Raw genomic sequence first — 57471 nt, 5'->3', positions numbered from 1 at the left:
AGTGGATACTCCACACCTAAGTCATGGCCTCAAGACGCTGGAAAGCTGAGGGCGGTGGCTCCTCTTCGAGGCGCTGGCGGATCAGGGCGGCACACTCTTCGGAACTGAGCACCGAGGTGTCAACCTCCAGGTCATAGATACCAGGCATATGGACAGCCTGCTGCCACAATCTCACCGGCTTTGGCACAGATCCGTCCTCTTCGTAGCCGGAATTCCAGGTAGCGATCCGCCGCTGCATGACAACCTCTAATGGGCATCGCACACCCACAAACAAAATCGGCAGTCCACTCAGGATCCGGGCACAGCTGGGAAGAATCCCCCGCGGGATCGAATAAGCATCGTGGTGACCGACATCAACTACAACATTCAGCCCCAGGCGGCTGTGCGCAGCAATAGCCTCATACATGGCTTGATAAAGGGTCACAATGAGTGGCTCAAGGTCGGGGCGTTCCCCACCTGGCCGAAGCCCAATCCCTGGCCGGTAGCGTTCAGGGGTCATCTGCATGAACCGGTCGACTCCCATGTTCATCCACACACCCTCGAACGTATTCTGAATCACAGTGGCAATACTGGACTTCCCTGACCGCGGAGTCCCGTTTAAAATAATAATCTGTCCGGGCTTATCTACCTGTAACATTTGCTTCCCCCTTGATTGTAATGAATAGAAGTTCCTGCTCTAAACCTCAAGACGCTGGAAAGCTGAGGGCGGTGGCTCCTCTTCGAGGCGCTGGCGGATCAGGGCGGCACACTCTTCAGAACTGAGCACCGAGGTGTCAACCTCCAGGTCATAGATACCAGGCATATGGACAGCCTGCTGCCACAATCTCACTGGCTTTGGCACAGATCCGTCCTCTTCGTAGCCGGAATTCCAGGTAGCGATCCGCCGCTGCATGACGACCTCTAATGGGCATCGTACACCCACAAACAAAACAGGCAGTCCACTCAGGATCCGGGCACAGCTCGGAAGAATCCCCCGCGGAATCGAATAAGCATCGTGGTGCCAGACATCCACCACGACATTCAGTCCCAGACGGCTGTGTGCAGCAATGGCTTCATACATGGCTTGATACAGGGTCACAATGAGAGGCTCAAGTTCAGGGCATTCTCCTCCGGGCCGAAGCGAGATCCCAGGCTGGTAGCGTTCAGGGGTCATTTTCTTGAACTGACTGCCCCCCACGTTCATCCATACACCCTCAAACATATTCTGGATCGCGGTGGCAATGCTGGACTTCCCAGCACGCGGATTGCCGTTCAGAATGACTATTTGTCCGAGTTTATCTTCTTGTGACATGCGTTTCCCTCCATACAATGATTTCGTTCATACTGTGAATGTTTTTTCCATCTTTGGAAGCTACAATAGAGATTGTAGCAACTATACGGATAATGGAATAGTCTGTAAATTTATTATAATAAGGCGTAAAATTGAATTAGAAAATAATCTTATCTTGTTGTGCTATCCTGCCCGTTAGCGTAACGAAGAGGTATCACGCGGCAGCCCTTCTGGTGTTCAACTATCGTTACCCGTTAGCTCAAAGGCTATCTGAACGGGGGAGGGTTATTATTCAACTTTCGTCTTCTAATGAAAATTTCATTTACTGCAATTCCAGCTAGTATGGCGACTGGTATCATGTCGTACAAATTAAAATGCTCGTCTACGGTATACCTAAGGAGAAAATAAGTCAATGCGCCAAATCCGATAACTCTGAGCACAACCCATCGGTTCATCAACAATCCCCCCCCCTATCAACACTAACATTCACGCATCAATAATACCACATCTTGGAACTATACTGCCCGTTAGCTTAATAAAATGAGCAGGCCACCTCAGCGCCTGCTCATCCATGTGAATTATTCAACTATCGTTACCCGTTAGCGTAACAATCATGCCGCAAGCAATCTTTATTGTGATGAGATTTATGATAGATGTTCATAGAGTTCATTTAAAGTCGTTATCGTTCGCTCAACAGGCCTTTCAAGACGTTCATTCCGCCTGTTTAACCAGATACCTCTCATATTGAGCTTTTCACAAGGAGCGATATCTGACGAAAAATCATCACCTATGTATGTTATCTCGTGCAGGTGTTTACCAGCAATTTCAGATGCTATTTTAAAAATCCTTGTATTTGGCTTAGAGAATCCAACGTCCCCTGAGGCAATCAAAACTTCGAAGTGATCCGAAATTCCCATTCGTTCAAGCTTCTGTCTTTGTTGATTTAGATCACCATTCGTAATAATACCTAGACGATAACCTTTTAATTTCTGAAGACAAGGGATAACATCTTCATAGGGCTTCCAATTGTTTTCGAAACTCTTTAAATAATATTGAAAATGCCCCACAGCTTCACTATCCTGAAGCTCGCCCATAAGTTCTTTTATCCTTTCGATTTGTTGTTGCTCAAAGGACAACTCGCCTTGTAAAAACCGTGAATAATGTTTTTTTCCGATATTGCACCATTCTTGATAAAAATCATTTTGATTAACAGTAAAATTGAATAAAGAGCTGTATTGGTTGTGAAACTCATGCACGGCTAAGAACTCTGCACCCTTAAAATCTAGAAGGGTCCCATCTAAATCAAAGAAAATCATTCTTGTTCCTCCACTAGAGATTGAAGTATTTACTATTAATACTTCTTTAAAGTTATTGCGCTAATACAATGAGCAGGCCACCTCAGCGCCTGCTCATCATGTATGTTATTCCACTATCGTAACTGTTAGCTTAGCGGTTGCTGATTAAAAATAGCACAATTTAATTTAGAAATTCCTCCCATAAATAACCGTCATTCATTTGGAAGAGTACTCCTAGGATACCGAGTGTCCTAAAGGTTACTTTTTTCCCGCTTTCAAATTCGTAGTTTAATTCATACGAAACGAATATCCCTATATCCCTAATATGCGAAGATTTGAATCTTATTTTCTCTCTATCTTTAAAGCATACATCTTCATATTCAACATAGTCACAATTAATCCCGTATTCTTGTACAAGCCAATTCTCAAATTTTTCATCAGAAGGCTTAGTGATTAGCATCAATATTAAAAGTATAATCAGTAATATTGGAATTGAATTTAAAGCCCTTTTTACATATGCTCCTCTGTTCATAACACCCCCCCCCCCCCTTAAATTGCTGCACTCTTGTGCGAATTAGCTCAACAAGGCTACCATTTCATGTCGGTAACTTCGCCCTGGTGATTGTTCAACTATCGTCACCCGTTAGTTGAATCGCTTTCCAATGAAACAGTGATGTCCTCACTTAGAATAAGTTATGTTAATATTAGTATTGATTGGTCATCATTCAATCTTGTAACTTCACAATTTTGAAGGGTTTCAAAATCCCTTATTCTTTCTTCTATAGTTCTACCAGCATCATCCTTAAACAAATCTTCTCTATCGTAATGAGGAAAAATGAGTTTGTCAGTTATGTCTAATGCAGTAAAATCGTTCATATTCAATGTGTTCATTTCAGGGGTGAAGAATTGTACGATTTTAATGTTCGGTCCAAGTAGTAGCGCATCAGCACTTACTCCTACAATAACTATGTTCTGCGCTGCTAATTTTTTTAAAATGTCATGGGCTCCACTTTTAATCGTATGAAATAATAAATTGAATGGATTCCCACCGCTTATATATATTACATCTTTCTGAGTAAGTAATTCTGGATTATCGAACTCTAAATCAATAAAATCAACATTCCGAATTCCCATCGCACTAAAGTCTGCTTTGGCTTTTTGTGCGAACCTGTTATTCTCTTTTTTAGGTGAAGCAGTTGTAATGATACTAGCTTTTAAGTGACTAACTTCTCCATCCACTAAATTCAAAAAGGTGCTTTTAATTGACTCCGTATGAAATCCACATGAAGTTTGTAATAATTTAGTCACAGCAACTCCCCCTTCTATCGGTCGAATTCTCGTTATATTCACTTTCCATACAATACCACATTTTGGGACTATCCTGCCCGTAAGATTAACAAAGAAAGGAACAGCTGCCGCAGCAATCTGCTCCTTAATTGTTGAACTATCGTTACCCGTTAGCATTCCTGTAGATTCATTAATTTGGACTTTGAATAAAAAAGAGCGCCTCTGCATGATAATTAACGTCTGGCAGGTATTTACGATTACCTTCACCGAATCTGACATTTCCGTATTTTTACATACCAAGTCAAAAATGACTCAACCATATGTTTTGAGTCGCATACCGCAGCCTTTGGCAGACAGGCCAATTCATAAGCAAAAAAAAACCACCCCGAAGGGTGGTCCGTACTCATGATGAGCACTGTAGGATTTGGATAGGAGTGGAGAGTCCTGTCCTGAACCTGTAGAGTTACATTCATTAAAAAGCTACCTCATATGGAGAGCACTGAAAAAGCCACGTTCTCGAAAAACACAGCTGAATTAGGGGTTATTATGTCTCTCTGAGCTCGAAAAGAGCCTTAGAATCGATTCTAGAGGCTTATATTGTACACCTAAGTAGAGTCATTTTTTAGAATATGGCGTTACCCCTAAAATGACCAGATTGTGACTATCACTGAACTTTTGTAGACAACGTGAACCCATGCTATTTCCCCGCATTTCAGGATCAATTGCGAAATGTTCGATTCGATATAGGAATATTGCTGGGTCTTCCAATAGAAGAAAATTCCATAGTTAGTGAACCTCCTGATCTTGCTGCCCATATTCTACTACGATATTAGAGCTCTCTCAAGTTGTCGCTTACCCTAACTTAAATTATCATTCATTTTATTAAAACTTCCTCAAAACGATAATATTATTTATTTAAATATTATATTTTTAACAATTTTTATTGTTACTCAGCAGTTTTTTTTACAAACCACTGCAATTCTGTAACATGTAAATTTACAATGTACCTCTATAATGAAATCTATAACTTACTTCAACATAAGGAGATTACAAAAACATGAACAGCAAGCTTAAGTCTTTAATTTGCACCTCAGCTGCCTTTTTAGTGCTCACACAGGGTTTGGCAACGGTGTCTGCAGCAGAGATTACTCCTTCCGCTAATACAACTGGAAAGTGGATGTCAGGGGAATTACACGTGCATACCATACAATCGGCTGATGCATCGGAGCAATATGTGGAAATGAAAAATGTACTCGACGCAGCATTTCGAGAAAATCTTAATGATTTTCCTTCTGCAGCAGGTATTTCACTGAAGTACGGGAATCCTTTTGATTTCGTAATGCTATCGGATCATCTTCGCGATTCACCGCGAGACCCAGAGGGCAAGGCTAAATTAACTGCTCGTTGGGATGCGATTAAAGATCAGCAGGACAAGATTACACAGCTCAAAGATGCTGGAAAATATAAAGATAAATTGATTTACTCTGGTTTTGAGTGGGACATGATGGGTTTGGATCATGGTTCTGTAGGTATTATTGATTCTAAAAGTAATGAAGTGCCGATTGAGGGTATTCACGAATTCGAGTGGTTGTACAGCTACGATACAGCTCCAGCTAGATTTAATTTAGATGAGGCTGCAAAGTGGGGACCAAGACCTGCTAAGAATGATTTGAAGCCTGATAAAAGTAAAACTGTCGAAGCCATTGAGTGGCTGAAAAAGAATTACCCAGAGAGCTATGTGATGTTTAATCATCCTTCTAGACATAATGGCGACTCGACGGGTGTTGTCACGATCGAGGACCTTCGCAAGATGAATGATGTTGCTCCTGAAATCGTGTTTAGTATGGAAGGGATGCCGGGTAACCAGATGGCAGCCGGTAAGAATAGAGCGGAATTAGATGACATCTACGGTGGAGCTGACGTTATGGTCGCAAAAGTCGGCGGCATGTGGGATGCTATGCTTGGTGAAGGTCGCCACTTCTGGAATTTTACGAATTCTGACTTCCATTTTAAGGTGAGCAGCAATCGAAAGTATTCAAGTGGTTACTGGCCTAGTGAATACTCAAGAAACTATACTTGGGTCGAGGGTAATACCTTTAAGGATGTTGTAAATGGTATGCGTTCCGGTAAATCCTACTCTGTTTATGGCGATCTCATCAATGATCTTGACTTTAAAGTAGCTGGAAATGGCAATCAAGCTGAGATGGGTGAGAATCTTCAAGTAACAGAAGGGGATCTTACGACAATATCGATTCGCTTCAAGAGTCCAGACCATAATAACTATGAACAAATTACTGCGCATGAATCGACTGTTACTAATAATGTAAATGTCGATCATGTTGATCTAATCTCTGGAGAAGTGACTGGCAAGATAGACAAAAGTGAATATGCTAGTAATACAACAAATGAAACGACGAAAGTGATTAAACGTTTTACGAAAGAAGATTGGGGACAACCAGATGCTGAGGGCTATTATACGGTCTCCTATAAAGTGCCCGCAGATAAAAACCGCTATTATCGTTTGCGCGGTACGAACCTGGGTACAGATGTTGAAGGCTTCACAACTAACGGCGAGCCTTTAAAAGATAAATCGTATGACTATTCAAATACTCCAACTGAGCAGGAGAACGAAGAACGTTTCAATAATATTAACGACCGTAGCTATGCAGGCTTGTGGTTTTACTCCAACCCGATCTTTGTTAATGTAGCGGCATTCAGTGACGAGCAGGCAATTACCGATACGATTGCTAATGTAACGTCAACACTTGGTAATACAAGTGCGATTACCAGTAATGTTGCCCTTCCTTCTGAAGGCGTGCACGGAACAGGGATTGTATGGAAGAGCAGTAATGTGAATGTCATTCGCATCGATAACAATAATGCGGTAGTTACACGTCCATCCGCTGGCATGGATGATATGACTGTCACGTTGACTGCAACGATAACTCGCGGTGAGAAAAGTGAAGATAAACAGTATACCTTTATTGTGAAGGCATACCCTATTATCAGCGTGCCGGATAATGGATCTAATAAGCCGTATGCTTCCGTTTCAGGCAGCGGAGGAACTGTTGCGGCATCTTCAAACGGAACGGTTACAATAACTCCAGATAAAGGCTATCAAGTGAAAGATGTAACAATCAATGGGGTATCTAAAGGAGCACTCACTGTATTGACTGGTCTGAAATCTTCTGATCAGGTTGTTGTGACCTTTGAGATCATTCCAACGGAACCAACTGAGCCTACTAAACCAGCTGTTAGGTTTAATGATGTTACAAACCACTGGGCGTCTTCATCCATTAACTATGTTGTAGAACGTGAATTGTTCACGGGTACAGCGGCAAATACGTTTAGCCCAGACGGAACCATGACTCGTGGTATGCTGGTTACGGTTATGCACCGCTTAGCTGGTAAGCCTAATGCAGGGTCAACTCACTTCAAAGATGTGATTAAGAATGCTTATTACAGTGATGCAATAGCTTGGGCAAGTCAAAATCACATCGTAAATGGGGTTGATAGTACTCATTTTGCTCCAGATCAGGCAATCACTCGTGAACAGCTTGCACAGTTGTTCTTCAATTATGCAAAAGCTAACAAATTAAATGTTAACGCTAGTCAGTCCTTATCCGCATTCACAGATGCAAACCAAATCTCAACTTGGGCAACTGATGCGATGAAGTGGTCCGTAAACAACCATTTACTTTACGGTAAAGGGAAAGGGCTACTTGATCCGAAGGGTATCGTGTCGCGTGCTGAAGTTGCAGCGATTATCAATCGTTTTATGACTAACTTCAACATGTAATTACCTTTTTTGAAACCAAAGTGCACCCCTTAGAATATTCATGTGGCAAAAGCCCAGCGGGCTTAACTGATGAATGCTAAGAGGTGCATTTTTTGCGACATGATTTTCAAGCCTGGATTATAACTGATAGGGGTAGAGCCAACATTTTGAAGATTTTATACGCTAAGCATTAGCGGACGCTCCAAGCAGCTTTGCGAGCCTCATGAACCTGCTTTAAATGCGCTCTGAGTTCCATGTTAGAGAGACCTACAACTAAGTCTTTACATGGGCTGCCGCCGTTACAGGTTAAACAGATAGGTTCTTCTGCATATGGGCAATTACCATTTACACATGCCCTACAGAAGCCATAGGGATTATCGATCACATTTTGCTTTTGATCACGCCAGAGCGTTTCCAGGATATCGTATGGAATTTCTTCATCCTTATGAATCTCATGGATTTCCCCATTCATATCAAAGCTAAATACACCTTGTTTGAAAACCGTTTCAAATGCGCTGGGCAAAGGATTATCTTCGTATCCCAGTAACACGCCTCCCCCATTCGATAGGACTTTTTTTCCACAGGTTACCATCTATGATAACGTTAGATTACAGCATCGGCTGGTGACCGAAAAATTCGGAATTCAAAAGATTGCTCCCATAGTTGGGTGGTCCATGGGAGGCATTCAGGCATTTCAATGGGGTGCAAGTTATCCAGAGATGGTGGAACGGATTGCACCTTTCGCCGGAATTGCCAAGCATTGGCCCCCTACATTTGTGGTCCTGGACGGTATGAAAGCTTCGCCACTGTCTGCATTAAACTAAACCAGTTGACTTCTGATGCTTCCGAATGACAACTTTCTTTATGGTTTTTGACCATTTTATTTAGATGGAGACAATTACAATTAATAAGTTAAACAAAATCAATTTCTAGTAAAATCGAGGTACCTTTTTTCAAAAAAAAACCACCCCGAAGGGTGGTCCGTACTCATGATGAGCACTATAGGATTTGGATAGGAGTGGAGAGAAACCATACTGTACCTTTATTATATGTATACGCTTCCATTTTGTCAACAAGCGTTTTCATTTTGTTTTAGATTAATTGTAAACGCTTTTTTAAACCAAAAATGACGAACACCCGATTAAAGGTGTACGTCATATCCTTTAGCAGTAAGTACAATTACCGCTTGATCCAAGTACTCTTGGCTCCGGAATGAAAGTCTTAGAACGCCCGGCACGTCCTCCCTGCTTTCAATAATATGAATGTTGCTCAAGTTGATAAGACTGTTCCCAAGTTCGCTCGTGATTTTACCAATAATACCAGGATGATCTGGAATATCGACGTAACAGTCAAAAGCAGAATGAATCATGCCTTTACGGCGCTCAGGCATTTTGCTTCGGAATTGACCCGCTGTTTCAAAAGCTTCTGCAATTGCATTACCGTCAGAGCTCTCCAACATGGACACAAATTTATCCGTTTCTTTGCTCCAATCGCGCAGCAGCTCAAGCAAAACCTTCCGATTATTAATTAATATATCACGCCAAATAATCGAATCACTTGATGCTATCCGTGTAATATCGCGGAAGCCCCCTGCTGCTAACGATTCATATAGCTCATTATTTTCGTTATATCCACGAATTTGATTGACAAGCGAAACGGCAATGATATGCGGCAAATGGCTGATCGCACCTGCAATCTCATCATGCTTTTTCGCGTCAACTTTTACGATATTCGCTTTCGTATGGCTAAGAAGATCAACTAAGCGCTCGACTGCTTCCTCAGGTGTATGATCATCAGGTGTTAGCACATAGAAGGCATTCTCGTATAAATGCGAAGACGCTGCTTCAACTCCAGTTCGCTCAGAGCCCGCCATCGGATGCCCGCCAATAAATGTAGCTTGTCCAAAATCTAGCGATTTCGCACATGCCATAACAGAAGCCTTTGTACTCCCAGCGTCCGTAATAATACAGCCTGGCTTTAATTTAAAAGCACTCAGCTTCTCGATATATTCCTCTATATTGCCGACCGGTACACAAACGAATATAAAGTCAGCTCGCTCGGCCGCTTCTTGCATTGACGTAGTCGCATAATCAACCACACCCCGCTGCACATATTTCTCTACCTGCGAGGGACGATTCGAATGCCCGATTACCGTAATATCTGGTTTTCCTTTAAAACAAAGGGCGATCGAACCACCGATCAGCCCTACTCCAAAAATCGCTACAGTCGTCATAACTTTATCCTTGCACCGCCGCTTCCTGCAAAACCTGTTCTAATGCCGTAATGAATTTTTCATTTTGCTCGCTCGTACCCACTGTAATCCGAATATGATTTGGGTAGTACGTCCAGCGCGGTCTTGAAATAATCCCTCTGCGCAGTAAACCGTCGAACACCTCTGGTGATGGACGGTTCACATCGACCATTACAAAATTACCGTAAGCAGGGTAGTAGGTTAAGCCTAAGCGATCAAATTGTTCGGATAAATAAGTTAAGCCTTGTTTATTTTGATCACGGCAGTAAGCTATAAAAGCTTTGTCCGCTAATGCAGCTTTCGCTGCTGCTTGCGCTGCTCGTGACGTATTGAATGGCTCACGCACCTGATTGGTAAAACGAATCACGTCTGGATGGCCAACGCCATAACCAATCCGCAATGCTGCTAAACCGTAAATTTTTGAGAAGGTCCGAAGAACGACTAAATTGCTGTGCTCGCGCAGCAATTGTATCCCATCTGGAAACTGTGGATCATCGATATATTCCCCGTAAGCTTCATCAAGTACGACCAGTACGTTCGTTGGCACTTGCTTCAGAAACTCAGACAGTTCCGGCAGCGTCACAATGGTACCTGTTGGGTTGTTCGGATTGCAAATCCAAATGATTTTTGTACGTGCAGTAATTTTAGCCAGCATTGCAGGCAAATCATGTTTGCCATCTTTAAGAGGAACCTCTACGATCGTTGCATTCTCAATTTCTGCATTATGCTTGTATTGCGGGAAAGTTTCATCCGCCATAATCGTTTCGTCACCAGGAACGATAAACGCTCTATTGATCATAAGAATAATTTCACTCGAGCCTGTGCCAAAAATAATTTGGTTAGTATCTACGCCAAGCTCTTCCGCAAGTGCAGCCGTTAGTTCAACGCTCGCACCATCTGGATAAATATTAAAATTGCCCAATTCTTCAATGACCGCCGCTTTCACTTGCTCAGAACAGCCAAACGGATTTTCATTAGATGCAAGTTTGATGACTTCTTTTAACCCTAGCTCCCTCTTTACATCTTCAACCGGCTTTCCAGGTTGATAGACGGGAAGGTGGACGATATTACTTTTGGGCTGCATGAGCCGTTCACCTCTTTTATAATTGACTAGTCTCATTACTCGACATCCATTGTCTCATATCTGTGTTAGGTTTTAAAGTTTTTTTAATACAAGATTAGTCTATTGCTCAAGATTATTGCGAATTTGTGATTTATGATTGACGAACTCATTACTCAGCAGGTTCAATTCATTTAAAACAAGGGTTCTGATTCGAATAACGGACACCAGAGACCTTATTTGCTGATTATCTTGCTTTTACTCGACCCAACGGACATAACATCCCTTATTTCAAAATATTCAATGCGTTTGAACGCTATTATGTCGTAATAACGGCTTCTATGTCCGTTCCCCCCCCCAACTATCCCAAAAAAACAAAAAAGCTCTCCTAGAACAAGTCTAGGGAGCTTTCCGCCATTTCTAATTTGCTATGTCATTAATAAGCCACGTCAGCAATGCATAAGTGCCTTTTGTCAAAAAATCCGCTTACCCTTTAAGCTGAGCAACAAAATCGCCGATTTGCTTAAGTCCCGCTTCACGATTATTAACATCGTTCAGCAATGGAATAGCTTCTTCTATTGTACGAACAATCGCGCTGCCCACGATTACGCCGTCACACTGCTTTTCAAAGCGAGCAACCTGCTCGCGGCTTGAAATACCAAAGCCTACAGCGATTGGCAAATCGGTAGCCTCGCGAACCATCGAAAGAAATTCATCAATGCCCGTATGAAAATCAGCTCTCACGCCTGTTACGCCAAGTGATGACACGCAGTATACAAACCCTTTTGCTTTGCGTGAAATGCGCGTAACGCGATCCTTCGATGTTGGTGCAACAAGTGGAATAAGATGAACATTAGCCGCTTCCGCAAGCTGTCTAACTTCTTCATCCTCTTCGATCGGCAAGTCAGGAATAATAAGACCGCTGATGCCTTTGCTCTGAACAAGCTCGAAAAACGCTTCAAGTCCAAACTGAAACACCGGGTTGTAATAAGTGAACAATATAAACGGAATTTTGACGCCGGCCTCACGCGATTGCTCAGCTATTTCAATACAATCCTTTATTGTGATGCTATTGTGACGCAATGCTCTCTCGGATGCACGCTGAATAACGGGACCATCCGCAAGAGGATCGGAATACGGTACGCCAAGCTCGATCATATCAGCGCCCGCTTTCTCCAAGGTTTGGATGATAGCAACCGAAGTAGCAAGATCAGGATCACCCATCGTAACAAAAGGAATTAACGCCGTTTTGCCTTCAGACTTTAGCCTTGCAAATGCTGTATCAATGAGATTCATGCTTATTTACCCCCAAATAACCCATAATCGCTTCTACGTCCTTGTCTCCGCGTCCGGATAAGCTGACAACGACTACTTTGTCTTTATCAAGCGTTGGCGCAAGCTTAATCGTCTGAGCGATTGCATGAGCCGATTCTAGAGCTGGAATGATACCTTCCGTGCGGGATAGCAATTGCAAGGCATCAAGTGCCTCAGCATCCGTTACTGGTACATATTCAGCGCGTCCGGAGTCTTTCAAATATGCATGCTCTGGTCCAATACCAGGATAATCAAGCCCCGCTGAAATCGAATGTGCAGGTTGAACCTGTCCATACTCATCCTGCAGCACATAGCTCATCGAGCCCTGGAATACACCATGACGTCCTTTGGTCATTGTAGCTGCATGCTCTATCGTATCCACGCCGCGACCTGCAGCCTCAACGCCTAGCAGCTTCACGCTGTCATCATTAATGAACGGGTAGAAAATACCCATCGCGTTGCTGCCTCCGCCAACAGCTGCTACAACATAATCCGGCAATCTGCCTTCTTCAGTCAATATTTGTTTACGAGCCTCATCGCCAATAATGCGTTGGAAATCGCGAACCATCATCGGATAAGGATGCGGGCCAGTAACAGAACCCAAAATGTAATACGTATCCTCAACATGGCTGACCCAGTAACGAAGGGTTTCATTGCAAGCATCCTTAAGTGTCCTCGTACCTGATAGTACAGGCACAACCTCTGAGCCAAGCAGCTGCATGCGGAAAACATTAAGCTGCTGACGCTTCATATCTTCCTCGCCCATAAATACTTTACATTCAAGCCCAAGCAAAGCAGCAATCGTTGCCGAAGCTACGCCATGCTGTCCAGCGCCCGTTTCTGCAATTATTTTTGATTTTCCCATTCGCTTGGCAAGTACGCCTTGTCCGATTGTATTATTAATTTTATGTGCCCCTGTATGGTTCAGGTCTTCACGTTTTAAGTAAATTTTTGCGCCACCAAGATGTTCGCTTAGACGCTCTGCATAATACAGTGAAGTCGGTCGACCCGAGTATTTATGCAATAAATAACGAACCTCGTCTTGAAACGCTTGATCCTTGGAATAATGCTGGTAAGCCTCCTCTAGCTCTAACAATGCAGTCATTAATGTTTCTGGTACATATCTGCCGCCAAATTTACCGAAGCGTCCATTCTCATCTGGTACTTGTGTCATGCTTCCATCACCCTTCTAACAAATAATCGGATTTTTTCGATATCTTTTCGTCCATCCGTCTCAACACCGCTTGATACATCAATCCCGCTTGGAGCATATGTCCTCAGCAGCTCTTGCACATTTCCTTCATGCAGACCACCTGCTACATAAAGTGTAATGCCAAGCTTTTCAGCTGCTTGATTATATTCTTCTATCGCTTCCCAATCAAAGGTTTGACCAGTGCCGCCGCCAGGTGCGTCTATCAGCACGGCATCAACAGCTGCTTGGTAAGGAGTTAACCGCTCTAGAGCTGTAATTGGCACATTACCTTCTGCATCCTTTTTCATGGAAAATACTTTCCATACTTGAACGTTCAACTGCTCACGCACCATTTGGCAAAAAGCTGCCGATTCATTGCCATGCAATTGAACCACATCTAATGGGGCTTCTGACAAAAGGTTTTGCAAATTCGCAAAAGTTTCATTTACGAATACGCCTACCGTCCTCGGACGCTCACCGCCAGCTGCCTTTAACTGCCAAACTGCTGATATAAGCTGCGATGCGGTCGTCTTATCTACCAGCCGCTTGCTTGGAGCAAATACGAAGCCGATTTCGTGAATGGGCAAGCCGTCCATCTGTTGAATGGTTTGCACATCCATCAGACCACAAATTTTGATACGCGGCTGCTGCTTCATCGAACAGTTACCGCACCCATTAAATCATTAACCGATTGTCCTACTAGCTCATGACGCATAAAATACTCACCGATCAGTACGCCATGTGCGCCTATTGACTGCAAGTAATCCATATCGCTGTTGCCCGCAATTCCACTCTCACTAATAACGGTGACATTTTTCGGCATAAGTCCAATTAATGCTTCTGTCGTTTTCAAATCCGTTACGAATGATTTCAAATCACGGTTATTAATGCCGATGAGCGTTGCTTTGTCCAGCTCAAGAACGCCTTCTAGCTCTTCTTGGTTGTGCACTTCTACGAGAACATCCATCCCAATTGACTTCGCAAGATCATGAAACTCGCCAAGCTGTGACGGCGTCATAATAGCTGCGATCAGCAAGATCGCATCAGCACCGATCAATCTAGCCTCATAAATTTGACGATAGTCAATCGTAAAATCTTTTCTTAATAGAGGAACCTTTACCGTCTTTTTAACCGCTTGTAGAAATGCATTAGATCCTTGAAAGTAATCACGATCCGTCAATACCGATATACAATCCGTACCAGCAGCTTCATATTCTGCCGCAAGCGTTGTCGGCTCAAAATCAGCACGAATCAGCCCTTTAGAAGGCGATGCCTTCTTAACCTCAGCAATAAGTCCCATACTTCTGTTGCGACCAGCTGCCGATAATGCATGTTCAAAGCCACGGCAAAGTTCAAGCTCGGAGATTTGTTTCTCAACCTTTGCAAGGTCAAAGCGAGCGGCGAGCTCCTCAACCTCAGTTCGTTTTGTTGCTACTATTTTATCTAGAAACATTTGCCAACTCTCCTGTCGTATGAATAAGACTAACGAGCTTCTGCTGGGCCTCACCAGAATCGATTACCTGGGCTGCAATCGCTGCACCCTCGCGTAGCGAATTTGCCTTCCCGCCTACATAAATACATGCTCCTGCATTCGCAAGCACGATATCACGATAAGCGCCGCGCTGCTCTCCTGAGAAAATAGTCCGAATAAGTGCTGCGTTAACATCCGGCTCGCCACCCATTACATCCGCGATTGACCAGCGTGATAGTCCTAGCTCCTCTGGCGTGACATCATAGGTTCTGACAGTTCCGTTTAATAGCTCAGAAATTTGTGTAGGTGCAGATATGCTAATTTCATCAAGTCCATCATGACTGCTTACCACCATCGCACGTTTCAGTCCAAGCTCGCCAAGTACCTCAGCAACAGTGGATGTGCGAGTCCGGTCGTATAAGCCAAGGAGCTGTCTGTCAGCTCCTGCGGGATTAGTAAGCGGACCAAGCATGTTGAAAATAGTTCGAATGCCAAGCTCACGCCGAGGAACAGAAGCATGACGAAGCGATGGATGATACAACTGCGCGAACATAAAGCAAATGCCGATATCCTCTAAGCACTTTGCGGCTTGTTCAGGAGTAATCGTAATCTGTACGCCGAGTGCCTCCAGCACATCAGCGCTGCCAGTTTTCCCAGACATCGCGCGATTGCCATGCTTGGCGACTCGAATGCCTGCCGCCGCAGCGATAATGGAGGATGCGGTCGAGATGTTAAATTTATGAATACCCGACCCGCCGGTACCACATGTATCGAGCAAACCCTCTTGCTCGGTATGGAGTTGACTCGAATGCGCGCGCATCGCTTCAGCGAAGCCGGTTATTTCATCCTTCGTCTCGCCTTTCATCCTCATCGCGGTTACTACGCCAGCTATTTGCACCGGTGTTGCTTCACCGCTCATGATGATGTTCATCACCTTTTTCGCTTGCTCTCTTGTTAGACTTGAGCCGCCAATAAGCTGGTTCAACGCCTGCTGCATCGATATCGTTTCGGTTGCCTGCATTATTGACCAAGCCCCTCTCCGACCTTGACGTAATAATCTGTATTAATGGAATTGAAACTATCCGGCGCGCTCTTCGGCTGTGCAAAAATCGCTTCAGCAGCACGAATGGCTTTAAGGCTGCCTTTCGCCTTATTTACTGTCTCCAAATATTCGCTCTCAGGCACAGAATCCCAAACGATTCCCGCTCCTGCTTGGACATACGCTTTGCCGTGCTTGAAAATAATTGTACGAATCGTAATACATGTATCCATCGTACCGCCAAAGCCCAAATATCCGATGGCGCCTGCATATGCACCGCGCGCTTCATTTTCTAGCTCCGCAATAATTTCCATCGCTCTCAGCTTAGGTGCGCCAGAGACGGTGCCTGCCGGCAAGCAAGAGACGAAAGCATCAAAAAAGTCTTTGTCCTTATGCAGCTTGCCAGACACATTCGATACGATATGCATGACGTGGGAATAACGCTCGATTTCCATAAACGAATCACATTTTACCGATCCAAATTCGGATACGCGTCCAATATCATTACGACCGAGATCAACCAGCATCAAATGCTCGGCACGCTCCTTCTCATCCGCAAGCAGTTCAACCTCATAAGCCTTATCCTCTTCCGGTGTCTTGCCGCGCGGCCTTGTACCCGCAATTGGTCTTGTCTCAACTCGATCTCCGGTTACTTTCACTAGCGCTTCCGGCGACGCGCCGACAATAACTTCCTCACCCATTTTCAAATAATACATATAAGGAGATGGATTCATCATCCGAAGCACACGGTATACATGAAGCGGATCAACATCCGTATCAATGCTAAAGCGCTGTGATAGCACGACTTGAAAAATATCTCCAGCGCGAATGTATTGCTTAGCCTGCTCAATGTTTGAGATGAATTGCTCCTTGGTCACATTGGATTGAACGTCGCCTAATTCATAATCGACTTCAATCGAGCGTCCAGTCGTAACTGGAATGGTCACAGGCTGCTGAAGGCGTTCAATGGTTGCTTCGATTTTGGCAACAGCCGCTGCATAGCTCTTTGCGATTTCCGAATCCGTTGAACCTTCAGCAATATGAACATTCCCGACAATTTGCAGCTGCTGCTTGAAGTGGTCAAACACAATCACTTGATCACAAAACATAAACTGCATGTCATTCATATTCAAGTCATCGATGCGGTGGGCAGGAAGCTTCTCATAGTATTGCAGCAAATCATAACCGAAAAATCCGATTGCTCCACCTGTGAAGGGAGGAAGCTCTGGAAGCGATGGGCTGCGGAAGGAACGCAAGTGAGCTTTTAGAAGCTCAATAGGCTTATCATTAAGCACATGCTTCACTCCGTTATGCTCAAGCACCATCTCGCCATTTTTACCGTAAAGCATCATGAATGGATCGGTTCCAATAAACGAATAACGCGCCCATTTCGCGCCACCCTCGACGCTCTCCAGCAGAAAAGCATGATTCTCTTTCGCAAAATGCTGGAATAGTCGAATTGGTGTTTCTGTGTCCGCCATCATATAGCGAACGATTGGAATTAAATTGTACTGACTGGCAAGACGGGTGACGTGCTGCAGCTCATTTGACATTCCGAACAACCTCCCTTAGTAGTAAATACATCTATTGATAAAAACAAAAAAAGCTCCTGCCAGAGCAGGAGCGTTGGTTTAGATGATGACGGAAGTGTGTAAGCGGAAAAGACGCATGTGTAGATACGTTGAAACAGCACTTTTACAATCCTGAGTGCAAATGCACAAAAGATCGTTCAGCTTCTTCTCAAACTCGCGTATCTCTCATTGCCTAACTCTGCTTCTCTCAACTAGTCTCGACTCATCTATGCTCAGCTCATAAAACGGCTCTGCTACTCTCACTTACGTTACTAAATATACAACAACGTACGGCTGTGCGTCAACAAAGGGATTTGATCGTTATGAGAATAATTAAAGCTTTATGCTTTTGATAAATCAGGACGAAGCGCTTGCGCGCCGTTTAAATAAACATGACGAATCTCTGCTTGGGTTTTGTCCGTGTTAATAAGTACCATCAATCTAATGCAGCGCTCTAGACTGCCTTTGACCGGAACTTCAAGCGCGCACATCAGCGGAACAAGCTCCCAGCCCTTCATTTGGCGAATAGCTCTAGCAGGGAATGTCTCATCGAGATCGCTCGTAACCGTCACGAACACGCTGCAAATATCGTCTGGCACGATCTCATTATCTGCCACGATTCCGTTCAGCATTTCAATCGTTGCATTCAAAATGGGCTGTTCTTCATTAGCCTCGACAGTAATAGCACCACGAATTCCTCTAACACTCATTATTGTTGCACCTCCTGCTTTAATTGCTCTACGATTTCACGTACCCATTGTATGCGAACATCGGATTTAATCTCTACTTGACCAATTGCAGTAGGCACAACAAAAACCATCGTACCCTCAGCAAATTTCTTGTCATGCATCATCGCTTCCATAATCTTGTCTACGTCTAGATGCTCGGGCAACCGCACAGGCAGTCCTGCTTTAGCAAGAACGCGCTTCGTCACGGTATAGACCTCTTCAGGAGCGCCATATCGCATACCAAGCTTAGCCGATCCCACCATGCCAATTGAAATGGCTTCCCCATGCAATAGCTCGCCATATCCAGCCACCGCTTCTAGAGCATGACCAATCGTATGTCCCAAATTCAAGATTGCTCTTAAATCATTTTCACGCTCATCCTTCGATACGACTGCCGCCTTCACGCTGCAGCCCTTATACAAGGCATAACCAAGCGCTTCCGCATCCAGCGAGAGCAGCTTGCCTGCATTTTCTTCACACCAATCGACAAATGTTTCATCCCAAATAAGTCCGTGCTTGATCACTTCCGACAAGCCGGCGCTCACTTCTCTAGGAGGAAGTGTTTGCAGCGTGTGCAAATCATACAACACCAGCTCAGGCTGATGGAAAGCACCGATAATATTTTTAGCAAGAGGATGATTGACGGCAACCTTTCCGCCTACACTGCTGTCATGCGCCAAAATCGTAGTTGGAACCTGTACGAATTTAATACCCCGCATATAGGAAGCGGCTACAAAACCTGCAAGATCTCCAACCACACCGCCACCTAACGCAACGATAGCTGACTTGCGGTCGAGACCCTCTTCCAAAGCTTTTGCGACAAGCTTTTCGAGCATTCCTAGAGATTTTGAGCTTTCTCCAGCTGGAACAACTACACTTGATGTTTTAAAACCTGCGCCTGCAAGCTCTGACTCAAGCGTTTGCAAATGAATGCCAGCAATATTGGAATCAGTAATGATGAGCAGCGGCGATTTCTGGCTAATACCATGCTTTATGAAATAGGAGGATGCCTCCTTCAAGAGGCCCTCCCCAATGTATATAGGATAAGAGCGGTCACCAAGATCAACTGTAAGCTCACGCATTTTTAATACCGTCCTAGCTGTTCGAGATAATTGTTTAAGTTAGCGCGAATTTCCTCAATGGAATCACCGCCAAATTTTTCAAGGAATGCTTTAGCAACTTCCCAAGCAACAACATGCTCCATTACAACGCTTGCCGCTGGCACAGCGCAGCTGTCTGAACGCTCAACTTGAGCCGTAAACGGTTCTTTTGTGTCGATATCAACACTACGAAGCGGCTTGTAAAGCGTAGGAATTGGTTTCATTACACCGCGAACGACGATTTGCTCCCCGTTCGTCATGCCTCCCTCGAAGCCACCGAGTCTATTCGTTGCACGATGATACCCGCGTTCCGCATCATACATAATCTCATCATGTACTTGTGAGCCTCGAAGCTTTGCTGCTTCAAAGCCGATACCGATCTCACAGCCTTTGAACGCATTGATCGATACGACTGCTTGCGCTATACGTCCATCGAGCTTGCGATCCCACTGTACGTGACTGCCTAGACCGATCGGCACGCCTTCGATAATACATTCCACGATACCGCCAATCGAATCGCCTTCTGCCTTAATTTGATCGATGTAGTCGGTCATCTTCTGTTCGGTTTCCTTGTCGACGACTCGAACGGAAGATTCCTCAGTCAAACGGATCAATTCATCGACAGGAAGCTGATTAGCAGGTGCTTCGATATCGCCAATACGAATAACTTGTCCAGCAACTTTAATGCCGAATTCCGCAAGAAATTGACGAGCTACAGCTCCTACAGCTACACGCGCAGCTGTTTCACGAGCACTGGAGCGCTCAAGCACATTACGCAAATCCTTCAAATCATATTTAAGTCCGCCATTCAAATCCGCATGACCAGGACGCGGACGATGAACGCGGCGCTTCTCTTCATCGCTGCCTTCGATCGGCTCAATATTCATGACGGATGTCCAGTGTTTCCAATCATTGTTCGCAACGATCAGCGCTACAGGAGCACCAGTCGTTTTGCCGTGGCGTACGCCCCCAACAATGTTAGCGGTATCTTTCTCAATTTGCATCCGGCGGCCACGACCATGACCCTTCTGACGACGGTGCAGTTGAAAGTTCAATTCCTCGAAATCAATTTTTAAATTGCTTGGCAATCCTTCAATAATTGCGGTTAATTGGGGACCATGTGTTTCCCCTGCAGTCAAATATCTTAAACTCAACTAAAGCTCCTCCTCAAGTGTAAACGACTATCGCAGTCCATTGACGGCACAAGCTCGTTTCGCGGTGAAATTTAAGTCTTTTTATAAGTGAAAAACTTATAAAGTCATTAATTTTCAAAACAAGCCTCTAAGTGCCTGCTATGCTTTACAGCACTAAACATCTTTGCTCATTATAGTACACAGTTACCGGTTTGACAAGAATTTAGGCGCCTTGAAAGCAGCTATATACCTATAAAAAAAGGGCTAGCGGAATCGTCATCAAGAACGACAATTCAACCAGCCCGGGTAGTGTGCAGTTAATTTGCTGTTAACCGATCTTTTCTAAGCAGCGCCGTTCCTTCGGTCGTCAGCGATGGGTCATCAACGAGTCTTGTCATCTGTCCACTGTCTACTCCGATAATTTGCGCGCATTCCTGAATAGAAATAAAACCACGTCTATAGGCAGCTATAACCTTACGTTTATCCATCGGTTGCTTCATCCTCCAAGTTTATTACATACTCACTAGTATAGGAGAAGATGGAAAACGGTATACATTCAGCTTATACTCGGCGATAAAAGAATGTATCAGCGGTCTCAAATCCATATTGCGCTGGAGAGAAAATTTGTTCCGTACTGCCTACAAACAGCAGTCCGCCCGGTTTAAGTGCATTTGAAAATTTATGATACAATAAGTGCTTTGCTTCTTCTGTGAAATAAATCATTACGTTTCGGCACACAATTAAATCAAATGATCCATCAAACGTATCATGAAGCAGATTCTGCTGCTTGAATTGAATGAACTGCTTTAGGGAGTCAGAGATCAAATAAGCTCCCTCTGCCTGTTTAAAATATTTTTGACTGCAAACTTGCGGTACATCGCGCAGCGATCGCTCTAAATAGCTGCCTTCCTTCGCCTTTTGCAGAACATTTGAATCGAGATCCGTTGCAAGGAGCGTGGATCGCTGCAAGGCGCCCAGCTCCGATAAAATCATAGCCAATGTGTATGGCTCTTCACCTGTCGAGCATGCCGCACTCCAAACCTTCAGACGATTAGTCGAAGCAAGCATTTCCGGAAAGAAGCGTTTTTGCAAAACTTCCCAACGGGAAGGATTCCTCCAAAATTCAGAAACGTTAATCGTCATTCGATCCAAAAATTCATTAAGCATGCTGCGATTTTGCTCAATAGCCTTCCAATATTCTTCGAATGTTTGATAGCCGTGCTTCATTCGTAATGTAGTCAGCCTGCGTTTCATTTGAGCTTCTTTGTATTGCGACAAATCAATGTCGGTCTTTTGCTTTATTCGAGCAATAAACTGTGCAAAATCACGATCTTCAAGCATAGGCTCCTCCATCGCTTGTGGACGAAATATTAAATCCACCGTTGAATTGTATGCTCGTATTGAACCAACTCAGCTGGGGTAAAGTAAATGTCGATCTCTTTTTCCGCATTAGCTGCTGAATCGGAGCCGTGAATAAGATTGAAATTCGTATGTACAGCAAAGTCCGAACGAATAGTGCCTGGATGAGCATCTATCGCATCCGTCTTGCCAATTAGGGCACGTGTCAATGCAATAACATTGTCACCCTGCCATACCATCGCAAATACAGGACCTGACGTAATGAAGTCCAGTAAGGGCTCATAAAAGACCTTTCCTTTATGTTCTTCATAGTGGCGCTCAGCGATCTCATGGCTTAAAACCATAAATTTGGCTGCTGACAATTGCAGTCCTTTTTTTTCAAATCTCGAAACGATTTCGCCAATTAGACCACGCTGAACGCCATCAGGTTTAATCATCAGAAAAGTTCTTTCCATCCTCAATCATTCCTTTCTATTTTGCACGATTAATAATTACGTTTACCAAACAAAATCGCTATATCACTCAAGTTCTTCTTCGCTGTCACATTCGGTAATCCCTCTAATGCTTGCAGAGCTTTTTTGATATATCGGTTTGCAAGCTGATCCGCTTGCTCTCCGCCGTCACTCTTGCGGATCATATCGATGGCACGTCCTGCATCTCTTTTCCCGCCTTGCTCCCTGATCAATGCAATTTCCCTTAACAACGGATCGCGAGTATTCGGGTCCTGCAAAGCCAAAAGAACAGGCAGCGTAATATTTCCTTGGCGCATATCAGAGCCTGATGGTTTGCCGATCTGTTTCTCCGTTCCGTAAAGATCAAGCAAATCGTCACGAATCTGAAACGCCATGCCCACATTATAACCATATCGATATAAGCAATTAGCGGTTTTACGGTCCGTATTGGCTGCAACAGCACCAAGTTGACAACTAATTGCTATTAATAAAGCTGTCTTGCGTCTTATCCGAAGCAAATAATGACGAACTGATTGCTCCGTATTAAAGAAATCTCGAATTTGTTCCATCTCACCGATACACATCTGCACGAGCGCGTGTGACAAAATTTGATGAATCTGCGGATTAGGAAGCTGGGCTGCGATTGATAATGCTTTACCATGAATAAAATCGCCCGTATACATCGCAATGCGATTGTCCCACTTGGACTTTACGGTGAGCTGTCCACGACGAGTTTCTGCGTCGTCAATTACGTCATCATGTACAAGTGAAGCCATATGTATAAGCTCAAGAGGGACTGCGACACGCTTCATCACATCCAGCTGATAATCGCCAAACTTGCCTGCCAGCAGTACAAAAACGGGTCTAATCCGTTTACCGCCAGCTCTAAGCAAGTGCAAAGAAGCTTCGCCAAGCAGCACATGATCATCCGACACGCTGCGTTCAAGCTCCTGCTCGATTTGATTTAGGTCGCCTTTCATCTTTGCATACAAATCTAGTAGTTTCATTCTTTCACCTATTGGGCAGATTGGTCTTCAAAAAAAGTAAGCTCCACGTCATTCGATAACAACCCTAGCTGCTTAGAATAATCGAAATATAATTTAAGTCCTTCTTGCAGCTTGCTCCCAAAATCATATTGAAGCGAATGAAAGTACATCTCCCAGTAAGTCGATACTCCTCCAAGCTGCGTACAGGCTTGATCAATTAGTGGACCAAGATGGTTCATATTATACTGTTTGCTCGTATTTAACGCATTATATACCGCATGAACGGCTTCAGGAGCTGCAATAGCTGCTTCTTTACGTGCAGCAACTACAGCGTAGGTCATGCCAAGCCCCGTCCACTCATTCCACAATTGTCCTAAATCGATAACATGCAGGCCGTGGTTCTTCCATGAAGCCTGAATCGCAGGGTCTCCAATAATTAGTGCAGCATCGGCTGTCTCCAGCATACTCTCAAGATTTGGTGCTGCAGTGACATACTCTGGACTGCATTCAAAGTGCAATGTCATCAATATTTTTAACAAATTAACCGAAGTCGCCGATGTCGTAGTAACTGAAATTCGTTCAGGACGTTTACGGCTAATCGGCTCTTTCATAAATAGTAGGATTGAGTTGACATTTCCAACAGAACCAACGGACAATTGTGGCAGCAGGACATAATCATCCGCATTCAGTCCGTAGGCAAATGATGAAATGGCTGATACATCTAATTCACCAGCTTGTAGCAGCTTGTTTAATTCAGAAGGTACACGTTTTATGACCTCAAAACTGTCCCCATTCATTCGCTCCTCGAGCTGATGGAAAAGCGGCCATGCATTCGCGTAATCAATTCTTCCGATGGTGATCGGGCGATTCATGCCCATTCTGTTCATCTCCCCATCTTCTGTACAAATCATGTTCGATTGTCATATTATCAAGTACTTTACCAACTAAAAAGTCAATCATTTCATCCATCGTTTGCGGTTTGTAATAAAAAGCCGGCATAGCCGGAATAATTCTTACGCCTAGTCGAGCAAGCGTCAGCATGTTTTCAAGATGAATCGCATGAAGCGGCGTTTCTCTTGGTATGATGAGCAGCTTTCTGTTCTCCTTCAGCATGACATCTGCGGCTCTAGTCATCAAATTATCGGAAATGCCGTGCGATATCGACGCAAGCGTCCCCATCGAGCACGGCACAATAACCATTCCTTGAACCCGGTAAGAGCCGCTTGCAATGCTTGCTCCAATATCCGCATTTGGATGAAAGACAAGTCTCGATTCCGCAATAGCATCGCCAAATCGTTGTTCAAGAGCTGCTGTGCGACGAGTCGTCTCCCAGCCTAGCTCTTCCCTCAGCACTCTCCAACCTGCTTCTGTAATAACAAGATGAACTTCGTAGTTCATCTGAAGGAGTACTTCTATGAGCCTTATCCCATATATAGAGCCGCTTGCCCCCGTAATGCCAACTACCCATCGATTCGCCCAATTCGATTGGCTATTCTGTATACGATCTTCTACCATTGGTGAATGACCAGTAAATCAACAATTACGAAAAGAAAAAGCACGACGCTTAATGTACCGTTCATTCCAAAAAACGCAGTTTGGACGCGCGACAAATCATTAGGACGAACGAGCCAGTGCTGATAAAATAAAAGTGTTATGGAAATCAAAGTACCAAGTAGATACATCCAGCTAAGATCAGTTAGCCAAAACAGAGCAATAAAACCGATTGCCGTAACGATATGTAAGGAACGAGCAATCCATAGAGCTCCTTTTATGCCAAAGCGCGCCGGAATCGAATGTAACCCAGCATTGCGGTCATATTCAAAATCTTGTGTAGCATAAATGATATCAAAGCCTGCAATCCATAAAGCAACTGTAATATATAATATCCAAGCAGCCAGATCAAAGTGACCCGTAATGGCAACCCAGCCTCCAAGCGGCGATAGTCCAATTGTAAAACCGAGAATAAGATGGCATAACCATGTAAACCGTTTTGTGTAAGAATAAAGAACTAACAGTGCAACCGCGATTGGCATAAGTTTCAACGCGATTGGAGCTAAGTTCGCACTTGCTACAAACAACAATACAAAGGATACAATAATAAACAACAAAACCTCTGCTGATTTAAGCAAGCCAGCAGGAAGTGCTCTTTTTTCGGTTCGTGGATTACGTAAATCGATAGCTTTATCTATTAGGCGATTCAAGCTCATTGCCGCGCTTCGAGCGCCGAACATTGCAAGCGTAACCCAGCCGATCTCACTCCAAGACGGAAGCCGCTGCTCCATCATTACCGCCCCTAGAATAGCTCCCATAAAAGCGAAAGGCAAAGCAAAAACAGTATGCTCAAACTTAATCATTTCCAAAATAATACGTAATTTGCGAATCATTGCTACTTCTTCTCCTTTGTCCCCATATGCAGCGCAGCTACTCCGCCAGTCAGAGGATATGCCTTCACCTGATGAAGACCCGCTTCTTCAAACAGCTCAGCAAGCTGCTGTCGACCGGGAAACATTTTCAGTGATTCGGGCAGCCATTTGTATTCACTAAAGCTTTTGGCTACCACTTTACCAATAACCGGCAATATACGTCCGAAATAAAAGTTATACATTGCTTTAAATGGCTGCCAAGTAGGTTTTGACACTTCTAAACATACGACCTGACCACCTGGTTTAACGACACGATGCATTTCCTTTAGTACCTGTAAATAATCAGGTACATTGCGCAGACCGAAACCAATCGTAACGTAGTCAAAGGAATTATCCTCGAAAGGCAAGCTCATTGCATTTCCTTGAACTAATGTAATTTGTTTGTTCAGGCCCAATTTGTTTACTTTGACAGCTCCAACATCAAGCATGTTTTGGCTAAAATCAAGTCCTACGATTTGTCCTGTCCCGCTTGCATCTGCAAGTGCAACCGTCCAATCACAAGTGCCGCAGCAAAGGTCAAGTGCTGTTTGTCCTTTAGCTACGCTCATTTTTTTCATCGTAAACTTACGCCATGACTTATGTCTTCTAAAGCTTATAAGATCGTTCATCAAATCGTATTTTGGAGCAATCCTCTCAAATACGCCATGCACATGGCTCTTGGAGTTCGTATCCACCCTTGCAAGTCACCTCGTTTAATTGAGCGCTGGCGTGAAATCGGTCTTTTCGTTCAATAGATTATCGACGATACTTGTCAATTCTCCGAGCAACTTGTCCGATTCCAGCTTGCCAGCTAAAGCCTTCACCGTATCGGCTGTTTGCTTCAGCTTCGCTATTAGCTGGCTGCGCACCTTATATTTTTCCACCAAACTGTTAATCAATGCATGCTCATAAATACGTAGAGAAAGCTGCTGGCGATCATCTTCAGTACCTGCCTGCATGATATGCCAGTACGACCAACTCTTATCGAATTTAGCCGGATTCTCACTGCGCATTAATTCATCCACCAAAACCTCGCACCGACTAATGCCGTCTAGAATCCCTGGCCAAACGCGAGATAGCTCGCCCTCCAGCACCTCTGTGAAAATCTGGAACAACGTGCTTTTAAGCTGCACCGAAAGACCTAAATATTCTTCCGAGGTCATCTTAAGCTGCCTCATTCGTACGTAAAGATTCACTTTCAGTCTGTTGACCTCACTAACCGCGCTGCTGATTTTGGAAATCATCTCAATTTCGCCGGCTTGCGAAAGCAATTGATAGAAAGTTGCGCTAAAGTAGTCCCCTGCCAGCACCTTAAGCTGCCTCGAGCGCATCTCTGGCTCAGAGCGCTGCTCTTGGTGTGTATCGATTAAATCATGCGTATCCATTCCTAGCTGAACGAGAGATACGACGAGCGTATAGAGCTCACTGTTGGTCTTTAGCGACGCTTGCTGGCTCAGGAAGGCGTGTAGCAAGCGAAGCCTCGCATTCGCTAAGTCAGGAAGAGACGTATGCTCCTCAATCATGTCATATTTCACATATTTTTGAGCTATTTCAGGTATACGGTATGTTCTCATTGGGGAAGCCTCCGAACAGAGAAGCGCAAATCGCCGCTCAATAATCTAAACTATTATAGCACAACTTATTCTAAAGAACATATGATTGAGCTTGCTTGTTCATCAAATTGCAATATACATCCCTTTTAAAGCTGCGAAATGGAGGAAGGTTTTACAGTAAATCCCGATACTGGACCAAAACGTTCTTCCCATGCTGAAGTAAAGCTAACTCGAAGTCTCTTTCTCCAAAGCTCATCATGCACAGGATCAGCATCCGAGAGGCGATCCATCTCAGAAATAAGCCAATCGTCTGTTTTTCGCACATCAACAGCAGCAAGCATAGCATTACCATCCGAATGAACCTCGATAATCCGAATCAGTATACGCTTTACGTTTTCTAACTGCATAAAGGAGACACGCACAAGTTTCTCAATATCCGAGAACCAGATCGCAGGTCTACCTTCGCTTGTGCTTACCCTTATATCGACTGACAAAATCCCATTGCTCCATTCCGCCTTATTCAACCGCTCATGCAGCTGCGTTGCAATTAGCACATCTACTAGGTTGTTGTTAGAGAGCCTAACCACCGGCGTCGTGCGAAAGACAGCCACGTCGCCACGATTTGCCGAATGCTGCCATCCTGCATGAGGAAGCCATGTAAATAACAATGTGGCTGCTAACGCAGTCACACAAGCTGTTAGAAGTGGTTTTCCGATGTTCACCCTGCACCTCCGAATATTAGCTTATTTCCCCTACACCTATATCCGCATAAATATAAAGTCTCATCTCTCATTGTACGAGCGGTGCAGGGTGAATATTCGGACTGCAAGCAGGCAAAAAAAAGCAGGCATAGCCTGCTTTGCTCGTTAGTTGCTACTGGTCGGTTTCCATCGTTCCGTATTTCGTCATCACAACCGCTTTACCTCGAATTTTTATCGCTGAAGTATGATCGGTAAATTGGCAAATCAATATTTCGTTTTTATCCAACTTTTCCGTATGATGAAATTTTGTGTCCAGTCCGCGTGTTAAACCGATGACTTGAACACCTTGATCTTTTGCCTTTACGACAATGTACTCGCCATGTGTAGGCTCCATCGTTATCCCTCCGCATCCGTAATTCCTAGCTATCCATGTGAATTATAGAGGATGTATAACATTTGTGCAATCCATTCTCTCATGCAAATAAACAAATAACGCCCGAACGGAATCCCGTTCGAGCGTTATTTGGTCGAAATACAAGTATCAAATATGAGCTTATATTCCGCTGCGTATGGATGCTTGCCGCCAAAAAAAGCGTCAAAGCCGTTTTTGCTTGAGTATGCTTAATTGGATACGAGGTCCTTGAGTGATTTCCCTGGTTTGAATGCAGGCGTTTTGCTTGCTGCAATCTCGATAGGATCTCCAGTTTGCGGGTTGCGGCCTTTACGGGCTTGGCGCTCGCGAACTTCGAAATTACCAAATCCAACCAATTGGACTTTATCTCCGCTTTGCAACGCATCGGAAATAGCATCAAAAACAGCGTCAACTGCTTTCGTTGCATCTTTCTTCGAAAGATCAGTCAATTCAGCTACTTTCGTAATCAAATCTGTTTTGTTCATTGTTTCACCTCCTCCAAAGTGCTGGATGTGCTCTTTTTTGTTGTAAGCTTATAAACTCTCATCTTATCCCTCTTATTAACGGAAAACTTCAAAATTATACCTTTTAACCGAACAAACCTATAGTAATACAGCCGTTTGCCAATTTCAAGTGCCAACATTCATTTCCTACAAAACAAATAAGACCGCTCCCTATTCGGCAGCGGCTTATTCGTATACTAGATTTGATCAACTACAGAATGATTGCAATCAATCCGCCAGAGCCCTCGTTGATGATTCGTCCGAGCGTTTCCTGCAACTTGTAGCGTGCATTATCCGGCATCATTGCAATTTTGCCCTGAATGCCTTCTCTTACAATCGAATGCAGGGAACGACCGAATATATCAGACTCCCAGATTTTGATTGGGTCATTCTCAAAGTCTTGCATTAAGTATCTTACTAGCTCTTCACTTTGCTTCTCCGTGCCGATAATCGGAGCAAATTCCGATTCCACGTCGACGCGTATCATATGAATGGATGGTGCTGTTGCCTTCAGTCTAACCCCAAAGCGTGAGCCTTGACGGATTAGCTCCGGCTCGTCGAGTGCCATTTCCGCAAGTGTCGGTGCTGCAATGCCGTATCCAGTCGTCTTAACCATTTCCAGTGCTTCTGCAAAACGGTCGTATTCCCTCTTGGCATGAGAGAACTCCTGCATGAGCTGAAGCAAGTGGTCTTTGCCGCGAATCTCAACGCCGACTACCTCCATCAGGATACGGTCATACAGTTCATCCGGCGCGTACAAGTCGATTTCTGCGACACCCTGCCCCATATTCATGCCGCTTAGCCCAGCCTTGGCAATGAAGTCATATTCCATGAACTGGGTGACTACTCGGTCCACATCCCGCAGTCGGCGAATATCTTTAACCGTATCGCGAACGGAGCTCTCATAGTTGCTGCGCAACCAGTGCCGATCATTCAGCACCATTACCCAGCTCGGCAAATTAACATTTACCTCATGAACAGGGAATTCATAGAGTACTTCCCGCAATACCGAGATGACTTCTTCCTCACCCATCGTCGCTACGCTAAGCGTCATTACTGGAATATCATATTTCGCTTGCAGCTCGCTTCGCAGTTGTTGCGCCTCTTCACCCTTAGGACGAGTGGAGTTGATGATAAGGACAAATGGCTTGCCGACTTCTTTCAGCTCGTTAATGACACGCTCTTCTGCAACAACATAGGAGCTGCGCGGAATTTCTGCGATAGAGCCGTCTGTCGTAACAACAACACCGAGTGTAGAATGCTCTTGGATTACTTTACGCGTCCCGATCTCAGCCGCTTCCTGGAATGGTATCGGCTCATCGAACCAAGGAGTTGTAATCATGCGTGGACCATTTTCATCCTCATAGCCCTTCGCGCCTTCAACCGCATATCCGACACAATCGACTAGTCTCATGTTTACCTCAAGTCCATCGGTAACCCTGAGCTGCACCGCTTGATTCGGAACAAATTTAGGCTCTGTTGTCATAATCGTCTTACCTGCGGCGCTTTGAGGAAGTTCGTCCACGGCTCTCGCACGGTCTGATTCGTTAGCAATGTTCGGGAGTACAATCGTCTCCATAAACCGTTTAATAAACGTTGATTTGCCCGTCCGGACAGCCCCGACAACCCCGAGGTAAATATCCCCGCCGGTTCTTTCGGCTATGTCCTTGAAAATATCTACTTTCTCCACTGAATATCCCCTCCCAATTGATTTTTCCGGTTCGCCGCCATCCACCGGTCAATAGGGCAGGCCAGCGACGCAACTCGTACATGCTTTTTGGACTAGTAACATCTTATGTGCAAGCTTTCCGATTATGACGATTCCTTCTACGAAATCTTTTTTTGTTCCTCTGCGGGCTTCCCTTCCAAGATTGAGTTATATGAGAAAAAGAGCAAATCTATGACCCAAATAGCCAAAAAAAACCTCTCCAAGACGATAGTCAAGGAGAGGTTTTAGAGTAACTTATTAGGAAATGAGCTTTACTTTAAGGTTTTACAGCTTGCGGTTCATTATTTACAAAGTGGTATACCGGCGCTTTGACAGGGACAAAGTCTGATCCATCGACCAGCAATGTGCGCAAATCAAGCTCGGGATCAAAATCTTCTTTTCCACTCTTCTGTATGAATTGCATAATATCAATACCATAATCCGAGTATACGACCCCATTCTCACCTACTATCGCTTGAATCGTTTGTCCTGAAAAAACGCTTCGAATAGTTGGAGCTGATTTATTCATTGCTTTATAATCAATTTGATAAAACTCTGGGTAAGTTTGGTCCCCTTTTGGAAGAACGCTGTTTGTTTGTATGTACGATGTAACCCAGCTCTGAATATCATTTATTTTTTGGAACGCCAAAATATCAAGCAGCTTCACTCTAGGCTTCGTCTCTTCATCAATGATGAGGTAGCTATAGTTGCCGCCCTTCTCAAAAGCTGAAGAAGGAATATCCGACATATAGCCTGTCCGATTAAGCATCGCAAAATCAATATAAAACTTTTCATATCTTGGCGTGTCGGCTGTACTGTTTTTCATAGGCAGCATGCCCGTCTCTGCCTTATATTGATCAATCGCTGCCTGTACATTGCGTATTGCTTCTTTTGGAGCAATCTGGTTTTGCTTCAGCTGACTTTTCGGATACATGCACCCAGATAAAGCAAATAACATAACGATTAAAGCAGAGAATGCTGCGAAATGGCGTGTATATCGGGGCATGATTCCCGTAAATAATCGGTTCATTTTTCTTTTAACCTCCTTAAGGTTTGTGTAACAAATCCACTTCGTAAGGGTCAGCTTAGATTTGTGAAACAAATCCACTTCGTAAGGGTCAGCTTAGGTTTGTGAAACAAATCCACTTCGTAAGGGTCAGCTTAGGTTTGTGTAACAAACCTACCATAAATCGTCGTTTTCCTCCGCTTGTTTTGCGAGCTGCCTTGCCACTGCCGCTCGAAGCGGATCTAACGGAATTTCCACATCTACATTGCCCGCTACCCGTGCTTGGCAGGATAAGCGAACATGATCTCCGTCTAACCCCGACAGCTTATTCTTCTCCACATCACCAATCGGCTGCAGGTCACTTCCCGGCCTCACCGTGACCTTGCACATGAAGCAAGCAGCTTTGCCCCCGCAACGTGTGCGAATCGGTATATTTGCACGTCTGGCGGCGTCTAATAGCGTCGTGCCTGGCTTCACCCTAATGCTCTTGCCCGATGGCCAAAAAGTAACCACTCCGTCCATTACAGGCCACCGGCCTTTCGATTGGACAATAAATGATGTAGACTCCGCCTTGCCTCAGCAGTAAATGTATTTTTTTTTTCAATTGCAAGCAATGCTTCCTCGTGAAGCATTGGGTTTTTAGCAAACGCTTTTACGATTAAATCAACACGATCCATGCGTTCACGCAAGAAATTAAACCATAGCTCATGCGCAAGCGGAACGATTGCTACGGAATAATCAGCATCGTTCAAAACAACTTGCTCGGAGAAAGGCATCAGCAGTTTATTAACCATCGTCTCATATCGATTGCCGCGAGCATTTACCTCAAATCCCCCAACGAGTTCTACCTGTATCTCATGAATAAGAAAATGGCTAAGTGTTGATCGGTACATATCTGTCACGCTAAGTGTGGGCTGATCTAGCGCGAAAGGATCTAGAGCTTTATAGAGTATATGTACATCCACATCGTCGCAGTAAATGTCCAAATCACGAGGTTCCTTTGACAACTCTAGTCCTCGAAGCATCAGACTGGCGCTTCCGCCAATAATCCACTGCGCCTGACACGTTTCTGTCGCTTTTTTCACGGCAACCAGCGCTTTATGAATGCGTTCATGTTCTGACATCGCTGGCACTTCCTTCATCAGTAGCTTTTGCATTAAAAATAGGGCTTGTTGGCAGCAGATATTTTCGCATCTGCGTTTTTGACTAAAGCCTGGCAGCCAAGCCGGTACCCTTCTTCAAACTCTTCCGGCTCAAGACGATCCCATTCCTCATCTGTAATGCCTTCAAGCTGATCCATGCCTTCCGTTACCAAGCAGCGGCACCGCGCACAAGTACCTCTCGCACAGGAGAAACTCCAATCAATCTCATGCTTAAGCGCATGGTCAAGCAGCGACAAGCCTTCTTCCGCTTTTACAACTGCTGTTTTGGTTCTACCCTTCAATTCAATCATTGTATGTCAAAATCTCCCTTTTGTTAGTGAACGACCGTCCCCTATGTAGTTTGAGTTAAATAATGGATATAAGTCCGCATACAAACCCAATGATTAGAACGATAAATGCAATCAACGATAAAACAAATTTCACTGCGCCTTTCGTTTTTAAACGAGCAAACGTAATTAAAAGGGCCGCAATCGCCATCATCCCAATGCCGAATAGCGAAACCCACATTTTTGTCATAGCATCCATAGAAATTCCATTCTCCTAATCTATATCATAATGAATTCTCACCCATTATAACATCGCACAAAAAAAAGGACAAAAGCTGACAGAGCACTTTGCCGAATAAAACATTCGGAACGCTCTTCGCTTTTGCCGTTTTTTTTTATTTTTTTATCATCATTTTCATGAGTGCTTCCATATTGCTAGCGCTCATGCCACTGGCTTTGACAGCTCTAACGATATCATTGACCGTCGAATCCGTAACCTTTACCTTAGCCACTTCCGACACTTGCTTAATCAGCTTGCGAAGCTCAGCTTCGTCTGTCATTGTCTCTGCTGTGACTCCGCTGGCAAGCTTTTTGACTGAGCTCTCGGAAATCCCCTTGCCAGTCTTTTTGTTAATCGAATTGAGAATGTCCTTGGAAAAATCCCTCGCCATACTCTACACCTCCAGCATGCGCATGTGTATTGCTCCATGCATCATATGAGAAGGACAGAAATTTGGTGTAGGCGCTGGTCCTTAGCCTAACTCTTCGATTTCATGCGTGCGCAGCCTGCCCATCAGATGCTCAACAGCTGTTCTAGGCGCCTTGTTCGCGAATAATACCTCGTATAACTGAAACGTGATCGGCATTTCAACATCGTACTCTTTCGCTAAACGATAAGCCGCACGCGTCGTTCGAACACCTTCTACGACCATTCCCATACGAGTGAGCACATCATCTAGAGGTGTCCCATCTGCAAGCATATAACCTGCTCGCCAATTACGGCTGTGCTTGCTCGTGCAAGTAACAACAAGGTCTCCAACGCCAGCAAGGCCTGCAAAAGTGAGCGGATTCGCCCCCATAGCCGTACCGAGTCTGCTGATCTCCGCTAACCCGCGAGTAAGTAATGCAGCCTTAGCGTTGTCGCCAAAATGAAGTCCATCCGTCAAGCCTGCTCCTAACGCAATAATGTTTTTGATCGCTCCTGCCACTTCCACGCCTACGACATCTGGATTCGTATAAACTCGGAAATGAGTATTCATGAGCGCATCCTGAGCTTGCTCTGCTGCTTTCAAGTCAGCAGAAGCAACAACTACCGTAGTCGGCTGCTTCAAAATAACTTCTTCGGCGTGACTTGGTCCTGACAACACGACAAGCTGTTCAAGCGGTCGACTGAGCTCTTCAGCGAGTACGGTTGTCATACGCTTCATCGTATCTGTTTCAAAGCCTTTTGTTGCATGAACAACAAGCGTCTCGTCAGATAAGTACGCCGCAGCTTGCTTGGCTACCTCGCGCATAGCACCAGAAGGCGCAACGAACAAGGCGATCTCTGCGCCCTGAAGCGCATGCTTCATATCCGTAGTTGCATGAATGAGCTCAGGCAATTGAACGCCAGGCAAAAACTTACTATTCTCATGGTTGCGATTAATGTCATCTGCCTGTTCGCTGCTGCGCGTCCAAAGCTTTACATGATAACCATTATTCGCGAGTACAGAAGCAAGAGCAGTGCCCCAGCTTCCCGCTACCAGCACTGCCGCATTTTTCATTGTTGATGAATCCAGCATTGTCATGCGACGCTCACTACCCTTTCTTTGCACCTAACTTGTTTTCCGTTCCTTGGAACAGCTTTACAATATTCGTCCGATGACGTACGAATGCGAAGATACATATCAGAAGACTTGCACTTAGTAAAGGGACCGAAAAATAAAAGAAAGTAATAAATAATGGCGTTAAAGCAGCAAACAATAATGAGCCGAGTGATACGTATCTGGTCAAAGCGATTGTCGCAATGGCGATGACACCAGCACAAAGGGCAGGCAAGAAAGCAAGGGTCGCAATAACCCCTACGGTCGTTGCAATGCCTTTGCCTCCTTTAAAACGGAACCAAATGGGCCAGTTATGTCCTATAATTGCGGCTAAACCGCATAAAACTGGAATCCAATCGTTTTCACTTAGAGCGCGGCCGATAAATACAGCTGCTACTCCTTTGCCGATATCGAGTAAAAACACTAGTAAGCCCGGCCCTTTGCCGAGCACCCTGAGTGTATTCGTAGCACCTGCGTTTCCGCTTCCGTGCTGACGTATATCGATGCCTTTCACCCATTTGGCAATAACGATGCTAAATGAAATTGAGCCTAACAAATAGCTTAAAGCAACCGCGATTACTTCATATAACAAGCTACTTCTCCCCTAATCTTCTTCGGACTTACGACGCGAGAATATGCGTATAGGTGTCCCCTCAAAATTAAATGCAGCACGAATTTTATTTTCCAAATAGCGCTCATACGAGAAATGCATAATTTCCGGATCATTCACAAAAACAACAATCGTCGGAGGTTTGATCGCTACTTGTGTAACATAGTTAATGCGCAGACGTTTACCTTTGTCAGACGGTGGCGGATTAATGGCTACAGCATCCGAAACGACATCATTAAGAAGATGAGTCTGAATACGCATAGCGTGCTGATCCGATACATGCTTCACGACAGGCAAAAGCTTATGCAAACGCGTTTTGGTTAGTGCCGATAAATAAACGATCGGTGCATAAGACATGAACAAGAAATGATCGCGAATATTTTGCGAGAAATTTTGCATAGTTTTCTCGTCTTTATCGACAACATCCCACTTATTCACTACAAATATGGATGCTTTTCCTGCTTCATGAGCATAACCAGCGATATGCTTGTCCTGCTCAATGATACCTTCTTCTCCGTTAATCAGGACAAGCACAACATCTGCGCGTTCAATGGCTTTCATCGCACGCATTACGCTGTATTTCTCTGTAGACTCATACACCTTGCCGCGTTTGCGCATACCAGCTGTATCAATCAACACATAACGTTGCCCGTCACGCTCGAACGGTGTATCAATAGCGTCACGAGTCGTACCCGCAACATTGCTTACAATTACACGATCCTCACCAAGCAATGCATTTACGAGAGATGATTTACCAACATTCGGGCGTCCGATCAAAGCGACACGAATGACATCCTCATCATATCCATCGTCTGTTTGTTCAGGCAGCAGCTCAACCGCAGCGTCAAGCAAATCTCCAATACCTAGTCCATGCGAGCCGGAAATAGCGATTGGTTCACCAAAGCCAAGTCCATAAAACTCATAAACTTCATCCATGCGGCCATGATTATCAACTTTATTAACTGCAAGCACAACGGGCTTGCCCGAACGGAATAGCATTTGAGCAACTTCATCATCCGCATGCGTCAAGCCTGTTTTCGCATCCGCCATAAAGATAATTACATCTGCTTCTTCAATTGCGAGTTCAGCCTGCATACGAACAGATTTCATAATTTCATCTTCGCCATCGATTTCAATACCGCCAGTATCAATGATGCTGAACGGTTTTCCATTCCATTCTCCGGTGCCATAAAGTCTGTCACGAGTGACACCCGGTTTATCCTCAACAATTGCTAGACGGTCGCCGATGACCCGATTAAAAATCGTGGATTTCCCCACATTCGGACGACCGACAATAGCGATAACGGGTCTTGCCATGTTTGTTTTCCACTCCTTCAAAAATACTCACGCTATCCATCATAGCAAAAAAGTACGTTCTTGGCTAACTTTTCATATTATCGATGATTGACCAATATGATTGTGCCGTTCTTCAAATCATGTGCGCTCGCATCCAAAATCTTCTCGAGCAGAAACGAGGTTTGTTCCAATTTTTCTACATTTTCCGCGATAAAAATAGGAGCGCCGCCACTAACCGCATCCGCATGAATGGATACTACAGCTAAGATCTCAGCCATTTCCCTCTGCCCCTTTCTTGTTGACAGATGCTTCTGTCGGCATACGGACGGCAGATTCCAATATCGGTACACGCAGAATAACCGCTTTGCCTTTATCTGCATCAAGCTCCTGCGGCAAAATAAATACAGCTAATCGACCGTCCTTCATATCGAGCTTAGCCATAGGTATTAAAGCGGGCTCGCCGTCGTCGCGATAAACCCCTAGAATCGTTGCCAAATCATAAAGAATAGCTTGCCGCTGACCAAGATTGCTTATAGTAACCTTGCCGTTCGAATTGTAAGGAGTCAAAATAAACCCCATTCCACGCGCTGCGATTATTTCTTGATTGCTCTTCAAACCCACGTTCATAATATAAACGTTATCAACAAACAAATCAGGCCCATCCACGCGAACCTCAGCTGCCTGCACGGCTGCAATATGAGAAATAGCTTTTCCTGATTTAAGCTTCTCAACAATCAAAAGCGATATAACACCAGCTATCATACCTACCCATATATTAACTAATATCCCAAATAAACATGTCAGTAGTGCCGTCATAATGACTAAGTAATTTCGCCCTTCAAAAACCATGGCGATTCCTTCAATATATGTCGAACCACGCCCCACCAACTCCATACTGTCGATTTTCGTCAACGTTTCGCGTTCCATTTTTCGCACATCTCTAAATTGCTGCGCGGCTAATGTAAGAAAGGTTATCGCTGTATAGTCCTTGTTAAATAACGCCGGAACAGCGACCGCACCTAATGCAGCCGCAATTACGCCTAGTGAAATATGAATGATGCGACCATGTGGATATGTTGGGTACTGTCGATAGTCGGTTCTCAGCATGAGCAAGCGTGAAATGATCCCAAAGGAGATACCAAGAAGAACGCCAACCAAATATTTATTTTCGACGAGAAAATGCTGCATTAAGATGGACGCCCTCCTTTAAGATGCCATAGAATTATGCTAAGCTTTGAAAACCCTATCCGAACCGATTTTAACAGCATTCTGCACAACATTGCTGTCGCCATGGCAATCCAAAAGCTGTCCCACCAAGCTAAATTACCGATGTGGGCCGTGTAAGCACCAACTTGAAGGGCAGCATTTAACGTCTCCCCAAGAACAGCGCCCCATACGATCATTCCGAATTGATGCTTTACATTCGAGGTAAATGCACCGCAAAAAATTCCACAAAGCAATGGAGCATCCCAGCTAGGATCAAACCAATGAAATACAGGATCAAAACTATACATTTTGCGAATAAAGCCCCAAATGACGGCAAGCATTAATGTGCACAATATTAAATACCCTATATAGCTCCAATCCTCTTTATTCACAAAACCGAGTATGCCAACCACCAATAATAAACAAATACTAATATGAAGCTCGACCTGAATATGTCCTTGAAATGGCTTCAACCAAAACGAGACGCTCAGCAGCGCGATAATCGCGATACCAAGAAGCGACAACATACGACGGCTAATATCGGGGGCCAGATATGGCTTCCAGCCTGTCACAATGAGAATAAACATAATAATCATAATCCAAATTGACATATATCCGGGATTCAACGATATCTCACCTCTTGTACCCCCTATTATGCTCCAAAAAAAAAGAGCTATTCCTGCGATGTTTCGCAGAAATAGCTCTTTTTTGTATATAAAAAGTATTATTTAAGGTTTTTAAGCTTGTCGCCGAAACGCTCTGCAAGTGAGTAGCTCATGCTCTCGTTGCTCAAGCTAACGTTCGGATTATCGATTTTCTCGATTTTTGGAGAGCGTGGAGCTCTATCCGGTCTAGCGCTAGGAGCTGCTTGTTCAGGAGCTTCTTCTGTTTCTTTGATGCTTAGGCTAACACGTTTTTCAGCAGGGTTGAAGTCAAGTACTTTCGCTTGAACTTCTTGGCCTTCTTGAAGAACTTCGTTAGGTGTTGCGATATGACGGTGCGCGATTTGCGAGATGTGAACAAGACCTTCTACGCCCGGAGCGATTTCAACGAAAGCGCCGAATGGAACAAGGCGGCGAACAGTACCAGTTACGATATCGCCAATTGCGAATTGACCACCTGCAGAATCCCAAGGACCTGGTTGAGCAGCTTTCAAGCTTAGGCTAATTTTCCCAGCAGCTGGATCAACTTTAAGTACTTTTACGCGAACGGCTTGACCTTCAGAAACAACATCTTTCGGATGTGCAACATGCTGCCACGAAAGCTCAGATACGTGAACTAGGCCGTCAATTCCACCGATATCAACAAAAGCGCCGAATGGTGTAAGGCGTTGAACTGTACCATCAAGTTCTTGACCAACTTCAAGAGCAGCAATAACTTCTTTTTTGCTTGATTCGAACTCAGCGTCAAGTACTTCTTTTTGAGACAAGATTACTTTGTTGTTCTCACGATCGATTTCTTTGATCTTCACGCGAAGCGTGCGACCTTTGTAATCGGAGAAATCTTCAACGAAGTGACGCTCAACCATCGATGCTGGAATGAATCCGCGAACGCCAACATCAGCAACAAGTCCGCCTTTCACAACGTCAGCAACGGCAACTTCAAATACTTCGCCGCTCTCAAAACGTTTTTCAAGAACATCCCATGCTTTCTCGCCGTCAACTTGACGTTTTGAAAGTACAAGTTTTTCTTTCTCGTCGTCGATGCTTATAACTTTAAGCTCAACCTCTTGACCGATTTGAACAGCGTCCGCTGCGTTTTCAATCTGCACTGCAGAAAGCTCACGAACCGGAATAACACCGTCATATTTATATCCAAGGCTTACATAAGCTTGGTTATCTTCGATTTTGACGATCGTACCTTTAACGGAATCGCCTTTTTTCAAAGACACGAAATTATCCAAAGCGTCTTGGCTTACTTCTTCCGCCACGGATTCTTGCACATTAGTTTCTTCTGACATTGAAATAACCTCCTCAGTTCATACCCCAACTTTATTTAAATCCGCAAGCGCCTAGAGCGAAAGCAGCATTTAAAACATAAATTAACGATTGTTTGCAGCTAACTCGCGAATGCGAGCCATAATGGCGTCTGTTACTTGTTCAAGCATATCTGGTGATGATTCCTCAATAATTGCAGTAAGATCAATAGGCTTGCCGTAACATACGATTATTTTGCTAAATGGTTTATATTTGCCGACAATGGCAACAGGCACTACTGCCGCGCCGCTTCGAACAGCAATCATGGCCGCGCCCTTCTTGGCTGCTCCTGACTGATTGTTGCGTGAGCCTTCTGGGAAAATACCCATTACATTGCCTTCTTTTAGCAATGTGATCGCAGACTTGATTGCGTCCTTGCTCACACCGCCGCGTTTGACCGGAAAAGCGCCAAACGAACGAATAAGAGGTCCAAAAACGGGAACTTTGAACAATTCCTCTTTCGCCATAAAATAAACCTTGCGTTTCACCTTGACGCCTACAGTAGGCGGATCAAAGTTACTTAAATGATTGGAAGCTAGGACAACTGGTCCGTCGGCAGGAATATTTTCCGTGCCTCTTGCCTCTAATCGAAATAACACCGTGTAAATCACACGCAGGAGAAACCTAAAAATAAGATATGACATAGTTTACTTCGCCTCCGCCATTTTGGTTCGGCTTAATTTCACAATTGCGTTAATTACTTCGTCAATTGTCATGGCGGTGCTGTCGAGAACAATAGCATCTGCCGCGCATATTAGCGGTGAGATTTCACGTTGCTCGTCCAAACGATCGCGTTCTGCGATCTCCGCTTCCAATTCGGCAAGCGTAATGGTTTGGGTATCCACTATTTCACGGTAACGGCGAAGTGCCCGTTCCTTAACGGATGCAGTCAGAAAAATTTTCAACTCCGCATTAGGGAGCACATGTGAACCGATATCCCGGCCATCCATAACGACACCCTTACGCTCTGCAAGCTTGCGCTGCAAGTTGCCTAGAACTTCGCGTACCGTTTCATTCGCAGCAATATGAGACACTTGAAGCGTCACTTCACGCGAGCGAATCAATGAAGTTACATTTTCCCCATTCACAAATACCGACTGACCTTGTTCACCTGGCTCAAGCTCAATCTCTAAAGATTTTACTAGTTCAGCAAGTTCGGCTGTCTGGTCCACCTTTACTCCTGCTCGCTGGGCGCTGAGTGTTACTGCGCGATACATCGAGCCCGTATCGATATACACATAGCCAAGCTGCTCGGCGACTTTTCGCGCAACCGTGCTCTTGCCCGCGCCTGCCGGCCCGTCAATTGCAATGTTGATACGGTTGCTGTCACCTTCGTGATGCACCACTTAAGGTCAACCCCCTTTTAGTAGAGACGGCTGGCCGAATGCATGTAAGAATGCGACGCAAACCTCTCAAGAAAAAAGCAGGCTTTGCCTGCGAACGTGAAAATTATACCACACTATATACGCAGATGCAAAAGCTGAGCGTCAGTTCATATGGGTTCCTTCCCACTGATCCACGCCCGTAAGCCAATATCTAACCGTATCATTTTGCAATGCTGCCTGTGAGCATACAAGTATAATTACTAGCGTAATGATGATTTTCTTCAACACACTGCTTACTTCATCAGTAAGTTTAATCATTTTTTTACGGCTAGTTTTTTTATGTAATGGATTTCGTATCACATGGATACCCCTTCCTCTTTTTGGGTAGTTTTCCATATTTAACGAATGTTATTCAACGATTGCGATATTCCAGCTGCTTCTCAAAGCAATATCTGATAACCTTCTGCCGTTCTGAATCATTTATACTCGCATATTTAATCATTGCCTGCTTCCTACCAGACTCAAGCTGGACAACCCGTACGACTTCTCCACGGAAAAAAGCATGTTCAATGACACCGTTCTTAAAAGGGACAAGCAACCAGCACTCTAGTAATTGTTCTGGTGCAATCTGCCACTTCCCATCACAAATAAACGAGATTCCTCCACCGCCAACATCATCGGTTTCACAAACGAATCTGATGTGGCTAGACATTTTGACCGCTATATCGAGTTCAGCTGATACCCGCAAAAAGCTGCGCCGCTGTACCTTCGTAATGCGTTCCAATTCAGGCCTGCGGATTTTTATAAGCCTTACGCCATCCTCTTTGAAACCAAGCACATGTGAATCAAAATAATTTTTTATGCCATCCTCAGATACAAAATATACAGAAAGCTCATCTCCTAAGAAAAGACGCTTGTACCTTCCTGATTTCTCGCTGATTGGAACCTCTATTAGTAAGCCGTCCTCTTGCTCATCGGCAATACGGGACTTGTATTCAATCGCTGCTTCCTCTTCGTCTGAAGATGCGATCTGATAGTACAGCATTTGGTTCACTTTTGGCAACAAATTGACTCCCCCCATTTACATGTCATTATAACACGTCGATTTGAGGGGAGCCATATCGTTATTTGTCAGAAACTGCCTTGGAATCGCTGTGAGACATCTCCTCAATCGATTCTTCCATGCCGGTTTCTGAATTTATATATATGCGATAGATAGAGCCATTCATCTTACCCGTATATTCGTAACACAGGACTTCATTGCCTAAATCGTTAAAAATCAGCGCCATTTGCTCAGTCTGAACTTTCATATCTGGATTTAGCGCCTTCCGGGCATCTGCTTTTGTGATCGTTGGACTTGGAATCTTGCGAGTGTGATGTTGAAATACATAATCATTAGCTTGCAAGCCTACAGTTTGTCCTTTATCAAGCGCTACTTTAACAGTCAGTTTATCTGGGTAAATAAGAACCCCGTCCTGCAAGCCTACATAAGTAAACGCACCTGTGTTTTGGTACATATCGTAGCTGATAGCCTTCATATCCTTAAATCCATGTTTTTTCAGGAAGGAATCTGCTGAAGCCTTCGCCTCTTCAAAGTTCACTTTACGTTCTCCGATATCACGAGAATTCATAAAGTAGAGAAGCTGTCCGCCCTTTTTCGAAAAATCCATTTGAAGCTTATTTTCTTTGCCTTCTTTCACATTTGCTGAGAACGAAGCATATTCTGTTCCCTTTGCATTTTCAACGACGCGAATGTCGGCATTCGGAACGTCAATAAACTTCGCCGCTTCTTTTTTAATATCATCTTCGGTCATCATTTTTCCGCCAAGCATCTTAATATTACGTTTCTGATACATACTGCTTACAGACGGACCCCAATTGATTTCTGGATATTCACTTACCTTTTTGTCTACCGACCTAAAGCCGTCAACGATAACGTTAGGATTGCTTGCATTTTTAGACGCCATTGCGATTTCAGCGTCCATCCAGCGCAAACGGTTGTTCAGTACATCCTTTTGCATCGCTGACAAATCCTTCGATATTTCCTCTGAATTCGTGTAGAGTGTCTTGAGCGTCTTGAATTCATCAGGTGTAAGCGGCTGCTTCGTCAAATCACGAACAGACGTCTTGTATGCGAAGTTTCCAATGCGCGACAAGAAGTCTTCCGCCTCATTGAAAGGAAGCATCGAAACGGGAAGCTGGTTGATCTCATTTTGTGCTTGGCTCGTTAAGCGCCATACATTTACAAGCCCCTTACGATGAAAAGCTTGAGAAGTGGAGTTAACAGCAAGCGTGTTGCCTAACTGCTGATGCAGCTGTTCGACATGGTTAGTCAAATCGTGGAACGCTCGTTGATACTGGTTTTCAGCTTTTATCAAAATCGCGTTTTTCTCTTGTTGCTCCTGATAGCCCCAGTAGGCAGCGCCAATAAAGAGCACGGTCATAATGGGAAATAGAATTGAACTGAGTCGACGGTACATAATACAAAAGCTCCTTTCTTGTGCAAAACCTGGTTTTAGTTTGGTTTGCCCAAGGGAGCTTTATGCATCCATCTATTTATTTGTCATTGCTACATGTATTTCCCTAAAATACGCTATGCTCTTCAATTTCAAGGTCATTCGCATTATTGCAAATGCATTGCTTAAATCCGGTATCAACAGAATTCTTTTCTCTGCGTCCGCGAAGCACAAATTTTTCTCCGCATAAGTTACATCTGATCGTTACCTTTATTCTTGCAGCCTCCATAAGCCCCTCCTCAGCCATTATTCGAATGCCATCGTTTCAGGCATTACAATATAATGTAAGTATGGACGGATGAGCTACAGTTTAATCTCATCTTCGCGGATCAGAAATCGAAAGGGTGACCGTGCATTCGCATGATGCATTTTGCGCAAACCCCATATCCAAAGCACGATCATAAACGGAATGATAAAATACATCCAATTTGTACGCAACGTAATCATGATCCAATCGTAAGTACCATGTAGAAGTAATGGAAGCAAAAGCGATATGCCTAAAAAGTAGACAGTTTTGTTCTTTGGAGCAAACTTTGCTTTACCTAAATAATAGCCCATCATTATACCGAACAAGGCATGCCCGGAAACAGGTAGCAGCGCCCTTACGAGAAGTGTGCCGAAAGTTGCTGGCGAGTATATCGCATACAAAACATTCTCAAGCGTCGCGAAGCCAAGTGATATCGCTGACGCATACACAATTCCGTCATAAGGCTCGTCAAATTCGGTATGGTTGTAAATGACATGATACAGTACGAACCATTTCACGAATTCTTCAACGCCTGCGGACTCGCCAAAGGCGAAAACAAACGAATGATCACCCAGCCAAATCTGAAGCCCACGTTGTATAACCATGATCGGTACAACAACTAGCATGCCGAGTACAAACATTCTAATCACCATATGGATAGGCTCAGCTTCATATCGATCCCTTAAATATAAATAAGTAAGCAGCGAGACGCCAGGCGCAACAGCCGCAGTCAAAACAGAAAACAACAGCATTCTTCCCCTACTTTCTTACACCCAGCCGCGATAGCGAACAGCTTCAGCCAGTTTCCGAACACCGGCCATATAAGCAGCAAGACGCATATCTACCTTACGGGTGCGGTGTATTTCATACACTTGGTTGAAACCTCTAATCATCATAATCTTCAGCTTATCATCCACTTCTTGCTCATCCCAATAATAGCCTTGATTATTTTGTACCCATTCAAAGTAAGACACGATGACTCCGCCGCTGCTAGCGAGAACATCCGGAATGAGTAAAATGCCCCTATCCGACAAGATCCGCGTAGCTTCCAGTGTCGTTGGACCATTCGCAGCTTCTACAACGATGGTTGCTTTTAAGTTATGAGCATTTTGTTCCGTGATTTGATTCTCGATCGCAGCAGGAACAAGCACATCACATTCGAGCTCAAGCAGCTCCGCATTCGTTATTGTATTCGTAAACAAGTTCGTCACATTGCCAAAAGAATCTCGACGATCAAGCAAATATTCGATATCGAGTCCTTCATCATTATACAACGCCGCGTTCACATCGGATATACCTATCACACGCGCACCGGCCTCATGCATGAATTTGGCAAGATAACTTCCCGCATTTCCAAAGCCTTGAATGACGATTCGCGCATCTTTTATATCAATATTTTTCAAGTTCAACGCCTCTTGGATCATAATAACGACCCCTCGGGCAGTAGCTGTCTCTCTTCCCTTGGAACCTCCTAGTACGAGCGGTTTTCCTGTAATAAAACCCGGAGAATCAAATTCACGAATGCGACTATACTCGTCCATCATCCAGGCCATAATCTGTGAATTAGTCATCACATCAGGCGCAGGAATATCTTTGCTTGGTCCTACAATTTGGCTGACCGCCCGCACATACCCCCGGCTTAAACGTTCAATTTCCCTGAAAGACATCGTTCTTGGATCACAAATAACGCCGCCTTTACCACCGCCGTATGGCAGATCAGCAATTCCGCATTTCAGACTCATCCAAATAGACAACGCCTTAACCTCATTTTCGGAGACAGCTGGATGAAAACGGACACCGCCCTTAGTTGGCCCTACCGCATCATTATGCTGTGCGCGATATCCCGTGAACACTTTTGTTGTACCATCATCCATTCGAACTGGAATACGAACGGTCAGGAGTCGCAATGGCTCCTTCAATAGGTCAATCATATCTTGATCATAGCCAAGCCTTCGCAGCGCTTCTTCAATTACAATTTGAGTAGAATACAAAACATCGTTTGCTTCTTTATCACTCATTCCATTCACCGCCTTTGTCTACATCTAATATGAACGCCTTTCCCTTCGGGTATTCCATTATTATGGCAGAAATAAGCAAGAAGAGCATCTTACAGACAAAATCAGCCTGCAGATGCTCTATCCAAGTACATTTGATTAAAATGTAAAATGATTACATATTTCCCTTACCGCTGCTTCGGGCATAATCACTTTTCCGTACTCTTCCAGCATGGCATAGGTTACCGATGTTGCTTCTCCATACTCAGCAAGCAATGCAATAACAGCATTATGTCTTGAAGCCTCAATAAGAGCCGGCTCCAACGCTAATATATATTTGCCATGATAGGAGTACAATCGTCCGTCTTCTGTAAGTGTAGAGCTAAGCAATTGCTTGCAAACGGAAATGACATCCTCAAAATCGCGGAAAGAGTACATCACAACGTCGCTTTGCTCAAGCGTCACTTCCATTTCGTATATTTCGTCTTCCGTGTCGTCATCTTCGGTTGGCCTATCGCCTGCATGACTGTTCATTTTGCCACGGGTGACAATCACTACCATACCTTGTGCGGGGAGGGCAAACACTTCGACCGCTAATGGGCCGCTGGCATCGAATCCAAGTTCACTATATGCTTGATCCATCATTTCGCTGAATAGTTCGTGTACTTTTGGAATTTCGCGCCACATGTCGTCCTTCTGGATCCCCCGTTCCAGCAGGTCGTCGAACGTCAGGAAAATCCGTATCTTATCCTGGCTCAGTCGTTCGATTTTCATGACAGGATCCTCCTCTGCAGCATCTGTTGTAATAGCGTATGAATTTTAAACAAAGATGTGATCAAATTGACCAAATCATGCTATGTAACTACTTTATCATTTCTTTTCATCGAATGCACTATTTAATGAACGAAAAAAAGAATCGTTTGATCGCATCGCATTTCTGCTTTGCGTCCCTACGATTCTGCATTCTTGCTGCATAAATTAGTGGGCAATCGCTGACGATTCCGCCTTGATCTTGTCCGCTTCCTTTTTTAATGCGGGATCACTATTCACAATAGCCTCAATTTGTCCCCAAGCGGCTTCGGATTTTACGGCGGTATCGTCTGAATGCTTTGGGGATAGCGCAGACGCATTTTGATTCATGGATTTACTCATCATTTTTGCAACAGATTTACGAGCAACAGTGGAACAAACATCCGAAAACGCATTAGCTGCCCATGACACTGCTCCAGGTCGTCTGCGCGAGACATAAACCGTTGCTGCAGCGCCAATTAATCCACCGACTAAAAAGCCACTTAACTTCATGATCGCGAACACCTCTTTCCTAGTTCATCTTGCGTATTCAGGTGTTAGTGTGACCGACAACCAGAGCCCTCATTCCTTATAAAATAAGGAAATCATCCTTATCCTTCTATTAGGCAAATATGATACAATGATGTCGTTTAAGCAGTATTTACATCAAAATTATGGAGGGCAAACATCATGAAGCGTAACCTGCCAATAATCATTCTGCTTCTCGGGTCGCTTCTTACGGCCTGCAGTTCGCAGCAGCAAAACGAGAGTCAGCAGGCTTCAACTGAAGCCACAGACACCGCAGCAAACGAGTCAGCTCAAATCTCAACTCCCGCAGCTAGCGAAGAACCATCCATTACGAGTGAGGAACCGGCTCCTCCCCCTTCTAATGATAAGAAAGCGAACATTGCAACACTTTATCGTATGAGCGAGTCCTATCGCTTCGCTCCGATTGAGGAAACTACAACGAGCAAAGTTGTTTTGCTTACATTTGATGACGGTCCAAAAGATGAAGCCATCTTAACCAGCATGCTCGATACCTTGGATAAACATAAAGCTAAAGCGATTTTTTTCGTAAACGGCTATCGGGTTAAACAAAATCCCAATCTGTTGAAGCTCATTGATGAACGAGGACAAACGATCGGCAACCACTCCTGGGACCATATCAATTTGAAAAATGAATCTAAAGAAGTCGTTGAGCAGCAGATTGGGGATGTTCAAACGGAGATCGAAGCCTTAATAAGCAAAAAACCATTATTTTTCCGACCGCCTTACGGCTCTGGCGGAGATATCGTCAAGGAAATTGCAAAAAACCACGGCATGCTTTACATGACGTGGTCAAATGGTTCCCTAGATTGGGATAAAACGGCCAAAAACAAGCCTGATGTAGTCATCAAAAATGTACTGGAGCAGCTGCACCCCGGCGCCAACATTCTTATGCACGAGCTGCAGTGGACTTCCGATGCTCTCGATGAATTGCTCACTGCTTTAGAAAAAAAAGGCTACGGATTCATAGATCCAGCCACCATTGAGATCATTCAGTAAATTTCAAACCATACCAAAAAAGTCCGCCAACCAAGCTTACAAACAACAGGAACAATAAATTATAATAAAATTTCGTAATCCTGTTCATTTGCGTTGAATGTTTCCTTCGCCTAGGCGGCAGAGCTTCTTCTTGATTGGAATCCGTTCCGATGATGGACGGCTCTGCCGTCCCTTCACGATGTCCTGATACTCTCGGACTTCCAAACTTTTCTTTCCTGCTCATGACTCCCTCCTGAATCTTATAATTAAACCCATTATGAAATCGATCAGAAAATGTGCAATAATTGGTGCCCAAATCGTACCTGACTCCATATAAATCCAACCTAAACCATAACTAATTGAAAAAACAAGACCGGTTGGAATCCAATGTTTTAAATATCTTACATGAATAGTAGCAAAAATTATACTTGTCCAATAGGGACCAATGGCATGCTGAATCGCTCCACGAAAGAGTAGTTCCTCACAAATTGCTACAACTAAGGAAATAACTGCAATATGCCAAACTTTCCGCGTCCGAAAAATACGATCATTTACTCCGCCATCATCACTTGCTTCTTCAGGCACAAAACGTGAAATAAGTAGATCAACCACAATTACAGCAGCTGCCAAGCCCACACCCCAATAAACAAAAGCTAGCTCTTTTGGGGGTGTAAAAATAGCAAATACATTTTGATGCTGAAATAAAACCCATATTAAACCGATAATAAAAGTAACCGCTTGAGTGGTGTATAAATTGATTAACAACATGCGGTCATCAAGGTCATCTACTGAAACCTTGCGAATGCGAATATTTCGAATATCAAACTTTTTCATAGCTTCCCGCCTGTCTGGACCGATCATATTTTCTTTTTCGACCTTTTCACCTATACTGGTAGAACAAATCGACAGCATAATTTTTTACATAGAAGGAGATAGAGATCGAGATGGAAAAAAAATTAACGACAAACGCAATGTTATTTAGTGTTGGATTTGTATTCTTGCTTATTTGTACGGTAGGTGCCTTTTTCTACGGTATACAAATTGGAACTGAAAAGACAGAAGCCAAATATGTGAAGGAAGCAAATAGCGCAAAAACAACAACCGCTTCAGCAACTCCTTATCAGCAACAAGACTTGGTATCTTTCTATCATACTGTATTTTTGCCTTATCGTGAATTTCAAAACGAATGGTTCGCAGCCATGAACAAATTATCGCAAGGAAAATCAATTGAAGCAACTTCTATGTTTAAGGATTTAGCAAGACTTGCGAGTGCCAAAGCAAATGAAGTAAGCTCGATCAATATGCAAAAATCTCCACTGCTCGGACAAGCGCAGGTTAGTTACATACGAAGTCTAAAACTATTTAATGAGGCAGCAAGCAAAGGCGCGACAAGCGCCAAAAAATTAACCTTCAATGAATTGAAGAAAAATGTCGAACAAGATAAATCCTATTTATCAGCCGCTCAATTCGCATTAAACGCGCAGCAAGCTTATTATTCAGCAATGCTCAAATGGTCAGCAACGGTAGATCTTGATATTCCTTCTGAATATAAGGCTCCTTCACTGCTGGAACTATCCGAATGGAAAAATCTCAGTATAACCATTAAAAACAAGCTGATGGCTGACCAGCTAATGACACGCAAAAAACTTACAGCCTATTATCCACAGGATTTAACTAGTCGAGTAGATGAACTCGTTCTCTCTGGTCAAGCAACAAAATTAAAACTTCATACGGTTTCAGCTGTAGTGGATCTCCTTATCAATACAGAAGCCGTTCGCTCAGGAGATTTTAGTGAAAGTAAATCACGTCTCTACCAGCAGACGCTTCTGCCGCAGCTGCCGTTTTTCTATCCAGAAATGAATTAATAAGTGACTCAATTGCAATAATTAATCATATTGAAATCCTTTTAATGAGGCTATAGCCGCCATCCCACCGGTAACGTTGTGAAGGCTGCTATAGCCTTTTTCTTCTAAGTAATTGCAAACCGCTACACTTCGTACGCCATGTGCGCAAATGATATAAATTGGCGCCGTATCATCAAGTTCTTGCAACCGTACAGGCAGCGTATTCATTGGAATTAATTTTGAAGTTTCCAAATGATAAAACTCCCATTCAAAATCTTCTCTTACATCTATGATTTGACTTGCTTCTACTTGTCCATGCTCCAGCAGATCAAGCAAAAATTGCGGTGTCACATCATGCCATTTTGTCATGTATAAAGACCTCCAATGTCGTAATTTGTTGCTTATGATGCTTGAATCATAACGAAATTTTCACAATTCAGCAAGTTTGAGGATTGCTTTTGTCCGCCACCTTGCATTAAAATAGAAAAGTCTAAGTTCGATGATCAAACTCTCGTCCCGCTGCTGCACAACGGTGCCGGGTAGAGGGTTTTTCTGTTCATATTAAGCGAAGCCTTCAAGCTTCGCCCCATTTTAGGAGGCATACTTCACATGTTTAAAGTGTTAGTTTCCGATCCAATCAGCGATTTGGGCATTCAGCAGCTTGTTGATGCGTCAGATGTCGCAGTCGACAAAAAACCTGGACTCAGCGAAGACGAATTAGTTGCCATTATTGGCGAATACGATGCGTTGCTGGTACGTAGTCAAACACGTGTTACTGCAAAAATTATGGAAGCTGGCAAACAGCTAAAAGTAGTTGGTCGTGCAGGCGTTGGCGTCGATAATATTGACCTAGACGCAGCAACACAACGTGGTATCATCGTTATCAATGCACCAGACGGCAACACAATCACGACTTGTGAGCATACTTTTGCTATGATGATGGCGGTCGCTCGTCACATTCCACAAGCGTACATGAAAACCGTTAATGGAACATGGGATCGCAAATCCTTCCTAGGCGTAGAGCTTCGCGGCAAAACACTAGGTGTCCTCGGAATGGGACGTATCGGTAGTGAAGTTGCCAAGCGCGCAAAAGCCTTCGGCATGGAAATTTTGGGTTATGATCCGTTTATGACAGAAGAAAGAGCAACAAAAATCGGTGTGAAGCTTGCTAGCGTGGATGAAATTGTTAGAGGTGCAGATTTCATGACTGTTCATACACCTTTAACACCTGAAACTCGTCATATGATCGGCAAAGCTCAGTTTGAAGTTATGAAGCCTGGTATGCGTATTGTAAACTGCGCACGCGGCGGCATCATCGATGAGATCGCTTTGGTTGATGCAGTGGATGCTGGTATCGTTGCTGGCGCGGCATTCGACGTTTTCGAAGTAGAGCCTCCTGCTAATGATCATCCTTTCTTGACACATCCAAAAATTATCGTAACACCACATCTTGGCGCCTCCACTGTTGAAGCACAAGAAAACGTTGCGATTGACGTTTCGGAGCAAGTGCTTCATATTCTCCGCAGCGAGCCATTCATAAATGCTGTAAACATGCCGCCAATCCCGGCAAACCTGCAAAGCATTCTACAGCCATACTTTACACTTGGCGAGAAGCTTGGCAACTTTATTGCACAATCTACTGAAGGTGCAGTTACGGAAATCGTGGTTGGTTATGCTGGTGAGCTTGCAGAAGTGGATACTAACCCACTTACTCGTTATATCGTTCGTGGCGTTCTTGCGCACCATCTTGGCTCTGAGCAGGTTAATGTCGTTAACTCATTGCACCTTGCGAAAGTACGCGATGTAAACATCGTTATCCAAAAATCGCATGCTTCGAAAGACTTTACGAATCTTGTAACGGTGTCGCTTCGTACGAAAAAAGAAGAACGTGTTGTTTCCGGCACATTGCTCACTGGATACGGACCTCGTATTGTACAAATCGACAAGTTCCCAGTTGATGTAACACCTGAAGGAAACCTAATTCTAATCTCGCACAACGATAAGCCTGGTATTATCGGACGTGTTGGAACACTTCTTGGCAACAATGATGTTAACATTGCAACGATGCAAGTAGGTCGTCAGCTTGTTGGCGGCTCCGCTATTATGGTTCTTAGAGTTGATAAAGCAACACCTAAAGAAGTGCTTGAACAGCTTACAAGTATGCCTGAGCTAAACACAGCAAAAGAAATTACTCTTTTTTAAATAAATTTGCTTAAAATGTACAAAAAGAGCCTGCCGGTTGATTCGGTTGGCTCTTTTTGTTTCACGAACAACAAGAATTATCTTCTGCTTTCTACAAAAAAAGCGCTCCAGAAGGAGCGCTATGACAACTATTGATGAGCTTCGACAGGAATTAAAATTGTAAACGATGTGCCTTTACCTGCACTGCTCTCGACTACAATTCGACCGTGATGAAGATCGATTAAATTTTTGACGATGGCAAGACCAAGTCCCGTTCCACTTGAAGAACCGCGTTTGCGCGCCTTATCAGCCTTATAGAAGCGTTCGAATATAAAGGGTACATCTTCTGATGGAATCCCTTGCCCCTCGTCTCTAACGCTTAGCTCTACATACTGGCTTCCGTTTACGTTCGCATGCTGCCCAGCAATGGTAATGGACTTGCCTGATGGCGTATGCCGCAAGGCGTTATCAAGAAGGTTAGTCAATACTTGCTCCAGCCTATCCTCATCTGCTTCTTTAACAAGCAGCGGTTCATTTGGCAGTTCCGCGAGCAGCCTCACCTCGCGTTCCTTCGCATAAACCTGAAATTTCCGATGAACGCGTTTCAAGACATGCCCAAGATCTATCTCTTGGAAGTTCATATCAACGTGACCAGCTTCCATGCGTGCGATATCCAGAAAATCATTGACTAGCCTGCCCATCCGCAAAGATTCATCATAAATAACTTGAACGAGCTCCTTACGATCATCCTCCGACACGACGATATCATCAAGCAGTGCCTCACTATATCCTTGAAGCATAGATAACGGCGTTCTGATCTCATGTGATATATTCGCCACAAAATCTCGCCTCAGCTTCTCAAGCTTATGCTCCTCCGTTACGTTACGGATTACAGCAACGGCTCCGCGAATAACACCCTTCGACTGCAGCGGAGCCATCACAACAGACCAAACGCTGCTAAGCACATGAACCTTATCCGTCGCATCGCGTCCCTCCTTCATCACGCTTTGAAACAACTCGCGGAGCGGCATTGGAACTTCGGAGTATGCAGTCGAGCTTTCGGTTTCATCCTCTTGCCATGCACGCTCTACTCCAGACCACTGATTGATTAGCAGATGACCGACCGGATTCGTAAGAATTACTTTTCCATCCGCATCGAATGTGATAACTGAATCCCCCATACTTCGCAAAATACTCGCTAGATGGTTTTTCTCATGATTGATGTCATGAATCAACTTATCCAACTGCTCTGTCATATGATTAAACGTATCCGCAAGCTCGCCGATCTCATCACTAGAGCGAATATGAACCCTAGTTGAATAATTCCCTTGAGAGATTGACACCGCTGCATCCTTTAGTTGAAGCAGCGGCTGTTGAATTTTTTTGGATAAGAAAAAAGCGAAAAATGTTGATAATAAAAAGCCGATAATCGCCGTTAGAACAAAAAGCACTTTCACCTGATGTGTATTGCCTTTGAACCAAATATCAACATATTGAAGCAAAAACACGCCAACAATGAGCAATACAACAGCAACAAGAAGCATTATTGTCGCCCATAGTTTTCCAACTACACTGCGATACAGCTTGCCAACCGAACGATGCCACAAGCTCATTTACTTAGGTACCTCTAGTTTATAACCGACTCCCCATACGGTAGTAATCATTGATGCCGCATCAGGAGACACTTTATTCAGTTTCTCACGCAATCGTTTTACATGGGTGTCGACAGTTCGCAAGTCGCCGAAAAACTCATAATTCCAAACATCCTTCAAAAGTTCTTCACGAGAAAACACTTTATCCGGCGAAACCGCCAAATAGTGCAGCAGCTCATATTCCTTCGGCGTTAAGCTTACTTCCTGTCCACCAGCAGTTACACGGTGAGCATCGTGCTCAATTACGAGATGCGGGAACACAATATTGTTACTTGAATTAATTTCTTTCGTTAGAAACGCAGTGGCTGAGGAGCGTCTCAATATCGCTTTCACTCGGTAGATGACTTCCCGTGGACTAAAAGGCTTGACGACATAATCATCCGCTCCAACCTCAAAGCCTTGAACACGGTTCATCTCTTCGCCTTTTGCAGTTAGCATAATGACTGGTGTCGCCTTCACTTGACGCAGACGAGAGCATACTTCTACGCCATCGATTCCCGGAAGCATCACATCAAGCAAGATGAGCGCATAATCGGTATTTGATGCCAATCTAAGAGCAGTTTCTCCGTCTTCTGCCTCGTCGATCGTGTATCCTTCCTTCTCTAAATACATTTTAAGCAAACGACGAATCCGTTCTTCATCATCAACGACCAAAATACGACTTGAATAATCAGACATGGAGCAATTCTCCTCTCAATTTAAATTCTAAACACCGGAATAGGAATGCAACCCTGCAATAACGAGGTTAACCCCAATAAGCGTAAATAATACGACGACAAAACCGATTACGGCGAGCCAAGCGGATGGTTTTCCCTGCCAGCCGCGCGATAAACGGAAATGTAAATATGCGCTGTAATACAACCAGGTAATAAGCGCCCAAACCTCTTTCGGGTCCCAGCCCCAGAAACGGCCCCAAGCAATATTGGCCCATATCATTGCAAATATTAAGGCACCTAATGTAAAGATTGGAAAACCAATGGCGATGGATCTGTAACTGATTTCGTCCAAATCCTCCGGATCCACACCATCCATAACAGGATGAATGACCGCACCAAGCGGCTTGCGAAATACTAGGCGCAGCAATCCATAAAGCAAGGAACCTGCAATAATAGTCCATATAACGGTGTTAAACTTGCGTCCGGAATTGGCACCGGCCATCCAAGAAGGTGCCTCGAATAAAGGCTTGCTCATTCCTAGGAATGATTCATATTCGACTATCTGGCTGTTATATGGTTTAACAATAGGCGGAAGTGTATAATTTACGGTTTCCGAAGTCGTCGATTCTATTCCTTTGGCATCAATCTTTGATGTTTCTTGAATAAATTGCGCTTCGTATCCCATTCCACGGAAAGCGAATACAGCAACGATAAAACCTACAATTAGAATAATCGTATATAAAGAGAACTCGACCCAGAACTGCGATCTTTTTGCTTCTTTTGTCTTGCTTTTGAAATCAACCACTCTTAACAAATACATGAGACCAGCAGCAAAACCAACGGCAAAAAATGCTTCGCCTAGAGCGGCTGTCGTTACATGTACTTTTAGCCAATAGTTGTTAAGAGCCGGAATTAACGGCTGAACCTCTTGCGGAAACACAGAAGCATAGGCAACGATAATTACCGTTAACGGCAATGAAAACATGCCAAGCAGCGGTTTTCTGTAAATACTGAAGACAATCGTAAATGCAATCATGATTGCCATCCCAAGGAAGGTCATGAATTCATACATATTACTTGTTGGAATTTGACCGCTTCCAGCCCAGCGTGTAAAGAAGAAAGTTAAATGCGATGCAAGGCCAAGACTGGATGTAATAAATGCAATTCGACCCCAGCGCTTCTCATGCTGTAAAGGATCACGATTGCTCCATTTCTTACCCGCAATAGCAATAACATAAAACATAAATGCGAAGCAATAAAGAAAAAATGCGACAATAAATGCGTCGCTGCTAAAATCAACTAAGCTCACGCGTTGTTCCCTCCGTTATCTAGCGACTTCGGATCTACGGTTATCCCTATTTTCTGAAGCGCTCTTGCTACATCTGAACGCATACCGTACCAGTTTTTATTCGTATGAGCGCCTAATGAAAGCTCTCCATTATCCACTCGCAACCAAATGCGGCGGTGCTGCCAATAGGATCCCATCAACAGACCAATCATGGAGAAGACTGCGCCTACCCAAACATACGGCAGTGCCTTATCCATTCGCACGTTTAAGTACGTGGACGCTTCAGAAAAATCTACATTTTCCATGCCATCCACTCGAATTTCAATCTTATCCGCAATCGCGTGGTTAATGGCATCCTGCGAAAATTTCACCTTATCCTTCTGCATCGGGAAATACATATACGGTTCGCCTTTCGGATCAAGCCCTGGCCCTTTCACGGTGAAAACAAACGCAGGTGCTATCGGATCACGAGACAAAGTTGTTGGCTCACCATTGTCGCCAATTGCAAATTCCATGTAATTGGCATATAAATCAAGAGTGTATGGCCCAAGTTTATGCTGCAGCTCCGAATCCTTCATAGGAAGATCGAATGGACCATATTTCTCTCCCGTTGATTTATCGATGAGAATAGGATGTACGGCGTTCAAGCGAGGCGTCGTATCATAATCGAATTGATACAGCTTTAAACCCTTGTATTTAAGCGGCTCGTTCACGATAATATCGTGCCGCTCCACCTCTATGAGCTCCGGCTTCTGGGATTGCTCACTACAATTGCTAACGCATTCATAGAGGACAGCCTTTGTTTCAAAGAGCTTCGCACGGGTTATTCCTTTAAGCTTGTCCGGCAATTCTTCATCTTTATAATACTCAACCGTAAACTTTTCATTTTTAACATAATAATTTGTATTCGCAATTTGGACAGTGTCCCCGTCAGGGATCATTATGTAGCTATCCATTTGCCAGCTTGGTATGCTCCTCGCCAATATGGCAAGAAGAAACAAAATTAGGCCGATGTGATTGATATATGGACCCCAGCGGCTAAATCTATTTTTCTCTGCAAGCAGTGCTGATCCATCGCGGTGAATACGGTAGCCTTTACGTTTCAGCTCAGCTCCAAATTTTTCAACCCATTGCTCCTCGTCGCCTTCAATCTGATGTTTATACACCGTCTTCTGCCGATGAATAAACTGCAGGTGCTTACGAATTTGCTGCTTGCTTAGCGCGCGATAAAGCGGAAGAACACGATCCAGGCTGCAAATTACGAGCGAAGTACCAATCATCACAAGCAAGCCTATGAACCACCAGGATTCGTAAGTATGTGATAATCCGAGTAAATAATACATTTTTCCAAGAAATCCGTAAGTTTCCTCATAATAAACCGATGGATCAAAGTTATTTACGAATGTGTTTTCCTGTGGATATATCGTTCCAAGCATTGCAGTCAAAAAGGTAATGACGATCAAATAAATCGCAATCTTGACTGATGAGAAAAAATTCCATATTTTATCAATATAATTGGGATTACTCTTTTGCGAACGACGGGCAACGCCATCATAACGCATTTC

The 57471-nt window shown here is 44.1% G+C and carries 65 protein-coding genes and 1 pseudogene (1 of these 66 cut by a window edge); 5 read left to right on the top strand and 61 right to left on the bottom strand.

The features are described from left to right. Positions 1 to 16 precede the first annotated feature (16 nt). The 6 genes from AC787_RS08575 to AC787_RS08550 all read right to left on the bottom strand — a co-directional run bounded on the left by AC787_RS08575 (position 17) and on the right by AC787_RS08550 (position 4119). Positions 17 to 637: a chloramphenicol phosphotransferase CPT family protein gene (locus tag AC787_RS08575; RefSeq protein WP_054024396.1), complete on the bottom strand. Its 621-nt coding sequence runs from the start codon at positions 635 to 637 to the stop codon at positions 17 to 19. A 39-nt stretch (positions 638 to 676) separates the two neighbouring features. Then, positions 677 to 1291, bottom strand: a complete 615-nt coding sequence (locus AC787_RS08570; protein ID WP_054024395.1) for a chloramphenicol phosphotransferase CPT family protein — start codon at positions 1289 to 1291, stop codon at positions 677 to 679. 245 nt (positions 1292 to 1536) lie between these two features. Next, on the bottom strand, positions 1537 to 1728 hold the full coding sequence (locus tag AC787_RS08565; RefSeq protein WP_152970602.1) for a hypothetical protein: 192 nt from the start codon (positions 1726 to 1728) through the stop codon (positions 1537 to 1539). Between the two features lie 186 nt (positions 1729 to 1914). Continuing rightward, complete coding sequence (locus AC787_RS08560; RefSeq protein ID WP_054024393.1) at positions 1915 to 2586, bottom strand: HAD family hydrolase; 672 nt, start codon at positions 2584 to 2586, stop codon at positions 1915 to 1917. A gap of 160 nt (positions 2587 to 2746) precedes the next feature. Continuing rightward, positions 2747 to 3097, bottom strand: a complete 351-nt coding sequence (locus AC787_RS08555; RefSeq protein ID WP_054024392.1) for a hypothetical protein — start codon at positions 3095 to 3097, stop codon at positions 2747 to 2749. Positions 3098 to 3258: 161 nt separating this feature from the next. Further along, entirely contained in the window at positions 3259 to 4119 is an 861-nt protein-coding gene (locus AC787_RS08550) for a Type 1 glutamine amidotransferase-like domain-containing protein (protein ID WP_235560929.1), read from the bottom strand. Between the two features lie 790 nt (positions 4120 to 4909). On the opposite strand from AC787_RS08550, the gene AC787_RS08540 reads away from it, so the two are divergent. Continuing rightward, a complete protein-coding gene (locus tag AC787_RS08540) occupies positions 4910 to 7651 on the top strand; it encodes an S-layer homology domain-containing protein (RefSeq protein WP_054024390.1) in 2742 nt (913 codons plus the stop codon). Positions 7652 to 7820: 169 nt separating this feature from the next. On the opposite strand, the gene AC787_RS08535 is transcribed toward AC787_RS08540, so the two are convergent. Beyond that, on the bottom strand, positions 7821 to 8180 hold the full coding sequence (locus tag AC787_RS08535) for a hypothetical protein (protein ID WP_054024389.1): 360 nt from the start codon (positions 8178 to 8180) through the stop codon (positions 7821 to 7823). On the opposite strand from AC787_RS08535, the pseudogene AC787_RS33125 reads away from it, so the two are divergent. After that, positions 8134 to 8448 (top strand): annotated as a pseudogene (locus tag AC787_RS33125) (alpha/beta fold hydrolase); the annotation flags it as partial. The gene AC787_RS08535 and the pseudogene AC787_RS33125 sit on opposite strands and share 47 nt — an antisense overlap. A 323-nt stretch (positions 8449 to 8771) precedes the next feature. Here AC787_RS33125 and AC787_RS08530 read toward each other — a convergent pair. The 47 genes from AC787_RS08530 to AC787_RS08310 all read right to left on the bottom strand — a co-directional run bounded on the left by AC787_RS08530 (position 8772) and on the right by AC787_RS08310 (position 47274). Beyond that, positions 8772 to 9863 (bottom strand): prephenate dehydrogenase, encoded by a 1092-nt coding sequence (locus AC787_RS08530; RefSeq protein ID WP_054024388.1) that lies wholly within the window; start codon positions 9861 to 9863, stop codon positions 8772 to 8774. A gap of 4 nt (positions 9864 to 9867) precedes the next feature. Beyond that, a complete protein-coding gene (gene hisC / locus AC787_RS08525) occupies positions 9868 to 10965 on the bottom strand; it encodes a histidinol-phosphate transaminase (RefSeq protein WP_054024387.1) in 1098 nt (365 codons plus the stop codon). Between the two features lie 462 nt (positions 10966 to 11427). Continuing rightward, on the bottom strand, positions 11428 to 12237 hold the full coding sequence (trpA, locus tag AC787_RS08520; RefSeq protein WP_054024386.1) for a tryptophan synthase subunit alpha: 810 nt from the start codon (positions 12235 to 12237) through the stop codon (positions 11428 to 11430). After that, a complete protein-coding gene (trpB, locus tag AC787_RS08515) occupies positions 12224 to 13429 on the bottom strand; it encodes a tryptophan synthase subunit beta (protein WP_054024385.1) in 1206 nt (401 codons plus the stop codon). Before trpB ends, trpA begins: the two co-directional genes overlap by 14 nt. Then, complete coding sequence (locus AC787_RS08510) at positions 13426 to 14103, bottom strand: phosphoribosylanthranilate isomerase (RefSeq protein WP_054024384.1); 678 nt, start codon at positions 14101 to 14103, stop codon at positions 13426 to 13428. The genes trpB and AC787_RS08510 overlap by 4 nt, the downstream gene beginning before the upstream one ends. Then, positions 14100 to 14900: an indole-3-glycerol phosphate synthase TrpC gene (trpC, locus tag AC787_RS08505; protein ID WP_054024383.1), complete on the bottom strand. Its 801-nt coding sequence runs from the start codon at positions 14898 to 14900 to the stop codon at positions 14100 to 14102. Before trpC ends, AC787_RS08510 begins: the two co-directional genes overlap by 4 nt. Beyond that, positions 14887 to 15939, bottom strand: coding sequence for an anthranilate phosphoribosyltransferase (gene trpD, locus AC787_RS08500; protein ID WP_054024382.1), 1053 nt, complete (start codon positions 15937 to 15939; stop codon positions 14887 to 14889). Before trpD ends, trpC begins: the two co-directional genes overlap by 14 nt. Next, complete coding sequence (trpE, locus tag AC787_RS08495) at positions 15939 to 17510, bottom strand: anthranilate synthase component I (RefSeq protein ID WP_054024381.1); 1572 nt, start codon at positions 17508 to 17510, stop codon at positions 15939 to 15941. Before trpE ends, trpD begins: the two co-directional genes overlap by 1 nt. A gap of 359 nt (positions 17511 to 17869) precedes the next feature. Continuing rightward, complete coding sequence (gene aroH, locus AC787_RS08490; RefSeq protein ID WP_054024380.1) at positions 17870 to 18238, bottom strand: chorismate mutase; 369 nt, start codon at positions 18236 to 18238, stop codon at positions 17870 to 17872. Further along, on the bottom strand, positions 18238 to 19338 hold the full coding sequence (aroB, locus tag AC787_RS08485) for a 3-dehydroquinate synthase (RefSeq protein ID WP_054024379.1): 1101 nt from the start codon (positions 19336 to 19338) through the stop codon (positions 18238 to 18240). Before aroB ends, aroH begins: the two co-directional genes overlap by 1 nt. Positions 19339 to 19340: 2 nt before the next feature. After that, positions 19341 to 20510 carry a chorismate synthase gene (aroC, locus tag AC787_RS08480; protein WP_054024378.1) on the bottom strand — a complete coding sequence of 390 codons (1170 nt, stop codon included), beginning with the start codon at positions 20508 to 20510 and terminating at the stop codon, positions 19341 to 19343. Between the two features lie 296 nt (positions 20511 to 20806). Beyond that, complete coding sequence (locus AC787_RS34430) at positions 20807 to 20977, bottom strand: hypothetical protein (RefSeq protein ID WP_162839305.1); 171 nt, start codon at positions 20975 to 20977, stop codon at positions 20807 to 20809. Between the two features lie 73 nt (positions 20978 to 21050). Beyond that, the gene (locus AC787_RS08475; RefSeq protein WP_054024377.1) at positions 21051 to 21830 is read right to left on the bottom strand and encodes a CheR family methyltransferase; all 780 of its coding nucleotides are present in this window, start codon (positions 21828 to 21830) and stop codon (positions 21051 to 21053) included. A 29-nt stretch (positions 21831 to 21859) separates the two neighbouring features. After that, positions 21860 to 22303, bottom strand: coding sequence for a nucleoside-diphosphate kinase (gene ndk, locus AC787_RS08470; RefSeq protein WP_054024376.1), 444 nt, complete (start codon positions 22301 to 22303; stop codon positions 21860 to 21862). Between the two features lie 29 nt (positions 22304 to 22332). Next, on the bottom strand, positions 22333 to 23307 hold the full coding sequence (locus AC787_RS08465; RefSeq protein WP_054024375.1) for a polyprenyl synthetase family protein: 975 nt from the start codon (positions 23305 to 23307) through the stop codon (positions 22333 to 22335). Between the two features lie 8 nt (positions 23308 to 23315). Continuing rightward, the gene (locus AC787_RS08460) at positions 23316 to 24164 is read right to left on the bottom strand and encodes a menaquinone biosynthetic enzyme MqnA/MqnD family protein (RefSeq protein ID WP_082360677.1); all 849 of its coding nucleotides are present in this window, start codon (positions 24162 to 24164) and stop codon (positions 23316 to 23318) included. Next, a complete protein-coding gene (locus AC787_RS08455) occupies positions 24127 to 24801 on the bottom strand; it encodes a UbiX family flavin prenyltransferase (protein WP_054024374.1) in 675 nt (224 codons plus the stop codon). The genes AC787_RS08460 and AC787_RS08455 overlap by 38 nt, the downstream gene beginning before the upstream one ends. Continuing rightward, positions 24795 to 25670: a UbiA-like polyprenyltransferase gene (locus AC787_RS08450; protein WP_054024373.1), complete on the bottom strand. Its 876-nt coding sequence runs from the start codon at positions 25668 to 25670 to the stop codon at positions 24795 to 24797. The genes AC787_RS08455 and AC787_RS08450 overlap by 7 nt, the downstream gene beginning before the upstream one ends. A gap of 2 nt (positions 25671 to 25672) precedes the next feature. Beyond that, entirely contained in the window at positions 25673 to 26383 is a 711-nt protein-coding gene (locus tag AC787_RS08445; protein ID WP_054024372.1) for a demethylmenaquinone methyltransferase, read from the bottom strand. An 18-nt stretch (positions 26384 to 26401) separates the two neighbouring features. Further along, positions 26402 to 27262 carry a heptaprenyl diphosphate synthase component 1 gene (locus AC787_RS08440; RefSeq protein ID WP_054024371.1) on the bottom strand — a complete coding sequence of 287 codons (861 nt, stop codon included), beginning with the start codon at positions 27260 to 27262 and terminating at the stop codon, positions 26402 to 26404. Between the two features lie 125 nt (positions 27263 to 27387). Then, on the bottom strand, positions 27388 to 27963 hold the full coding sequence (locus AC787_RS08435) for a hypothetical protein (protein ID WP_054024370.1): 576 nt from the start codon (positions 27961 to 27963) through the stop codon (positions 27388 to 27390). A 151-nt stretch (positions 27964 to 28114) separates the two neighbouring features. Continuing rightward, positions 28115 to 28336, bottom strand: coding sequence for a trp RNA-binding attenuation protein MtrB (gene mtrB, locus AC787_RS08430; protein WP_054024369.1), 222 nt, complete (start codon positions 28334 to 28336; stop codon positions 28115 to 28117). A 227-nt stretch (positions 28337 to 28563) separates the two neighbouring features. Then, on the bottom strand, positions 28564 to 28839 hold the full coding sequence (locus AC787_RS08425; protein WP_053376669.1) for an HU family DNA-binding protein: 276 nt from the start codon (positions 28837 to 28839) through the stop codon (positions 28564 to 28566). 229 nt (positions 28840 to 29068) lie between these two features. Further along, positions 29069 to 30547 carry a stage IV sporulation protein A gene (gene spoIVA, locus AC787_RS08420; RefSeq protein WP_054024368.1) on the bottom strand — a complete coding sequence of 493 codons (1479 nt, stop codon included), beginning with the start codon at positions 30545 to 30547 and terminating at the stop codon, positions 29069 to 29071. Between the two features lie 295 nt (positions 30548 to 30842). Then, entirely contained in the window at positions 30843 to 31595 is a 753-nt protein-coding gene (locus tag AC787_RS08415) for a hypothetical protein (protein ID WP_082360676.1), read from the bottom strand. Between the two features lie 150 nt (positions 31596 to 31745). After that, positions 31746 to 32093 carry a 2Fe-2S iron-sulfur cluster-binding protein gene (locus tag AC787_RS08410; RefSeq protein WP_054024367.1) on the bottom strand — a complete coding sequence of 116 codons (348 nt, stop codon included), beginning with the start codon at positions 32091 to 32093 and terminating at the stop codon, positions 31746 to 31748. Further along, positions 32093 to 32695 carry a hypothetical protein gene (locus AC787_RS08405; protein ID WP_054024366.1) on the bottom strand — a complete coding sequence of 201 codons (603 nt, stop codon included), beginning with the start codon at positions 32693 to 32695 and terminating at the stop codon, positions 32093 to 32095. Before AC787_RS08405 ends, AC787_RS08410 begins: the two co-directional genes overlap by 1 nt. Positions 32696 to 32727: 32 nt before the next feature. Continuing rightward, positions 32728 to 33024, bottom strand: a complete 297-nt coding sequence (locus AC787_RS08400; RefSeq protein WP_054024365.1) for a 2Fe-2S iron-sulfur cluster-binding protein — start codon at positions 33022 to 33024, stop codon at positions 32728 to 32730. A 55-nt stretch (positions 33025 to 33079) separates the two neighbouring features. After that, positions 33080 to 33259 (bottom strand): DUF2768 family protein, encoded by a 180-nt coding sequence (locus AC787_RS08395; RefSeq protein ID WP_054024364.1) that lies wholly within the window; start codon positions 33257 to 33259, stop codon positions 33080 to 33082. Positions 33260 to 33395: 136 nt separating this feature from the next. Further along, positions 33396 to 33671 carry a stage VI sporulation protein F gene (locus tag AC787_RS08390; protein WP_054024363.1) on the bottom strand — a complete coding sequence of 92 codons (276 nt, stop codon included), beginning with the start codon at positions 33669 to 33671 and terminating at the stop codon, positions 33396 to 33398. Positions 33672 to 33752: 81 nt separating this feature from the next. Beyond that, complete coding sequence (locus tag AC787_RS08385) at positions 33753 to 34763, bottom strand: NAD(P)H-dependent glycerol-3-phosphate dehydrogenase (RefSeq protein WP_054026972.1); 1011 nt, start codon at positions 34761 to 34763, stop codon at positions 33753 to 33755. A gap of 34 nt (positions 34764 to 34797) precedes the next feature. Continuing rightward, positions 34798 to 35394, bottom strand: coding sequence for a glycerol-3-phosphate 1-O-acyltransferase PlsY (plsY, locus tag AC787_RS08380; protein WP_054024362.1), 597 nt, complete (start codon positions 35392 to 35394; stop codon positions 34798 to 34800). A gap of 12 nt (positions 35395 to 35406) precedes the next feature. Continuing rightward, the gene (gene der / locus AC787_RS08375; protein ID WP_054024361.1) at positions 35407 to 36729 is read right to left on the bottom strand and encodes a ribosome biogenesis GTPase Der; all 1323 of its coding nucleotides are present in this window, start codon (positions 36727 to 36729) and stop codon (positions 35407 to 35409) included. Positions 36730 to 36806: 77 nt separating this feature from the next. Next, complete coding sequence (locus AC787_RS08370; protein ID WP_054024360.1) at positions 36807 to 36986, bottom strand: capping complex subunit for YIEGIA; 180 nt, start codon at positions 36984 to 36986, stop codon at positions 36807 to 36809. Then, a complete protein-coding gene (locus AC787_RS08365) occupies positions 36979 to 37896 on the bottom strand; it encodes a YIEGIA family protein (protein WP_054024359.1) in 918 nt (305 codons plus the stop codon). Before AC787_RS08365 ends, AC787_RS08370 begins: the two co-directional genes overlap by 8 nt. After that, positions 37896 to 38540 (bottom strand): hypothetical protein, encoded by a 645-nt coding sequence (locus tag AC787_RS08360; RefSeq protein WP_054024358.1) that lies wholly within the window; start codon positions 38538 to 38540, stop codon positions 37896 to 37898. The genes AC787_RS08365 and AC787_RS08360 overlap by 1 nt, the downstream gene beginning before the upstream one ends. A gap of 98 nt (positions 38541 to 38638) precedes the next feature. Next, positions 38639 to 39874, bottom strand: a complete 1236-nt coding sequence (rpsA, locus tag AC787_RS08355; protein WP_054024357.1) for a 30S ribosomal protein S1 — start codon at positions 39872 to 39874, stop codon at positions 38639 to 38641. A gap of 81 nt (positions 39875 to 39955) precedes the next feature. Then, positions 39956 to 40534, bottom strand: a complete 579-nt coding sequence (locus AC787_RS08350) for a lysophospholipid acyltransferase family protein (RefSeq protein ID WP_054024356.1) — start codon at positions 40532 to 40534, stop codon at positions 39956 to 39958. A 3-nt stretch (positions 40535 to 40537) separates the two neighbouring features. After that, entirely contained in the window at positions 40538 to 41236 is a 699-nt protein-coding gene (gene cmk, locus AC787_RS08345; protein ID WP_054024355.1) for a (d)CMP kinase, read from the bottom strand. A 141-nt stretch (positions 41237 to 41377) separates the two neighbouring features. Beyond that, positions 41378 to 41575: a hypothetical protein gene (locus AC787_RS08340; protein ID WP_054024354.1), complete on the bottom strand. Its 198-nt coding sequence runs from the start codon at positions 41573 to 41575 to the stop codon at positions 41378 to 41380. Between the two features lie 52 nt (positions 41576 to 41627). After that, a complete protein-coding gene (locus AC787_RS08335; RefSeq protein WP_054024353.1) occupies positions 41628 to 42281 on the bottom strand; it encodes a flagellar brake protein in 654 nt (217 codons plus the stop codon). A 58-nt stretch (positions 42282 to 42339) separates the two neighbouring features. Further along, positions 42340 to 43695, bottom strand: coding sequence for a germination protein YpeB (gene ypeB / locus AC787_RS08330; RefSeq protein ID WP_054024352.1), 1356 nt, complete (start codon positions 43693 to 43695; stop codon positions 42340 to 42342). 103 nt (positions 43696 to 43798) lie between these two features. Then, positions 43799 to 43960 (bottom strand): hypothetical protein, encoded by a 162-nt coding sequence (locus tag AC787_RS34425; protein ID WP_162839304.1) that lies wholly within the window; start codon positions 43958 to 43960, stop codon positions 43799 to 43801. Between the two features lie 74 nt (positions 43961 to 44034). Beyond that, positions 44035 to 44730, bottom strand: a complete 696-nt coding sequence (prsW, locus tag AC787_RS08325; RefSeq protein WP_054024351.1) for a glutamic-type intramembrane protease PrsW — start codon at positions 44728 to 44730, stop codon at positions 44035 to 44037. Positions 44731 to 44745: 15 nt separating this feature from the next. After that, positions 44746 to 45996, bottom strand: a complete 1251-nt coding sequence (locus AC787_RS08320; protein ID WP_054024350.1) for a Glu/Leu/Phe/Val family dehydrogenase — start codon at positions 45994 to 45996, stop codon at positions 44746 to 44748. A gap of 135 nt (positions 45997 to 46131) precedes the next feature. After that, entirely contained in the window at positions 46132 to 46746 is a 615-nt protein-coding gene (locus AC787_RS08315; RefSeq protein ID WP_054024349.1) for a genetic competence negative regulator, read from the bottom strand. 204 nt (positions 46747 to 46950) lie between these two features. After that, on the bottom strand, positions 46951 to 47274 hold the full coding sequence (locus AC787_RS08310) for a hypothetical protein (protein ID WP_054024348.1): 324 nt from the start codon (positions 47272 to 47274) through the stop codon (positions 46951 to 46953). Between the two features lie 177 nt (positions 47275 to 47451). On the opposite strand from AC787_RS08310, the gene AC787_RS08305 reads away from it, so the two are divergent. Then, positions 47452 to 48306, top strand: coding sequence for a polysaccharide deacetylase family protein (locus tag AC787_RS08305; RefSeq protein WP_054024347.1), 855 nt, complete (start codon positions 47452 to 47454; stop codon positions 48304 to 48306). Here AC787_RS08305 and AC787_RS08300 read toward each other — a convergent pair. Together AC787_RS08300 and AC787_RS08295 are read right to left on the bottom strand one after the other, a co-directional pair. Continuing rightward, a complete protein-coding gene (locus AC787_RS08300) occupies positions 48296 to 48529 on the bottom strand; it encodes a hypothetical protein (protein WP_054024346.1) in 234 nt (77 codons plus the stop codon). The genes AC787_RS08305 and AC787_RS08300 overlap by 11 nt on opposite strands. Continuing rightward, the gene (locus AC787_RS08295; RefSeq protein WP_054024345.1) at positions 48526 to 49119 is read right to left on the bottom strand and encodes a CPBP family intramembrane glutamic endopeptidase; all 594 of its coding nucleotides are present in this window, start codon (positions 49117 to 49119) and stop codon (positions 48526 to 48528) included. The genes AC787_RS08300 and AC787_RS08295 overlap by 4 nt, the downstream gene beginning before the upstream one ends. 110 nt (positions 49120 to 49229) lie before the next feature. On the opposite strand from AC787_RS08295, the gene AC787_RS08290 reads away from it, so the two are divergent. Beyond that, positions 49230 to 50150, top strand: coding sequence for a hypothetical protein (locus tag AC787_RS08290; protein WP_054024344.1), 921 nt, complete (start codon positions 49230 to 49232; stop codon positions 50148 to 50150). A gap of 21 nt (positions 50151 to 50171) precedes the next feature. Here AC787_RS08290 and AC787_RS08285 read toward each other — a convergent pair whose 3' ends face one another. Continuing rightward, positions 50172 to 50498 (bottom strand): rhodanese-like domain-containing protein, encoded by a 327-nt coding sequence (locus tag AC787_RS08285; protein ID WP_054024343.1) that lies wholly within the window; start codon positions 50496 to 50498, stop codon positions 50172 to 50174. A 240-nt stretch (positions 50499 to 50738) separates the two neighbouring features. Here AC787_RS08285 and serA point away from each other — a divergent pair, with 240 nt between their 5' ends. Next, positions 50739 to 52331, top strand: a complete 1593-nt coding sequence (gene serA, locus AC787_RS08280) for a phosphoglycerate dehydrogenase (RefSeq protein ID WP_054024342.1) — start codon at positions 50739 to 50741, stop codon at positions 52329 to 52331. A 128-nt stretch (positions 52332 to 52459) separates the two neighbouring features. On the opposite strand, the gene AC787_RS08275 is transcribed toward serA, so the two are convergent. The 4 genes in view from AC787_RS08275 to AC787_RS08260 are tightly spaced (at most 27 nt apart) and all read right to left on the bottom strand, a layout consistent with a single transcriptional unit that may run on beyond the window. Next, a complete protein-coding gene (locus AC787_RS08275) occupies positions 52460 to 53923 on the bottom strand; it encodes an ATP-binding protein (RefSeq protein WP_054024341.1) in 1464 nt (487 codons plus the stop codon). Next, positions 53924 to 54640 carry a response regulator transcription factor gene (locus tag AC787_RS08270; protein WP_053376699.1) on the bottom strand — a complete coding sequence of 239 codons (717 nt, stop codon included), beginning with the start codon at positions 54638 to 54640 and terminating at the stop codon, positions 53924 to 53926. Between the two features lie 27 nt (positions 54641 to 54667). After that, on the bottom strand, positions 54668 to 55927 hold the full coding sequence (ccsA, locus tag AC787_RS08265) for a cytochrome c biogenesis protein CcsA (protein WP_054024340.1): 1260 nt from the start codon (positions 55925 to 55927) through the stop codon (positions 54668 to 54670). Beyond that, positions 55924 to 57471, bottom strand: partial view of a cytochrome c biogenesis protein ResB gene (locus tag AC787_RS08260; RefSeq protein WP_054026971.1) — the 3' portion only. It continues 111 nt past the right edge of the window; 1548 of the gene's 1659 nt are visible here — the last part of the coding sequence; its start codon lies off the right edge, out of view; the stop codon is at positions 55924 to 55926. The genes ccsA and AC787_RS08260 overlap by 4 nt, the downstream gene beginning before the upstream one ends.

Source organism: Bacillus sp. FJAT-28004 (assembly GCF_001280845.1).
Taxonomy (GTDB): domain Bacteria; phylum Bacillota; class Bacilli; order Paenibacillales; family Paenibacillaceae; genus Pristimantibacillus.
This window is presented reverse-complemented; position numbering and strand designations above follow the sequence as displayed.

Excerpts from the sequence above, each read along its gene's own strand:
- AC787_RS08575 (WP_054024396.1), bottom strand. The coding sequence starts at position 637 with ATGTTACAGGTAGATAAGCCCGGACAGATTATTATTTTAAACGGGACT.
- AC787_RS08570 (WP_054024395.1), bottom strand. The coding sequence starts at position 1,291 with ATGTCACAAGAAGATAAACTCGGACAAATAGTCATTCTGAACGGCAAT.
- AC787_RS08560 (WP_054024393.1), bottom strand. The coding sequence starts at position 2,586 with ATGATTTTCTTTGATTTAGATGGGACCCTTCTAGATTTTAAGGGTGCA.
- AC787_RS08555 (WP_054024392.1), bottom strand. The coding sequence starts at position 3,097 with ATGAACAGAGGAGCATATGTAAAAAGGGCTTTAAATTCAATTCCAATA.
- AC787_RS08540 (WP_054024390.1), top strand. The coding sequence starts at position 4,910 with ATGAACAGCAAGCTTAAGTCTTTAATTTGCACCTCAGCTGCCTTTTTA.
- AC787_RS08530 (WP_054024388.1), bottom strand. The coding sequence starts at position 9,863 with ATGACGACTGTAGCGATTTTTGGAGTAGGGCTGATCGGTGGTTCGATC.
- hisC (WP_054024387.1), bottom strand. The coding sequence starts at position 10,965 with ATGCAGCCCAAAAGTAATATCGTCCACCTTCCCGTCTATCAACCTGGA.
- trpA (WP_054024386.1), bottom strand. The coding sequence starts at position 12,237 with ATGAATCTCATTGATACAGCATTTGCAAGGCTAAAGTCTGAAGGCAAA.
- trpB (WP_054024385.1), bottom strand. The coding sequence starts at position 13,429 with ATGACACAAGTACCAGATGAGAATGGACGCTTCGGTAAATTTGGCGGC.
- AC787_RS08510 (WP_054024384.1), bottom strand. The coding sequence starts at position 14,103 with ATGAAGCAGCAGCCGCGTATCAAAATTTGTGGTCTGATGGATGTGCAA.
- trpC (WP_054024383.1), bottom strand. The coding sequence starts at position 14,900 with ATGTTTCTAGATAAAATAGTAGCAACAAAACGAACTGAGGTTGAGGAG.
- trpD (WP_054024382.1), bottom strand. The coding sequence starts at position 15,939 with ATGCAGGCAACCGAAACGATATCGATGCAGCAGGCGTTGAACCAGCTT.
- trpE (WP_054024381.1), bottom strand. The coding sequence starts at position 17,510 with ATGTCAAATGAGCTGCAGCACGTCACCCGTCTTGCCAGTCAGTACAAT.
- aroH (WP_054024380.1), bottom strand. The coding sequence starts at position 18,238 with ATGAGTGTTAGAGGAATTCGTGGTGCTATTACTGTCGAGGCTAATGAA.
- aroB (WP_054024379.1), bottom strand. The coding sequence starts at position 19,338 with ATGCGTGAGCTTACAGTTGATCTTGGTGACCGCTCTTATCCTATATAC.
- AC787_RS34430 (WP_162839305.1), bottom strand. The coding sequence starts at position 20,977 with ATGGATAAACGTAAGGTTATAGCTGCCTATAGACGTGGTTTTATTTCT.
- AC787_RS08475 (WP_054024377.1), bottom strand. The coding sequence starts at position 21,830 with ATGCTTGAAGATCGTGATTTTGCACAGTTTATTGCTCGAATAAAGCAA.
- ndk (WP_054024376.1), bottom strand. The coding sequence starts at position 22,303 with ATGGAAAGAACTTTTCTGATGATTAAACCTGATGGCGTTCAGCGTGGT.
- AC787_RS08465 (WP_054024375.1), bottom strand. The coding sequence starts at position 23,307 with ATGAAACTACTAGATTTGTATGCAAAGATGAAAGGCGACCTAAATCAA.
- AC787_RS08460 (WP_082360677.1), bottom strand. The coding sequence starts at position 24,164 with ATGGGCATGAATCGCCCGATCACCATCGGAAGAATTGATTACGCGAAT.
- AC787_RS08455 (WP_054024374.1), bottom strand. The coding sequence starts at position 24,801 with ATGGTAGAAGATCGTATACAGAATAGCCAATCGAATTGGGCGAATCGA.
- AC787_RS08450 (WP_054024373.1), bottom strand. The coding sequence starts at position 25,670 with ATGATTCGCAAATTACGTATTATTTTGGAAATGATTAAGTTTGAGCAT.
- AC787_RS08440 (WP_054024371.1), bottom strand. The coding sequence starts at position 27,262 with ATGAGAACATACCGTATACCTGAAATAGCTCAAAAATATGTGAAATAT.
- mtrB (WP_054024369.1), bottom strand. The coding sequence starts at position 28,336 with ATGGAGCCTACACATGGCGAGTACATTGTCGTAAAGGCAAAAGATCAA.
- AC787_RS08425 (WP_053376669.1), bottom strand. The coding sequence starts at position 28,839 with ATGAACAAAACAGATTTGATTACGAAAGTAGCTGAATTGACTGATCTT.
- AC787_RS08415 (WP_082360676.1), bottom strand. The coding sequence starts at position 31,595 with ATGAACCGATTATTTACGGGAATCATGCCCCGATATACACGCCATTTC.
- AC787_RS08410 (WP_054024367.1), bottom strand. The coding sequence starts at position 32,093 with ATGGACGGAGTGGTTACTTTTTGGCCATCGGGCAAGAGCATTAGGGTG.
- AC787_RS08405 (WP_054024366.1), bottom strand. The coding sequence starts at position 32,695 with ATGTCAGAACATGAACGCATTCATAAAGCGCTGGTTGCCGTGAAAAAA.
- AC787_RS08400 (WP_054024365.1), bottom strand. The coding sequence starts at position 33,024 with ATGATTGAATTGAAGGGTAGAACCAAAACAGCAGTTGTAAAAGCGGAA.
- AC787_RS08395 (WP_054024364.1), bottom strand. The coding sequence starts at position 33,259 with ATGGATGCTATGACAAAAATGTGGGTTTCGCTATTCGGCATTGGGATG.
- AC787_RS08390 (WP_054024363.1), bottom strand. The coding sequence starts at position 33,671 with ATGGCGAGGGATTTTTCCAAGGACATTCTCAATTCGATTAACAAAAAG.
- AC787_RS08385 (WP_054026972.1), bottom strand. The coding sequence starts at position 34,763 with ATGAAAAATGCGGCAGTGCTGGTAGCGGGAAGCTGGGGCACTGCTCTT.
- der (WP_054024361.1), bottom strand. The coding sequence starts at position 36,729 with ATGGCAAGACCCGTTATCGCTATTGTCGGTCGTCCGAATGTGGGGAAA.
- AC787_RS08370 (WP_054024360.1), bottom strand. The coding sequence starts at position 36,986 with ATGGCTGAGATCTTAGCTGTAGTATCCATTCATGCGGATGCGGTTAGT.
- AC787_RS08365 (WP_054024359.1), bottom strand. The coding sequence starts at position 37,896 with ATGCAGCATTTTCTCGTCGAAAATAAATATTTGGTTGGCGTTCTTCTT.
- rpsA (WP_054024357.1), bottom strand. The coding sequence starts at position 39,874 with ATGTCAGAAGAAACTAATGTGCAAGAATCCGTGGCGGAAGAAGTAAGC.
- AC787_RS08350 (WP_054024356.1), bottom strand. The coding sequence starts at position 40,534 with ATGTCATATCTTATTTTTAGGTTTCTCCTGCGTGTGATTTACACGGTG.
- ypeB (WP_054024352.1), bottom strand. The coding sequence starts at position 43,695 with ATGTACCGTCGACTCAGTTCAATTCTATTTCCCATTATGACCGTGCTC.
- AC787_RS34425 (WP_162839304.1), bottom strand. The coding sequence starts at position 43,960 with ATGGAGGCTGCAAGAATAAAGGTAACGATCAGATGTAACTTATGCGGA.
- prsW (WP_054024351.1), bottom strand. The coding sequence starts at position 44,730 with ATGCTGTTGTTTTCTGTTTTGACTGCGGCTGTTGCGCCTGGCGTCTCG.
- AC787_RS08320 (WP_054024350.1), bottom strand. The coding sequence starts at position 45,996 with ATGAGTGATAAAGAAGCAAACGATGTTTTGTATTCTACTCAAATTGTA.
- AC787_RS08315 (WP_054024349.1), bottom strand. The coding sequence starts at position 46,746 with ATGAAAATCGAACGACTGAGCCAGGATAAGATACGGATTTTCCTGACG.
- AC787_RS08310 (WP_054024348.1), bottom strand. The coding sequence starts at position 47,274 with ATGAAGTTAAGTGGCTTTTTAGTCGGTGGATTAATTGGCGCTGCAGCA.
- AC787_RS08305 (WP_054024347.1), top strand. The coding sequence starts at position 47,452 with ATGAAGCGTAACCTGCCAATAATCATTCTGCTTCTCGGGTCGCTTCTT.
- AC787_RS08300 (WP_054024346.1), bottom strand. The coding sequence starts at position 48,529 with ATGAGCAGGAAAGAAAAGTTTGGAAGTCCGAGAGTATCAGGACATCGT.
- AC787_RS08295 (WP_054024345.1), bottom strand. The coding sequence starts at position 49,119 with ATGAAAAAGTTTGATATTCGAAATATTCGCATTCGCAAGGTTTCAGTA.
- AC787_RS08290 (WP_054024344.1), top strand. The coding sequence starts at position 49,230 with ATGGAAAAAAAATTAACGACAAACGCAATGTTATTTAGTGTTGGATTT.
- AC787_RS08285 (WP_054024343.1), bottom strand. The coding sequence starts at position 50,498 with ATGACAAAATGGCATGATGTGACACCGCAATTTTTGCTTGATCTGCTG.
- serA (WP_054024342.1), top strand. The coding sequence starts at position 50,739 with ATGTTTAAAGTGTTAGTTTCCGATCCAATCAGCGATTTGGGCATTCAG.
- AC787_RS08275 (WP_054024341.1), bottom strand. The coding sequence starts at position 53,923 with ATGAGCTTGTGGCATCGTTCGGTTGGCAAGCTGTATCGCAGTGTAGTT.
- AC787_RS08270 (WP_053376699.1), bottom strand. The coding sequence starts at position 54,640 with ATGTCTGATTATTCAAGTCGTATTTTGGTCGTTGATGATGAAGAACGG.